We start from the raw sequence: 57,164 nt of genomic DNA, 5'->3' as shown, positions 1-57,164 counted from the left end.
TCCTCCGTACGTTCGTTCTTGACCCCTTGAACGTACGGATCAGCGCAGGTCAGTGGCTATGACGCAGGCCGGTGGACCAGGGGTGGGGCAATCCCTACCCCGGCGCTGGGGGTCAGCCCTTGCGGCTGATGAGAAGCAGCGCCCGGTCGTCGTTGACGTCCTTGGCGCAGGCCTCGATGAGGTGCCAGGCGGCGCCCTCGAAACCGCCGGCGACATGGCGGTCGGCCTCGCCGGTGAGCCGGTCGATGCCCTCGGCGATGTCGCGTTCGGCGCTCTCGACGAGGCCGTCGGTGTAGAGCATGAGGACGTCGCCGGGGCTGAGCGAGCCCTTGACCGGGTGGTATTCGGCGGCGTCGTACACACCGAGCAGCGGCCCGTCGGCGGACTTCTCCTCCCAGGCGCCTCGGCCCGCGTGGAGCTGGAGGGCGGGCAGATGGCCGGCGGAGAAGAGTTCGTAGTCGCCGGAGTCCAGGTCGAGGACGAGATGGATGGAGGTGGCGAAGCCCTCGTCCCAGTCCTGGCGCAGCAGATAGCCGTTGGCGGCGGGCAGGAAGGCGTGCGGGGGCAGCGAGCCGAGGAGTCCGCCGAAGGCGCCGGACAGCAGCAGGGCGCGGGAGCCCGCGTCCATGCCCTTGCCGGAGACGTCGGTGAGGACGACTTCCAGGGTGCGGCCGCCGTGGGTGCGGGCGGCGACGACGAAGTCCCCGGAGAAGGACTGGCCGCCGGCCGGGCGCAGGGCCATCTCGCGGTGCCAGCCGCCGGGCAGGCGGGGCAGCGCGCTCTGGACCCGGATGCGTTCGCGCAGGTCGAAGAGCATGGTGCCGCCGCGCCGCCAGGGCACGCCGACGCGGGCCCGGAACTGTGCGACGAGCAGTCCGAACAGTCCGCAGGCGGCGACGACCAGGACGATGCCCGGGGTGACCCGGGCGGGGCCTTGCGTATAGGGGCCGAGGGCCACGGACTCGACGATGAGCGCGGCGGCGGCCGTCGCGTACAGGCCGAGCAGGCTGGCCGGGCGCAGGATCAGTCCGCCGGCGACGATCGGCAGCACGAGGGCGGCCGGTGAGCACCAGACGGGGGCGAGGAGGGTGCCGCAGGTGATGGCGGGGACGGTGAGGAGGAGACCCGCGAGGGCGAGCCGGTCGGAGCCGTCGCCCCGGAAGTAGTCGACCCCGGACCGGCGCAGGCCGACGCGGACCCGGCGGACGCTCCTGCGCCACCGGGCCACGTATCCGGGCATCGCTCCACGACGTGTCATATGGGCTGGACCCTATCCACCCGATCGGAGCTCGTGCAGGGGGACCCGAGTGACATTGCATTCGAAATCGGGTGGCCGGAATCGTGAACCGGAGAAGCCAGTGGCATATGACAGGTGCACGTAGGGGCCGGCACCTGCCCGAAGAGGCCGCTGGTCCGCCGCCGGAGGGTCCGTCTCCGGCACACGACGGGAGCATTCCGGAAGTACCGGCTCTGGCGGGAATTGAGCGGAGCCGAACGGCCCCGCCGCGCCGGAAGGAGGGCCCCGGCGGACGGCTCGGGCCCGCCGTGGCGGCCGGGCGGCGGGGAAGTCGCCGCCGGTGGCGGTGGCTACGGAGCGCCGCGAGGGCGTCACAGGGCCCTCGCACGACACCATCAGGCCGAAGTAGGACTTCGCGGACGCGAACAGTCCGCTCTGGCGTACTCCTGCCGTGCGCCGCCGAATGACCGTATGAGCCGTCGCACTCGGCACCGCGTGCCACCCCGCGCGCCATGGGGCGTACCCGCCGCACCCGGCCCCGCATACAACCCGGGTGCGACCCCGCGCACGCCCCCGCCCGGGGCCCGTGTGCGCCCCACCCGGGGCCCGCACATGCCGCGGCATCTGCCGCCGCGCATGCCGCCGGCCGCGACGAGCCCGTCAGGGTCGCCGCAGCCGGGTGGGGATCACGGTCCGGGAGCCGGACCGGAGGGGTCGGGCGGGGTCAGGAGACCACGCGCAGGTGGGTCGGCCAGCCGATGCGGTCCAGGAGCCGGAACATCTTCTTGATGTCGGTCGGGCTGACCTTCACACAGCCGTTGGACTTGTAGTCGCTCGCGCCGTCCCAGCGCCGGGCCTCCGTGCGGCCCTGGGAGCCGTCCCGGTTCATCTCGGAGTGGATGAACATCTCCCTGCGCTTGGTGGTGCCCTTGGAGCAGGACATGTCCTGGAGGTAGACCGCGTAGCCCTTGATGTACCGGCCCCCGTAGGTGCGGGACTTGCTGCGGATCTTCCAGCTGCCGTTGGGCATCCAGCCCTTGTTGCGCGTGCAGTCGTTCTTGACGCCGGTGCCCGAGCCGGCCCGGTAGGAGGCCACGAGCTTCTTGCCCCGGTAGACGAGGAGCCGTGAGTCGGCCGGGTTCTTCTGGTTCTTGTCGAAGACCAGCGAGGTGGCCGCGTGTGCCGCCGGGGTGTGGGCGGGGGCCGCCGGGGTGTGGGCCGAGGCGGCCGGCGCGAGGGATCCGGCGAGCAGCCCGCCGGTGAGGACGGCGGTGAAGACCGCGGACACGAGAGTCTTACGGGCGACAGCGGACATGGGGGTGCCCCCTTCGGGCGGTGTGCGGACGGGAAGCGGACCGGGATACGGCCCCGGAGGCGGCGCCCCGCCGATGAGGCGGGGCGTCCGGGGCGCCGGCCGCGGCATCAGCATGGCCCGGGGCGGCGGGGGCCGGGAAGCGGTTGCGGGCCGTCCGCCGATGCGCATGGATGCGTCGTCATGGGCATGGCTCCGACCTGGGGTTATGCCCTCATGCGAAGCCCGGGGGCGACCGGGCCCGGACAGCCCCTAGTCGTCGTGCGAGGAGACGGGCGGCAGCTGGCCCACCAGCAGGGCCAGCCAGGTGTTGGTGTCCGCCCGGCCGGTGTCGGGCAGATGGCGGGTGCGCTGGAAGTACTTCAGGGCGTCGGCGGTCATCGAGGTGAAGGTGCCGGAGACCGGGGTGCCGCCCTGGCCCACGTTGTCGAGGAGTTCCTGGACGGCCCGCACCTCGAACGGACCGGAGTCGGGGCCGACCACCCTCGCCCGCACCAGCTCCGGCCAGGTCTGGTCCCCCACCTTGCCGTCGGCGGGCAGGAGGCGTTTGCGCTGGAAGTCGGTGACGGCGTCCCGGGTGTCCTCCCGGAAGAAGCCGTCGGTCCGCACCTGGTAGCCGTGTGAGCGCAGCAAGTATTGAAGGGCGCGGGCCCGGGTGAACTGGTCCTCGTCCCGCATGATCAGCACCGGCCATTTGTGCCGTACCACCCGGGTGGCGACCGCCCCGGCCGCACTGCCCTCCGCCTCTTCCTCGCGCCCCGCGGCGAACCACCAGGCGTGGACGACGACCCCGGCCGTGAACGCCATCACCACGAGCGCCGCGACCAGGACCGGTGGAAGCCAGCGGGAGCCGGTCCGGGCGGCGGCCTCCTTCCGCGCGGGAAGAGTCTCCACGGGGGCGGCACCCAGGAGGGCGAGGCTCAGGGGAGCGGTGTCCGGGGATGCGGTCCGCCCGGCCGGGCCGCCGGGGGCGGCGGTCCGCTGCCGGCTGTTCTCCCGCAGCGCGGCCGCGCACAGGGCGCGGGCCTCGTCGAGTTCCCCCGCCGGAGCCCGCAGTTGGGCGTGCAGCGCCTCGACCACGCGCAGGGGCGCGGTGGAGAGATGTCCCGGGTTCAGATAGCGCGAGAGTGTCGTCTGGTCGACACCCACCCGGGCGGCGAGTGCCTGCTGGGTCGGCCGGGTGCCTCGGGAGGGGCCGCCGGACTCCTCCCACCACCGGCGCAGCAGCCGCGCCAGCCGTACTCCCGCCGTCCGTTCACGGTTCCGTCCCTGGGCCTGGTCCTCAGGCTGCTGTGTCATATGCCCGCCCCTTCCCGTCGTCCCCACCCCTCACCGGGCCCCGCCACACCACCCCGCTCACCGCACGACCCCGCCGCATGACGGCATAACGGCAGGTCAGATCCATGCATCAGGACGGGCATCGGCGCATCGGGACACGGCGCGTGCGGATCGTAGCGACGCGCCCCCTCTCTTCGAGACCTCCCCCGAGGGCCCCCTGCGATGCGGTCAAATGCCGAAACCACGCCGGCCCTCGCGAAAGAGCCCGGCGGCCGTCCCGTGGGGGCGCGCCACTATCACCCGTACGAGTGTGCCACCCAAGGCGCCTCACTCAGGGATGAATCACCCTCAAGAGGGACACCATGGGCTGGAGTCGGAAAATCCCGGCGGGCCGCCCTCGGCAGGAGGACGGCCGCTCGGCGCGGTCGGGACACCCTGCGTACCCGAGGCGCCCGGGGCACCCGGCCGGAAGCGCGGCTATCGCCGCTGACAGGTGGGGCACCAGAAGAGATTGCGGGCCGCCAGGTCGGCGGTGCGGATCTCCGTGCCGCAGATGTGGCAGGGCAGGTGCGCCCGGCGGTAGACGTAGACCTCGCCGCCGTGGTCGTCGACGCGCGGCGGACGGCCCATCGCCTCGGGGGTGTGCTCGGGGCGGACGGTGTCGATGCGGTTCAGCCGGACACCCTCGCGCATCAGCAGGACCAGGTCCTCCCAGATCGCGGTCCACTCCCCCGCGCTCAGCTCCCGCCCGGCCCGGTAGGGGTCGATGCCGTGCCGGAAGAGGACCTCGGCGCGGTAGACGTTGCCGACGCCCGCGACGATCTTCTGGTCCATCAGGAGGGCGGCGATGGTGGTACGGGACTTCGAGATCCGCCGCCAGGCCCCGGCGGGGTCGTCGTCCGCGCGCAGCGGGTCGGGGCCGAGCCGGTCGTGTATCGCCCGCTTCTCGGCGTCCGTGATGAGCGCGCAGGTGGTGGGGCCGCGCAGATCGACGTACGCGTCCGGGTTGGCGAGCCGCAGCCGGACGGTGTCGGTGGGCGGCGGCGGGGCCGGGTTGGGGCCCTGTTCCCCGGCGGCGCCGGCGACGCTCCCGAAGTTCACCTTGCCGAAGAGGCCCAGATGGATATGGACCCACTCCTCGCCGGGGAAGCCCAGGAAGAGGTGCTTGCCGTGCGCCTCCGTACGGGCGAGGACCGCGCCGTCGAGCAGGGCGGCGGAGTCGGCGAACTTGCCCTGGGGGCTGGAGACACGCACCGGCCGGCCGCCGAACCGTTCCCGGTAGTCGGCGGCCAGCCGGTGGATGGTGTGCCCTTCGGGCATCAGGCGGTGGGCTCCTGCGGGTGGTGGGCCGGGATGGCCGGAAGCTCGCCCGTGGTCTCGTACGCCGAGAGCATGTCGATGCGGCGGGTGTGGCGCTCGTCACCGGAGTACGGGGTCTTCAGGAAGATCTCGACGAAGGTGGTGGCCTCGTCGCGGGTGTGCATCCGGGCGCCGACGGCGACGACGTTGGCGTTGTTGTGCTCGCGGCCGAGGGCGGCGGTCTGCTCGCTCCAGGCGAGGGCGGCGCGCACCCCCTTGACCTTGTTGGCCGCGATCTGCTCGCCGTTGCCGGAACCGCCGATGACGACACCGAGGCTGCCCTCGTCCGCGGCGGTCCGCTCGGCGGCGCGCAGGCAGAACGGCGGGTAGTCGTCCTGGGCGTCGTAGATGTGGGGACCGCAGTCGACGGGCTCGTGGCCGTGGGCCTTCAGCCACTCGACGAGATGGGTCTTGAGTTCGTAGCCGGCGTGGTCGGAGCCGAGGTAGACGCGCATGATCCGAGTGTGGCACGGACCGGCGCGGGTAACCGAAAGCGGGGTCGGGACCTTGGTCCAGGACCTCCGTCCCGCCTGCTCTGGACCGTATGTCCGAAATCACGATCCGGAATTAGGTCTTCCGTATGGGGCCGTATACGGGTTTTATGTGTCCAGCTCACCCGAGCGCCCCCCACATCGAAGGAAGCGTTCATGAACACGCAGCCGACTCTGACGAAGGAAGGCGGATCCGCCGACGACACCGGTGGTACCTCGCAGTCCCTCGGCGCATCCGATGACCACAACGCGGGCCAGGACGGCCTGAAGGCCGGTCTCAAGAACCGCCATCTCTCGATGATCGCCATCGGCGGCGTCATCGGCGCCGGACTCTTCGTCGGTTCCGGGGCGGGCATCGCCGCGGCCGGACCGGCCATCCTCCTGTCCTACGCGCTCGTCGGCGTGATGGTCGTCTTCGTGATGCGGATGCTCGGCGAGATGGCCGCCGCGCGGCCGTCCTCCGGTTCCTTCTCCGCCTACGCCGACCAGGCGCTCGGCCGCTGGGCCGGCTTCACCATCGGCTGGCTGTACTGGTTCTTCTGGGTCGTGGTGCTCGCGGTCGAGGCGACCGCCGGCGCCAAGATCCTGGAGGGCTGGATCCCGGCCGTCCCGCAGTGGGGCTGGGCGCTCATCGTGATGGTGGTGCTCACCGCCACCAACCTGGCCTCGGTCGCCTCCTACGGCGAGTTCGAGTTCTGGTTCGCGGGCATCAAGGTCGTCGCCATCGGCGCCTTCGTGGTGATCGGTCTGCTGGCCGTCTTCGGCGTGCTGCCGGGCTCGGACAACCCGGGCGCGGGCTTCGGGCACCTCACCGACGCCGGCGGGTTCTTCCCGATGGGCGCGGGCGCGGTCCTCACCGGCGTCCTGATGGTCGTCTTCTCCTTCATGGGCAGCGAGATCGTCACCCTGGCCGCCGGCGAGTCGGAGGACCCGCAGCGTGCCGTGACGAAGGCCACCAACAGCGTCATCTGGCGTATCGCCGTCTTCTACCTGGGCTCGATCTTCGTCGTCCTCACCCTGCTGCGCTGGGACGACAAGGCGATCCTGGAGAAGGGCTCGTACGTCGCCGCCCTGGACTCGATCGGCATCCCCCACGCCGGCCAGATCATGAACGTGATCGTGCTGACCGCCGTTCTGTCCTGCCTGAACTCGGGTCTCTACACCGCCTCCCGCATGGCCTTCTCGCTCGGCCAGCGCGGCGACGCGCCCCGCGCCTTCGCCCGCGTCAACAAGCGCGGTGTGCCCAAGGCGGCGATCCTCTCCTCGGTGGTCTTCGGCTTCGTCGCGGTCTTCTTCAACTACAAGTGGCCCGACACCGTCTTCGCCTTCCTGCTGAACTCCTCCGGCGCCGTCGCGCTCTTCGTGTGGCTGGTCATCTGTGTGACCCAGCTGCGGATGCGCGGGATGATCCTGCGCGAGCAGCCCGAGAAGCTGGTCGTGAAGATGTGGCTCTTCCCGTACCTGACCTGGGCCACCATCGGCATGATCACCTTCGTGATCGGCTACATGGTGTTCGACGGCGGCGACAACCGTCAGCAGGTCGTGCTCTCGCTCGCGGTGGCCGCGCTCGTGCTGGTGATCGGTCTCGTCAAGGAGCGGATCATGAAGAAGTCCGAGCCGTCGGAGATACCGGCCGCGAAGAGCTGACACTCCCCCGACCGGCACCTTTGGTCCTGATGCCCGGCGGCCGGCGGCGGCAGCCGGGCCCTTCATACGAAAAGGCTCTCCGTACCCCTTCTTCCGGGGTACGGAGAGCCTTTTCGTATGTACGAGCGCGCGCCTTCGGGTTCGTATGCGCGCGCCTTCGGGTTCGTATGTACGAGCGCGCGCCTTCGGGCGTGCGGAGCGGGGCGGCGGGGGACGCTTGGGTACGACGCCCCCCTTCGCCCGCTCAGCCCTTGCGGCCGACGAACTTCCAGGCGGCCGGCAGGGCGCCCATGGCGAGGGCCGCCTTGAGCGCGTCGCCGATCAGGAACGGGACGAGGCCGGCGGCCACGGCCTGGCCGAGCGTCATGCCGGTCGCCAGCGCGAGGTACGGCACGCCGACCGCGTAGATGATCGCGGAGCCGAGCGCCATCGTGCCGGCCGTGCGCAGCACGGAGCGGTCGCCGCCGCGGCGGGCGAGGGCGCCGACCACGGTGGCCGCGAGCAGCATGCCGAGGATGTAGCCGAAGGAGGCCATGGACCAGCCGGAGGCGCCCTCGGCGAACCACGGCACGCCCGCCATGCCGACGACGGCGTACAGGCCGAGGGAGAGGAAGCCGCGGCGGGCGCCGAGCGCGGTGCCGACCAGGAGGGCGGCGAAGGTCTGGCCGGAGACCGGGACCGGGGAGCCGGGGACCGCGACGGTGATCTGGGCCGCGAGGCCGGTCAGCGCGGCACCGCCGGCGACCAGCGCGATCTCGCGGACGCGGCTCGCCGGGATCAGGTCGGCGAGGACCGTACCGGAACGGAGGGAGGAGACGGGGGCTGCGGTGCTCATCGGTACTCCGTGTGGGAATCGGGAGGAAGGCGAAAGAGAAGCGGAACAGGGTGGGACTGCGGGTGAAACGGGACAGCGGTTCACGCCTGGCAGGGGCCCCGAGGAGGGCGGCGCGGACCACCGGGGACCCGCGGGCGGCTCCAGGGGCCGCGCGGGCCACAGGGGGCCAGCTCGACCGTATGCCAGGGGTGAGCGGCCGATCACCATCAACGGCCCACAAAGCACGGGCCGACCCCTTCGTGGAGATCAAACAAAGCCCACGATCCGCCCGTCGCGCCACGTGATGCTGGTCACTGGGAAGTCCTCCCGTGTGGTCCCTTTTGCGTCCAAGGGTGCCGAGCGGAGAGACTGTGGGGTCCCCATAAAGCCGCAGCACCACCCGAGAGCACGAGCCCCCCACATGCACGAACCCGCCGAACCCGCCGAACCTTCCGGACGCCCCGATTCCGGCGGGTCCGCCACCGGGGCCCGGTCCGGGACCGCTGCCGGATCCGGCGCGGCCACCCCCTCCGTCCTGGACGACCTGCCGGCGCCGCTCTCCCACGGACTGAAGCAGCGCCACCTCACGATGCTGGGGCTCGGCGGTGTCATCGGCGCGGGTCTGTTCGTCGGTTCGGGCGCGGGCATCGCGGTCGCGGGCCCGGGGATCGTGATCTCGTATCTGCTGGCGGGCGCGCTGGCGATGCTGATCATGCGGATGCTGGGCGAGATGTCGGCGGCGATGCCGTCGTCCGGGGCGTTCTCCGTGCACGCGGAGCGGGCACTGGGCCGCTGGGCGGGTTTCTCGGTGGGCTGGCTGTACTGGTTCCTGCTGGTGGTCGTGCTGGCGGTGGAGGCGACGGGCGCGGCCCGGATCGCGCACGGCTGGGTGCCGGGGGTGCCGCAGTGGGGCTGGGTGCTGGCCTTCATGGTGGTGTTCACCGCGGCCAACCTGTCGGCGGTGAAGAACTTCGGCGAGTTCGAGTTCTGGTTCGCGGCGCTGAAGGTGGGCGCCATCGTGCTGTTCCTCGTTCTGTGCCTCCTGGCGATCGTGGGCTGGCTGCCGGACACCGCCCCGGTGGGGATGGCGAATCTGACCGGCCAGGGCGGCTTCCTGCCGAACGGCTGGTCCGGGGTGGTCTCCGGGGTGCTCGTCGTCGCGTTCGCGTTCGGCGGTCTGGAGGTCGTGACGATCGCGGCGGCGGAGTCGGACGACCCGGTGCGCAATGTGGCGCGGGCGGTGCGCAGCGCGGTGTGGCGGATCCTCTTCTTCTACGTGGGTTCGATGCTGGTGATCGTGACCCTGCTGCCGTGGACGGCGATCAAGCCGGGCGAGTCGCCTTATGTCGCGGTACTGGATCACATCGGGGTACCGGCGGCCGGGCAGATCATGAATGTCGTGGTGTTCGTGGCGCTTTTGTCCGCGCTGAACGCGAATCTGTACGGCGCTTCGCGCATGGTGTTCTCGCTCGCCGAGCGCGGCGAGGCACCAAAGGGCCTGCTCAAGGTCACGGAAGGCGGAGTTCCGCGCCGGGCGCTGCTCGCGTCCGTCGCATTCGGTTTCGTCTCCGTTGTCCTCAATCTGAAGTGGCCTGATTCCGTCTTTCTCTACCTCTTGAACGCGGTCGGCGCGGTGCTGCTGTTCGTCTGGGCGCTGATCGCGGTCTCGGAGCTGCGGCTGCGGCGCCGGATCGAGCACGAGATGCCCGAGAAGCTGTCCCTCCGTATGTGGTGCTTCCCCTGGCTCACCTGGGTGGCGCTGGCCGCGATGGCGGTGGTTCTGGTGCTGATGCTGCTCGACGACGCGTCCCGGCCGCAGGTGCTCTGGTCCAGCGGAGCGACCGCATTGGTGCTGGTCGTGGCCGGAATTCGCGAGCGGGTTATGCTCCGCACTAAGCGGAATTATTAATTCACCTTGTGTAAAGATCGTGACCGTATAGCGGACATGCGTTCCCTCTGAGCGGTACACCCCTCCACACTGTGGGCCACTCTCCCGTCTCGGCTAGTGAACAGAGTTCGCCCATGTCACGGAGCACCACCCCCGCGCCGTCCGACGGCGGCAAGGACGGCACCCCCGCCTCCTCCGCCGCCGCCGTCGGAAGCTTGTCGCACGGCCTCAAGCAGCGTCACCTGTCGATGATCGCCCTCGGCGGCGTCATCGGCGCCGGCCTCTTCGTCGGCTCCGGCCAAGGCATCGCCAAGGCCGGCCCCTCGATCGTCCTCGCCTACGCCCTCTCCGGTGCGCTCGTCATGCTGGTGATGCGCATGCTCGGCGAGATGTCGGCCGCCAACCCGGCCTCCGGCTCCTTCTCCGTCCACGCCGAGCGCGCCTTCGGCCCGTGGGCGGGCTTCACCTCCGGCTGGGCCTTCTGGTTCCTGCTCTGCGTCGCCGTCGGTCTGGAGGGCCTCGGCGCCGCCGGCATCATGGTCGGCTGGTTCCCCGGCACCCCGGCGTGGGCCTGGGTGGCCCTCTTCATGCTGGTGTTCTGCGGCACCAACCTGGCGGCCGTGAAGAACTTCGGCGAGTTCGAGTTCTGGTTCGCCGCCCTGAAGATCGGCGCCATCGTCCTCTTCCTGGGCATCGGCGTGCTCGCCATCGTCGGCGTCATCCCGGCCGACGAGGCCGCCAAGGCGGCCTCCGAGGCGGCCACGAGCAAGGTCGGCGGAGGCGGTGGCGGCTTCTTCCCGAACGGCGTCGACGGCCTGATCTTCGGTCTGCTCGCCTCGCTCTTCGCGTACGGCGGTCTGGAGACCGTCACCATCGCCGCCGCCGAGTCCGAGCACCCGGTGCAGGGCGTCGCCAAGGCCGTCCGTACGGCGATGTGGCGCATCGCGATCTTCTACATCGGCTCCATGGCCGTCATCGTCGCCATCATGCCGTGGAACGACCCGGCGGTCGCCGAGAAGGGCCCGTACGTCGCGACCCTCGACTACCTGGGCATCCCGGCCGCCGGCCAGATCATGAATGTGGTCGTCCTCGTCGCCCTGCTGTCCGCGATGAACGCCAACATCTACGGCGCCTCCCGGATGGCCTGCTCGCTGGTCGCCCGCCGCATGGGCCCGCAGATCATGGGCCGCACCTTCGGCGGCGTGCCGCGCCTGGCCGTCCTCGCCTCCTGTGTGCTCGGCTTCGGCTGTGTGATGCTCAGCTTCTGGTCGCCGGACAAGGCGTTCATCTGGCTGCTGAACACCATCGGCGCGATCATCCTCGTCGTCTGGTTCTTCATCGGCGCCTCCCAGCTGGCCCTGCGCGGCCGCACCGAGCGCGAGACGCCGGAGAAGCTGGTCGTGAAGATGTGGCTGTTCCCCGGCCTCACCATCACGGCGCTGGTCGGCATGGTGGTCGTCTTCATCCTGATGGCCATGGAGGCCGAGACCCGCGAGCAGCTCTACTACACCGGCGGACTGACCGTCCTCCTCGCGATCGTCGGCTACGTGCTCCAGAAGAAGCGCGGCGACGAGACGGCCGCCGAGGCGGCCCTGCCCGGCACGACCCCGGCGGAGCCGGCGGCGGCCGAGGAGAAGGCCGAGGCCAAGCCCAAGGGCAAGACCGAGGAGAAGGCCAAGGCCACGTCCGGCGACAAGGCCGACGACAAGGCCGCGGGCGACGACAAGAAGCCCGTGACGGCCAAGAAGGCCTGACCGGTCCCGTAGTCCCGTAGAACACGCGTGATGCCCCGCCGAGCACTGCTCGGCGGGGCATCGTGCTGTACGGACCCCGCCCGCCGGACCGACACGGCCTAGGACCAAGGACTGATCCACATCGGCCGCACCTACTGTTAGCCTGCACTTGCACATTAATTGCAATAAGGATTCAGTCAGTCAGTCGAAGGGTCGGACAGGACACATGGCCGTCTACACGCTTCCGGAGCTGCCGTACGACTACGCGGCGCTGGAGCCGGTGATCGATCCGCGGATCGTGGAGCTGCACCACGACAAGCACCACGCCGCCTACGTCAAGGGCGCGAACGACACGCTGGAACAGCTGGCGGAGGCCCGCGACAAGGGGCAGTGGGCATCGCTCAACGGCCTGGAGAAGAACCTGGCCTTCCATCTCTCCGGCCACATCCTGCACTCGATCTACTGGAACAACATGAGCAGCCCGAAGGAGGGCGGCGGCGGCGAGCCGCTGGCCGCCGACGGGGTCGGCGAGCTCGCGGACGCGATCACCGAGTCCTTCGGCTCCTTCGCCGGCTTCAAGGCGCAGCTCACCAAGGCCGCCGCGACCACTCAGGGTTCCGGCTGGGGCGTCCTCGCCTACGAGCCGGTCAGCGGCCGGCTGATCGTCGAGCAGGTCTACGACCACCAGGGCAACGTGGGCCAGGGCTCGGTCCCGGTCCTGGTCTTCGACGCCTGGGAGCACGCCTTCTACCTCCAGTACAAGAACCAGAAGGTCGACTTCATCGAGGCCATGTGGGGCGTCGTCAACTGGCAGGACGTCGCGCGCCGTTACGAGACGGCCAAGGCGTCGGTCCCGCTGATCTCCTTCTGAGCCACACCCCCGTCCGGCGCCCGGGCCCGGCGTCCGGAGCGGCAGCGTCCTGCTCGTGATCGTCTTTTCAACCGTCACCGGGCAGGCGGTGGAAAGAGGAACCCCCGTGATGACGTGAATCACGGGGGTTCCTCCGTACGGGAGGGCGGCCGGTACTCCGCCGGCCGTCGCCTGCTCGGTCGGCCCTCCTCGGTCGGCCCTACTCGAAGCTCGGCGCCGCCGTACGGGTGCGCTTGATCTCGTAGAAGCCCGGGGTCGACGCCACCAGCAGGGTGCCGTCCCACAGCCGGGCCGCCGCCTCGCCGCGCGGGGTCGGGGTGACGACGGGGCCGAAGAAGGCGACCTCCTCGCCGTCGGCGCCGGGCACCGAGATCACCGGGGTGCCGACCTCCTGGCCCACCTTGTCGATGCCCTCCTTGTGGGAGGCGCGCAGTTCCTTGTCGTACGTGTCCTTGTCCGCGTACTCCAGGAGTTCGGCCGGCAGGCCGACGTCCGCGAGGGCGCCCGCGATGGCCTCGCGCGTCGGGCCCTCGCCGTTGACATGGAAGCGGGTGCCGAGCGCGGTGTAGAGCGGGCCGACGACCTCGTCGCCGTGCAGCTCACGGGCGGCGATGACGACCCGGACCGGGGCCCACGCCTGGGTCTCCATCATCTCGCGGTACTGCGGCGGCATCTCGTCGAGCCGGTCCTCGTTGAGGACGGCGAGGCTCATGACCTTCCAGCGCACGTGGACCGGACGGACCTGCTCCACCTCCAGCATCCAGCGGGAGGTCAGCCAGGCCCAGGGGCACAGCGGGTCGAAGAAGAATTCCGCGGTGGTCACGTTCTCGGACATGCGTCTCCTCAAGGGAAAGGGCTTCGGCCTACGGTGGAGCGAGTGGAGCGAGGTCGTCGATCTGACCGAACACCACGACCCCCGGCCGCATTCCCCGGCGCCCGTCGCCCGGGGGCGCCCCGGCGCATGGCAGGATCGGTGCTGTTTCGAACGCACGACGAAGGAGTGACCGTGCCCGGTGAGAACCTGACCCGCGACGAGGCCCACGAGCGGGCCGGGCTGGTGGCCGTCGACGGCTACGAGGTCGCCCTCGACCTGCGCTCGGCGGTCGGCGGGGCCGAGCGGCCCGACCGTACCTTCCGCTCGGTGACGACCCTGCGGTTCCGCCGTACGGGAGCGGGCGACGCCACCTTCGTCGACCTGATCGCGCCCTCCGTGGACGCCGTCACCCTCAACGGCCGCGCCCTCGACCCGGCGGTCGTCTTCGACGGCACCCGGATCGCGCTCGACGGCCTCGCCGACGAGAACGTCCTGGTGGTCGACGCCCAGTGCGCCTACAGCCGTACCGGCGAGGGCATGCACCGCTTCGTCGACCCCGAGGACAGCGAGGTCTACCTCTACACGCAGTACGAGCCGGCCGACGCCCGCCGCGTCTTCGCCAACTTCGAGCAGCCCGACCTCAAGGCCCCGTACCGTTTCGAGGTGACCGCGCCCGAGGGCTGGACGGTCTGGTCCAACGGCGCGGGCGAGCAGGGCGCCGACGGGGTGTGGCGGTTCGCCGAGACGGCGCCGATCTCCACGTACATCACCTGTGTCGTGGCCGGCCCGTACCACTACGTCACCGACTCCTACACGCGCGTCCTGGGCGACGGCACCGAGCTGGAGATCCCGCTCGGCGCGATGTGCCGCAAGGGGCTCGCGAAGCACTTCGACGCGGACGACGTCTTCCTGATCACCAAGCAGGGTCTCGACTTCTTCCACGAGAACTTCGACTACCCGTACCCCTTCGGCAAGTACGACCAGGCCTTCGTCCCCGAGTACAACCTCGGCGCGATGGAGAACCCGGGCCTGGTCACCTTCACCGAGGAGTGCGTCTACCGCGGCAAGGTGACGCGGGCGGCGTACGAACGCCGGGCCAACGTGATCCTGCACGAGATGGCCCACATGTGGTTCGGCGACCTGGTCACCATGGTGTGGTGGGACGACCTGTGGTTGAAGGAGTCGTTCGCCGACTTCATGGGCTCCTTCTCGCTCGCCGAGGCCACCCGCTTCACCGACAGCTGGGTGACCTTCGCCAACAACCGCAAGGCGTGGGCCTACCGGGCCGACCAGCTGCCGTCCACCCACCCGATCACGGCCGACATCCGTGACCTGGAGGACGCCAAGCTCAACTTCGACGGCATCACGTACGCCAAGGGCGCCTCGGTGCTCAAGCAGCTGGTGGCCTACGCCGGACGGGACGCGTTCCTGGAGGGCTCGCGCCGCTACTTCAAGCGCCACGCGTACGGCAACACGCGCCTCGCCGACCTGCTGACCGTCCTTGAGGAGACCTCCGGCCGGGACATGAAGGCCTGGGCGAAGTCCTGGCTGCAGACCTCCGGCGTCAACACCCTCACCCCCGACGTCACCTACGACGCCGAGGGCCGGATCACCGAACTCGCCGTCCTCCAGGACGGCGGCGAGCCGCGCCCGCACCGCGCCGCCGTCGGCCTCTACCGGCTGACCGACGGGGCGCTCGTCCGCTACGCGCGCGTGGAGGCCGACATCACCGGCGCCCGTACGGTGATCTCCGAGCTCGCCGGGGCCGAGCGCCCCGACCTCGTGCTGGTCAACGACGACGACCTCACCTACTGCAAGATCCGCTTCGACGAGGACTCGCTGGCCACCCTGCGCGGCCACCTCGGCGACATCACCGACCCGCTGGCCCGCGCGCTGTGCTGGTCGGCGCTGTGGAACCTGACCCGTGACGGTCTGATGCCGGCCCGCGACTTCGTCCGCGTGGCGCTGGACTTCGCGGGCCGCGAGACCGACATCGGCGTGCTCCAGATGGTGCACGCCTGGGCGCGGTCGGCCGTCGTCCACTACGCGGCCCCCGCATGGCGCGCCGAGGGCGGGCGGCTGCTCGCCGAGGGCGCGCTCGGCGAGCTGCGGATCGCGGAGCCGGGCAGCGAGCACCAGCTGACCTGGGCGCGCTTCTTCGCCGCCGTGGCCTCGTCGGACGCGGACTTCCAGCTCCTGGAGGGACTGCTCGACGGTACGGCCGCGATCGACGGTCTGGAGGTGGACCAGGAGCTGCGCTGGGCGTTCCTGGAGCCGCTGGCCACGCACGGGCGGGCCGACGAGGCGCGGATCGGCGCGGAGCTGACCCGCGACGACACCGCGACCGGCAAGCGGCACCAGGTGCGCTGCCTGGCCGCCCGCCCGTCCGAGGCGGTCAAGGCGCAGGCGTGGGCGCAGGTCGTGGAGTCCGACCAGCTGTCCAACGCCCTGGTGGGGGCGACGATCGGCGGCTTCGTCCAGCCGTCGCAGCGCGAGCTGATCGCGCCGTACGCGGAGAAGTACTTCGCGGCGATCGAGCGGATCTGGTCGGAGCGGTCCATCCAGATCGGCATGGACGTGGTGCGCGGTCTGTTCCCGGGGCTCCAGGACCGGCCGGAGACCCTGGCGGCGACGGACGCGTGGCTCGCGGAGCACGCGGACGCGGCGCCGGCGCTGCGCCGGCTCGTCCTGGAGGCGCGCGACGACCTGGCGCGGGCGCTGCGCGCGCAGGAGTGCGACCAGCGCGCGGCGTGAGTGCGCGCCCGGCAGAGCCTCTGAGGTGAGGCGAACGGCCCCCGGTGGATGGACATCCACCGGGGGCCGCCCTGTATCGGCATTCGAACGCCTATTCTTTAGGGAGGAGTTGTCCTGATTGGGCAACGAATAGGCAACAGCGGTTATCCCCTTGTCGTATGACGGAAGACCGTCGTCATGAACTACGACATCCCCACCGGCACGGAGACCGGAACGGAAACCGGCATGGACCGGTTCCGGGCGGCCGTCCGCCACGGCCGCGCCGAGGCGATGCTCACCGGGCTCGCCGCGCTGTCCCTGCACCGTCTCGCCACCGCTCCCCGGCCGGACCTGATCGAGCGGATCGACATCCTCGTCCCGCGCACCCGGCGACCGCGCTCCACCGACCGGGTCCGGGTGGTGCGAACGGCCCGGCCGCCGCTGCCGGTCGAGATCGACGGGCTGCCGGTGGCCCCGGTGGAACGGGCCCTCGCCGACGCGGTGGCCCAGCCGGCGGACGCGGACACCGTCCGCCGCCTCCTCACCGAGGCGGTCGGCGGCGGACACTGCGAACCGGGCGTGGTCGTCCGCGAGTTGAGCCGGGCCCGGCTGCTCGGCCGGCCGCAGGTGGCGGCCGCCGTGGACGTCCTGCTCACCGAGGGCCGGGCGCTGGCCGAACAGCGGCTGTACGCGATGGTGCGCCGCTGCGGGCTGCCGGACCCGCTGTGGAACGTGGACCTGCGGCTGCCCGGCGGCCCGCACCTGGGCGCCCTGGACGCCTACTGGCCGGCCCAGGCGGTGGCGGTGGAGCTGGACACCCGGGCGGCCCGGCGCGACGAGGACGCCCTGGACGCCGCGTACACGCGCAAGCGCGAGCATCTGGAGCGGCTGGGCGTCACCGTCGTCCGGCTCAGCCCGCGCGGGCTGCGCGAGGCGAGGGACCAGCAGGCGACCGTGGTCCGTACGGCGCTGATGGCCGCGGCGGACCGGCCGCCGGCCGCCCACGTGGTCGTACTGCCCCGCTGAGCGGCCGGCGGGGCGGCCGGTTCCTCGGGGCGGTCGGCCGGCTGGCCGGAGGGCCGGCCTGGTGGGTGACCGGCCCGGCGGGTGGGGTGGCCGGTCAGTTCCCCGGGCCGGCCAGGTCGGTCGCGCCCGTCTTGGCGGTGGTCGCGCCCATCGTGGCGGTTGTGGCGGCGGGCTTGGCGGGCTTGTGGCAGAACTCGGCCTCGACGATCGCCTGGGAGTCACCCGTCCAGTCGGCGTTGAGGTTCGCGGCGAGGGAGTGCTCGCCGTCCCGGGTGACGTGGGCCTCGGAGGTGGAACCGTGGATGCCGCCGCTGTGCCCCCAGACCACGGTGCCGCAGCTGAGCCTCTGCCGGATGAGGCCGAGGCCGTAGCGGGCGTCCGGCGACAGGGTCGTGGCGACCGTGTCGGTCATCTCCCTCATCTCGGCGGGCGGCAGCAGCCGTCCCTTGAGCAGGGCGCGGTAGAAGGTCTGGAGGTCGTTGGTGTCGGAGACGATCTCACCGGCGCCCGCGGCGATGCTCGGGTTCAGCTCGCCCACCTCGTAGGTGGGCCCGTCGGTGTCGCGGGACAGCTTGGAGTACGCCCCGGAGTGCGGCCACGGCATCCTGGGGTCGGTGCCGGGGGCCCGGGTGGCGCGCAGCCCGAGCGGCTCGATGATCCGCCGCTCGACCTCCTTCTCGTACGAGTGACCGGTGACCTTCTCGACGACCATGCCGGCGAGCACGAAGTTGGTGTTCGAGTAGTTCCAGGAGGCGCCGGGCGCGAAGTCCGGCTTGTGCCGCATCGCGACGGCGACGATCTGCTCGGGGGTCCAGGTGTCGTAACGGTGCTCCAGGAAGTCCGTACCGAAGACCTGCTTCTGGAAGGCGGGGTCGGCGGTGTAGTTGAAGATGCCGCTGGTGTGGTTGAGAAGCTGACGGACGCTCACCTTGCGGCCTTCGTGGCCGTGGCCGCGCACCACGCCGGGCAGCCACTTCTCGACCGGGTCGTCGAGGTCGAGCCGGCCCTCGGCCTGGAGCTGGAGCAGCACGGTGGCGGTGAAGGTCTTGGTGATGGAGCCGACCCGGAACCGGTCGGCGGCCCCGCGCTCGCCCGCCGTACCGGCCCAGCGGCCCCGGTCGTCGCGGGCCGCCGCGACGGCGCCGGGCACCCCGTCCGCGACGTTGACCTCCAGGGCCTGCCGGGTGACGGCGTGCCCGGCCGGGGCGGGCGCCGCCGCCAGGGCGGGGACGGCGAGCGCGGTGGTGGCGAGACCGGCCGCGAGGGCGGCGGCGACGGCGGTACGAAGGACGCGGACGGCTTGCATACGGGCTCCCGTGGTCGTGTGCGGACCGCGATCACGGTGCGACCGGTGCCGGTCGGGAGATGATCGACGGTTCTTGGTGGGACAGGACCACGGGAGGGTGCGCCGGGGTTGAGACCGTCCGGGACGGTTGAGCCGTTTTCAGCCGTTCGCCGGGTCGGCGAACGGCGAACGGCCGAGCGGCGGCCGGTCGCGCCAGAGCCGGAGGCCCGCGTCGACGAGCGGGAGCCGATCGAGACCGGGCACCGTGTCGAGCGGATGCCAGGCGGCGAGGTCGGTGGAACCGTTGCTCTCGGCGCGCAGTTCACCGCCGGTGATCCGGGCCTCGTAGACGATGCGCAGCCCCTGCCAGTCCCCGACTGCCCCGAGCCGGCGCGGCCAGGTGCGGCGGATGGAGTCGATGCCGAGCAGGGTGGTGGGCTCGGCCGCGTATCCGGTCTCCTCCTCGACCTCGCGGACGACCGTTTCGACCGGATCCTCGCCGTGCTCCAGGCCCCCGCCGGGGAGCGTCCACTGCCGGACGCCGTGCGGCGCCACCCAGCGGGCCAGGAGTATCGCCCCGTCCCGCACGCACACGGCGTAGGCCGCCACCCGCAACTCGGTTCGCATCCACCGAGGTTAGAGCCCTCGCCGGGCCGGTGGGGGGTGATCGGGAAGCTGCGCGGTTTTGGCGGTGCGACCCGCCGGGCTCATGCGGAACCCCGCTCTCCGGAAGCAGGAGGATGTCTCGCGTGGTGATTTCCGTGGGGCACGGCGCCATGGCGGCTCGCGGGCGCCGGTCGGGCGCGGCGGCCGGCTCCTGACGGCCCGCGGGAACCGCCCGCACAGCCATGACCGCGACCAAGCCGCGGTCCAGACGTGAGGATCACGATCCACGACCGGAGTATCAACTGATGGCGAGGCTCATTTTGTCCGCATCGGTTTCGGTCTCACCATGGTTCAGGCGAGAAGACGGCGCGGGCTCGCCCTTCATGACGTTTTCCTGCGAATCAGCTTCGTTCATTGCCGAGCTCGGAACTCCGAAGATCTTGTCGAAGGCCCAGTTGTAGGCAAGGGTGTAGAAGGGGACGTAGACGATGAACACGATATCGAGCAGGAAGGCATGAACCAATGTGATGTTCAGCCACCAGGCGATGAGGGGCACAAGGAAACAGACCAGGGTGGCCTGGAATCCCACGGCATGAAGAATTCGACGCCACACGGTCCGCGTGCGGTCGTTCTGACGCGCTTCCCACGCCTCGAAGAGGTAGTTGTACCCCATGTTCCATACCGTTGCCACGACGCTGATGATGATCGCCAAGGGCCCGGTGGAAGAGAGCGAGTCACCCGTCAGTAGCGCCATCACCGAGGTGCCCACCACCAGCCCGAGGACCTCGTAGCCTCCGACATAGACCAGTTTTCGTTTTACGCCTTGCATCATTTACCTTCTGGTTCGGCTGTTGACGCATGGCACGATACTTCAAGCAAACTGGCGGAAAAAGTAAGATTCTTTCAAGAAAACTGACAGGTACCTATGGCGCTCTCCAGCGACGACATCACGCTGTTCCTGGCCGTGGTCGACCACGGCTCCTTCTCCGCCGCAGCACGCGCACTCCGTCGAGTACCTTCCGCGGTCAGCATGGGCATCGCCAACATCGAGGCCGAGCTCGGATATCCCTTGTTCGACCGGTCCCATCGCGAAGCGGCACCCACCGCCCAGGCGATGGCACTGGTGCCTCAAGCCCGCACCATCGCCAGTAGCCTGCGGCTGCTTCAGGTCCACGCGATGCAGCTGTCGCAGGATCTGGAGAGCACGCTCACCATCGCCGTGGCCACAGGTATCCAGGACCAGGACTTGTTGGACACCGTGACTCGCATCGGTACCCGCTACCCCCTCTTGCGCGTCAACCTGCTCCGCGCCCCCCAGGACCAGGTGCGCACGATGCTGCACCAAGACCGCATCGACTTGGCGCTCATGCCCGCCCCCTCGCAAGCGAACCGGGAGGAGGTCCGCATCACCGTGGGAGAGGAGACCTTCGTCGCGGTAGCCTCCGCCACTGTCGACACTTTCGGTCTGCCCGTCGACCCGCAGCGGCTCGAAGACCTGAGCGCCAGCCGTCAGATCCTGGTGGCCGGACCCGACGAGTCCATCGCGGACCGCCGGCTCATCGTCTCCGGCGATCGCTGGCACGTGAACTCCGTGGAGACCGCACTCGACTTGGTGCAAGGGGGAGCTGGATGGGCAAACCTGCCCACGAGCTCGATCCGAGCGGCAGTCGCCGCCGGCAGACTGCGGTTGCTGAAATTCGAGAACACACAAAACGGCGTGCCCCTGCCTGTGCACCTGGTGTGGCTGCGCAGAAAGCCTCTCCGCAAGGCCGCAGGAGAAGTCGTCGAGCTGATGCGGACCAGTCGCCGTTGAGACCGGGCATCCGCCCCGTTACTCCAGCTGTAGACCGCGCTCTTCGATCACCCGTGTCCACGCACGTTCCTGGGCCAGGCCCGACCAGCACGATCACGATCCACAGCTGGAGTACCAAGCGGGTGTCCCACGCCCCGAGGCCGGAGCCCTCACCCGGCCGGTGCGGGATGTCCGGATCTCCGCCCCGGAAGATCAGGTTCTCCTCAGGGATCTCGCGACTCCGCCCCTCCGCTCCTCCGGCTGCCTAGCGTTTCCCCTGTCCGGCGCCTTCGGAGCCGGGAAACGGGAGGGGACGTCCATGGCCGTGGCCATATCCGTATCCAGGGGAATCAAGGGCGGGAGACCAGGCCCCCGCGCCGGGGCCGCCGCGCTCGCGGGCACGGCGGCGCTGCTGCTGCTCGTCACCGGCTGTACCAGTGCCGGGGGCGGGGGCGGTGGGACGGCTGCGGCACCACCCTCCTCGACGGCACCTTCCTCGGTGTCCGTGCCGGCGGCGACAGGAACGCGAGCCCCCGGCGGCACCCCGGCTGCCGTCGTCCACGCCCTTCGGCCGACGGGCGAAAAGGTCCTCCTCAATGTCGGTCCGCGCACCGGGAGCGCCGAACTGGCCGTGACCAAGAAGCCCGGCGCGGGTCCCCTCGCCGTCGAGGCCGCGTGCCAGGGCAAGGGCACGATGACCGTACGGCTCTCCCCCACCTGGACCGAGTTCCAGGTGGACTGCGTCGAAGGCGAGGTCACCGCGACACGCAACGAGATGCGTTCGGCGACCGTCCCGGACCTGGACACCGCACGGATCACCGCGCCGCCGAACGTGCACTGGGCGCTGCTGGTGGAGCAGTGACCGGCCCGCGCTCCCCCGCCGACCGACCCCGACTCGGCCCTGACCTGGGCCGATCCGCCCGTCATGGTCTCGCCACCGCCCCACCGCCGCCCCGCCGCGCCGGAGCCGTCCGCTCCTTGGACAATGGATTGGACAAGCGATACGGGGACATACGCATGATGGAAAAGCGGCATCACCCGCATCACCTGCACATCCCTACGGAGGAGTCCCCGTGAAGGTCGGAATCGTCGGAGCCACCGGTCAGGTCGGCACAGTCATGCGCAGGATTCTGGCCGAGCGCGACTTCCCGCTGGACGAGCTGCGGCTCTTCGCCTCCGCCCGCTCCGCCGGCACGGTCCTGGACGGCGTCACCGTCGAGGACGCGTCCACCGCCGACTACACCGGTCTCGACATCGTCCTGTTCTCGGCCGGTGGCGCCACCTCCAAGGCGCTCGCCGAGAAGGTCGCCTCGCAGGGCGCGGTCGTGATCGACAACTCCTCCGCCTGGCGCCGCGACCCCGAGGTCCCGCTGGTGGTGTCCGAGGTCAACCCGCACGCGATCAAGGACCGCCCCAAGGGCATCATCGCCAACCCGAACTGCACCACCATGGCGGCCATGCCGGTGCTCAAGCCGCTGCACCAGGAGGCGGAGCTGACCACCCTGGTCGCCACCACCTACCAGGCCGTGTCCGGCTCCGGTCTGGCCGGTGTCGCCGAGCTGGACGGCCAGGTCAAGGCCGTCGCCGACCGCGCGACCGAGCTGACCCACGACGGCGAGGCCGTGGCCTTCCCGGAGCCCGGCGTCTACCGCCGCCCGATCGCCTTCAACGTGCTGCCGCTCGCCGGCAGCCTCGTCGACGACGGCTCGCACGAGACCGACGAGGAGCAGAAGCTCCGCAACGAGTCCCGCAAGATCCTGGAGATCCCGGAGCTCAAGGTCTCCGGCACCTGCGTCCGCGTCCCGGTCTTCTCCGGCCACTCGCTCCAGATCAACGCGTCCTTCGCGCGCCCGATCGGCGTCGAGCGCGCCTACGAGCTGCTGAAGGACGCCGAGGGCGTCGAGCTGTCCGAGATCCCGACCCCGCTCCAGGCGGCCGGCAAGGACGCCTCGTACGTGGGCCGTATCCGGGTCGACGAGACCGTCGAGCACGGTCTCGCGCTCTTCGTGTCCAACGACAACCTGCGCAAGGGCGCGGCGCTCAACGCCGTGCAGATCGCGGAGCTGGTCGCGGCCGAGCTGAAGGGCTGACCCCGGCACACGCGCCTGGAAGGGCGGTCACCCCGGTGGGGTGACCGCCCTTCGCACTGCCCGCCGCTCCCTTTCGTACGCGCCCCGGGCCTCGCACCCCCCACCACACACACGCGTCCACCGGCCCGGTCGCGGGTGCCCGTCGCCTCGCCCGTACGCTCCCGCCACGCCGCCCGCACGCGCCCGCGCGCATCCGTTGTTCGCCCTGGGAAATGTTCCGTGCGCCCCTGGTCGGCACCGTGGAAGGATGGGCCAACCATCACGAAACCGAGGAGTTGACCGGGTGCCTGGCACAAACCTGACCCGTGAAGAGGCGCAGCAGCGGGCGAAGCTGCTGAACGTGGACGCGTACGAGGTCGACCTGGACCTCACCGGTGCGCGGGAGGGCGGCACCTACCGGTCCGTCACCACCGTCCGTTTCGATTCCGCCGAGTCCGGTGCCGAGACCTTCATCGATCTCGTCGCCCCCGCCGTTCACGAGGTGGTCCTCAACGGGCGCTCCCTCGACGTGGCCGCCGTCTTCCGGGACTCCCGGATCGCGCTGCCGCACCTGAAGGAGGGCGCCAACGAGCTGAAGGTCGTCGCGGACTGCGCGTACACCAACACCGGTGAGGGCCTGCACCGCTTCGTCGACCCGGTCGACGGCGAGGTCTACCTCTACACGCAGTTCGAGGTCCCGGACGCCCGCCGCGTCTTCGCCTCCTTCGAGCAGCCCGACCTGAAGGCGACCTTCCGGTTCACCGTGAAGGCCCCCGAGGGCTGGTCCGTGATCTCCAACAGCCCGACCCCGGACGGCAAGGACGGCGTCTGGGAGTTCGCGCCGACGCCGCGCATCTCCACGTACATCACGGCCCTGATCGCCGGCCCGTACCACGCGGTGCACTCCACCTACGAGGGCAAGAACGGCCAGGTCGTGCCGCTCGGCATCTACTGCCGCCCGTCGCTGGCCGAGTACCTCGACGCCGATCACATCTTCGACGTCACGCGTCAGGGCTTCGACTGGTTCCAGGAGAAGTTCGACTACGACTACCCGTTCGCCAAGTACGACCAGCTGTTCGTCCCCGAGTTCAACGCGGGCGCGATGGAGAACGCGGGCGCGGTCACCATCCGCGACCAGTACGTGTTCCGCTCGAAGGTGACGGACGCCGCGTACGAGCGCCGTGCCGAGACGATCCTGCACGAGCTGGCGCACATGTGGTTCGGCGACCTGGTCACCATGGAGTGGTGGAACGACCTGTGGCTGAACGAGTCGTTCGCCACCTTCACCTCGGTCGCCTGCCAGGCCTCCGTCGAGGGCACCCGCTGGCCGAACGCCTGGACCACCTTCGCCAACGCGGAGAAGACCTGGGCCTACCGCCAGGACCAGCTGCCGTCCACGCACCCGATCATGGCCGAGATCAACGACCTGGAGGACGTGCTCGTCAACTTCGACGGCATCACCTACGCGAAGGGCGCCTCGGTGCTCAAGCAGCTGGTGGCGTACGTCGGGCAGGACGAGTTCTTCCAGGGCGTGCGGGCGTACTTCAAGCGCCACGCGTTCGGCAACACCCGGCTCGCCGACCTGCTCGGCGCGCTGGAGGAGACCTCCGGCCGTGACCTCAAGTCCTGGTCGAAGGCGTGGCTGGAGACCGCGGGCATCAACATCCTGCGGCCCGAGCTGGAGACCGACGAGAACGGCGCGCTGACCGCCTTCGCCGTCCGCCAGGAGGCCCCGGCGCTTCCGGCCGGCGCGAAGGGCGAGGCCGTGCTGCGCCCGCACCGGATCGCGATCGGCTTCTACGACCTCGACGAGGCCGGCAAGCTGGTGCGCACCGAGCGTCTGGAGCTGGACATCGAGGCGGCCGAGCTGACGGCCGTTCCGCAGCTGGTGGGCCGGCCGCGCCCGGCGGTCGTGCTGCTCAACGACGACGACCTGTCCTATGCCAAGGTCCGTCTCGACGAGGTGTCGCTGCAGAACGTCACCGCGCACCTGGGCGACTTCACCGAGTCGCTGCCGCGCGCGCTGTGCTGGGCCTCCGCCTGGGACATGACCCGCGACGGCGAGCTGGCCACCCGCGACTACCTGGCCCTGGTGCTCTCCGGCATCGCCAAGGAGACCGACATCGGCGTGGTCCAGTCGCTCCAGGGGCAGACCAAGCTGGCGCTGGAGCTGTACGCGGCGCCGGAGTTCCGCGCCGAGGGCCTGGCCCGCTGGGGCGCCTTCGCCCTGGAGCAGCTGCGGGCGGCCGAGCCGGGCAGCGACCACCAGCTGGCCTGGGCGCGGGCCTTCGCGGCGACCGCCCGCGAGGACGCCGACCTCGACCTCCTGGCGGCGCTGCTCGACGGCTCCGCGAGCGTCGACGGTCTGGCCGTGGACGCCGAGCTGCGCTGGGCCTTCGTCCAGCGGCTCGCGGCGACCGGCCGGTTCGAGGAGCCGGAGATCGCGGCCGAGCTGGAGCGCGACCGTACGGCGGCGGGCGAGCGGCACGCCGCGACGGCCCGCGCGGCCCGTCCCACCGAGGCCGCCAAGGCCGAGGCGTGGGCGTCGGTCGTGGAGAGCGACACGCTGGCGAACGCCGTGCAGGAGGCCGTCATCGGCGGCTTCGTGCAGACCGACCAGCGCGAGCTGCTCGCCCCGTACACGGCGAAGTACTTCGCGGCCATCAAGCAGGTCTCCGAGACCCGCAGCCACGAGATGGTCCAGCAGATCGTGGTCGGCCTGTACCCGACGCTCCAGGTCTCCGAGGAGACGCTGGCCGCGACGGACGCCTGGATCGCCGAGCACCAGCCGGTTCCGGCGCTGCGCCGCATGGTGACGGAGTGCCGCGCGGGCATCGAGCGCGCGCTGAAGGCGCGGGCGGCGGACGCGGCCGCGGCCTGATCCGTACCGGTTGAGCGAGCCGCGTAGGACGTACGGCTGAGCGGCTGAGGACAGCACCCCGGGCATATGCCTGGGGTGCTGTTCCGTTTCCAGGCGCTTGGCCGGCATATGCCTGTTCTGGCGTCCGCCGACCGACCCGTCAGCCCGTCAGGCTCGCGTACCGGGCCCGCAGTCGCGCCGCGCCTTCCTCCGTCAGTTCGCCGTGCAGCCGCATCCGGGCGACGCCCCCGTCCGGGAACGCGTCGAGGCGGACATGGGTGACGACCGCCGGCGCGTCGAGCCGGAAGCGGTGGAGGGTGTCGGGCTGGAGGCGGGTGCGGGGCAGGATCTCGAACCACTCGCCCGTCTCGCCGTCGCGCCCCTGGAGGGCGATCCAGCCGGCCGCGTTGCCCTTGAGGTACGCGGTGTCGATCTCTACCGCGCGGACGGTGCCCTGGGCGGCGAGCCGGAAGCGTACCCAGTCGTTCGTGCCGCGCACCCGGCGGCGGCGGTTCTCCCAGCCGTCGTCCATCTTGCGGGAGGTCCCGGGCAGGATGATCTGGGTGGGCGAGGAGTAGAAGCGGTCCGAGGCATCCTCGTACACCCCGCCGTTGAGGACCGAGACCAGGTCGAGGGTGCCGAGGACGGCCAGCCACTCGGGGTCCGGCACGACCTCGCCGTGCACCCGCAGCCGGGCGATGCCGCCGTCGGGGTGCTGGCAGAGCCTGAGGTGGGTGTAGCGGCGCTCGGCGGTGATCGCGAAGCCGTTGGCGGCATGGCCGCGCACGGGGGTGGGCGGCAGCAGCTCCTCCCACTTCGCGTCCAGGAGTTCGGCCGGGCTCGGGGCGCCCGGGACGGCGGTGGCCTGAACGCTCACCCGCTGCGGGTAGTTGCCCCGGAAGTGGGCGGTGTCGACGACGATCCCGCGGACCACGCCGGGCGCGCCGAGGCGGACGATCGCCCAGTCGTGCTCCCCGGGCGCCGGGAAGGGGTGGCCGGCGTCGGCACCCCGGCGACGCCGGGTCTCCCAGCCGTCCATGATCTTGCCCTTGTGCCCGAAGCGCTCCGGGTCGAAGACCGCCCGCTCGCGCAGGAGCAGGTTCTCGCGTTCGGCGAAGAACTCGTCGTTGGCGGCGACGACCCCGGCGCCGAGGCGGCGGTCGGCGAGGTCCACGAGTTCGGTGAACGGGAAGTCGCCGGCCCGGTAGTCGGCGTACGGGTCCCCGCCGCCGTAGGGCGCGGCGTCGTTGGCGTGCGGGTCGTCGTCCTGGGCCTGGGCTTGGGCTTGGTCTTGGGCCTGGGCCTGGGCCTGGGCCTGGGCCTGGGCTTGCTCGTGGGGATCCTGGTCCTGTTCCTGGGGGGCTGCGCTCTCGTCGAGACTCATGCGTCGACTGTGCCGCCCCCGCTCCTCCGGGTCCATCGCATGTTTTCGACAGGTCTTTTCAGTCCCGCTGAACCGTCGCTCCCGCCCGGCCCGGCTCCCCCGCCGACTCCCCCGTCCCTCCAGCGACTCCCCCTTCGGCTCCCTCGGCGGCCCGTCGCGGCGTCTCCCGGCGTACGGCCGCCCGCCGCAGCGCGGCCAGCACCCGGGCCACCCCGGGCCCGTCCTCGGCCCCGCGCCGTACCGCCGCCACGACATGGCGGCGCGGCCGGTCGGCGGAGAGGACCCGCATGACGACGCCCGAGCCCACCCCCGTGCGCCGTTCGGCGGCAGCCATCCGGGGCACCAGGGCGACCCCCATCCCGGCCTCGACCAGGGCGAGGATCGCGGTCCAGTCGGCGGCACTGTGCGCCCGCTCCGGTACGAACCCGGCGGCCTCGCAGGCGGCCGTGGTGATCTCCGACCAGGGCTCGGAGCCGCCGTAGATCCACGGCTCGGCGGACAGGTCGGCCAGCCGGAGACCGGGCGCCTCGGCCAGCGGATGCCGTACGGGCAGGGCGACGTCGAGCGGGTCGGCGAGCAGCGGTACGCGGCTGAACCGCGGGTCCCGGGCGGTCGGCGCGTGGGCGGCGAGCGAGAGCGCCAGATCGGCCTCGCCGGCCGCGAGCAGGTCGTACGACTCCGCCGCCTCGGCCTCGCGGATCCGGACGTCGAGCCCGGGGTGGGCAGTGCGCAGGGCTTGTACGGCGGGGACGACGAGCGCGGGCACGGCGGTCGGGAAGGCGGCGACCCGCACCTGCCCAGTCTCGCCCCGCAGCAGTCCGTCGAGCTCGGCCTCGGCCCGCTCCAGCCGGGCGAACACGGCCTCGGCGTGCCGCAGCACGAGATGCGCGGCCCCGGTGAGCCGGACCCGGCGGCCGTGCGCCTCCAGAAGCGGGACGCCGAGCTGCCGGGCGAGGTTGGTGAGTTGCTGGGAGACGGCCGAGGGGGTCATGCGCAGCGTCTCGGCGGTGGCGGTGACGGTGCCCCGATCGCGCAGGGTGCGCAGGATCCGGAGCTTCTTTATGTCCCACTCGGTCATGAGCGGCAACCTATCGGGCGGAACTGAGCGCCACCCCGCCAAGGATGAGCACCATGCAGCCCACTCCGAGCAGGCCCAGGGTTTCTCCGAGCAGCGCGAAGGACAGCAGGGCGACGCAGACCGGCTGGAGGTAGTACACGACCCCGGCGCGGGCGGCGCCGATGAGGGCGATGGACCGGTTCCAGGCGAAGAAGGCGACGGCGGAGGAGAAGATCCCGACGTAGACGAGCGGACCGACGGTGCCGGTGGCGAAGACGAAGCCGCCCTGGAGGGCGAGGCTGACCACGTACACCGGCAGCAGCATCACCGTGCCGAGCAGGAAGGTGGTGAGGAGGAAGACCGCGCCGTCGATCTCCTCGGGACGGCGCTTGAGCAGCACGCTGTACGCGGCGAAGGCGAGGGCCGCCGCGAACATCCACAGGTCGCCCGAGCCGAAGTGGGTGGGGAGGCCGCCCCGGCCGACAAGGAGCAGGACGCCGGCGCAGGCGATGGCCATGCCCGTGGTGCGCCGGATGCCGAGCCGGGTGCCGGTGAGCCGCTCGTACACCGCCATGAGGACCGGCGAGGCGGCCATGATCATGCCCATGTTGGCGGCCGGGGTGGTCTCTCCGGCCTCGTTGACCAGGGTGTTGTAGACGGTGATGCCGAGCAGCGAGGCGAGGACGAGATAGCCGAGGTGCCGCCGCAGGAGATGCCGTTGCCGCCAGGTGGCGCGGGCGGCGAAGGGCGCGACGACGGCGATCGCGATGATCCAGCGCCAGAAGGCATTCTGGACGGGCGGCACGGTCTCGTGCAGGGCCCGGGCCACGACGAAGCTGCCGGACCAGACGACGGTGGCGAGCAGGGCGAGCAGAACACCGGGGCCGGCGCCCTTCGGGAGGATTCCCGTGGACGCCGGCCCCTCGGTGGCGGTCGAGCGCTCGGCTGCGGTCGGGCTCATACTCCTACCGTCGCACCGCGGAAACCTCCGGGTCCATCGATACTTCCCGAGCGTTCCGTTCAGTACGGCCGAACGTTTCCTCCCCGGCTCGCTCCCGCGCGCCCTCCGCGTTCCCCGCCGTGTTCGGCACGCCCTTCGCGCCCGTGGGGCCGTTCGGGGCAGCGTCCGGACCGGCGAGGGTGCCGGGGGCCTGCGAGGTCTGCGGGGCGCGCGGGGTACGGGTGGTGCGCGGGGTACGGGTGGCATGGGAGGCGCGCGGGGACAGCTGGCCGGCCAGGGTGGCGCCGAAGGCGATCAGCATGCCGGCGATCTGGACGGGGCCGAGGGCCTGGCCGAGAGCGGCCCAGCCGATGACGGCCGCGGTGATCGGGGAGAGCGGGCCGAGCAGGGTGACCGAGGAGGCGCTCAGCCGCCCGATACCGCGGAACCAGAGGAAGTAGGAGATCGCGGTGTTGCCGAAGGCGAGGTAGGCGTAGCCGGCCAGGTTGGTGCCGGTCAGGGCCGGCGGGGCGCCCTCGATCAGGAAGGCGAGGGGCGCGATGAGCAGGCCGCCGGCGGTGAGCTGCCAGCCGGTGAGGGCGAGGGCGCCGACACCTTCGGGGCGGCCCCAGCGCTTGGTGAAGACGGTGCCCGCCGACATCGACAGGGCGGACAGCAGACCGGCGAGCACGCCGACCGTGTCGAAGGCGGCGCCCGCCTTGAGGACGACGAGGCTGACGCCGAACGCGGCCCCGATGGCGGCGAGCAGGGACTTCAGGGTGGGCTTGTCGCCCAGCAGGAGGGCCGCGAGGCCGACGACGAAGAGCGGGCCGACCGAGCCAACGACGGCGGCGACACCGCCGGGCAGCCGGTAGGCGGCGAGGAAGAGCAGCGGGAAGAAGGCGCCGATGTTCAGCGCGCCGAGCACCAGCGCCTTCCCCCACCAGGCACCGCGGGGCAGCTTGCGGGTGAGGGCCAGGAGCAGGAGCCCGGCGGGCAGGGCCCGCATCAGTCCGGTGAACAGCGGCCGGTCGGCCGGCAGGAACTCCGTGGTGACGAAGTAGGTCGAGCCCCAGGAGATCGGGGCCAGGGCGGTCAGGGCGACGGTGGCGGCCTTGCTGGGCATGACGGGTTCCCCCCTGGGATACGGCTGCCGGACTGCCGTGCTGTCGGACCGTCGGGCGGGGGCGTGGGACGCGAGGGTCGCGCCCTCTGCCCCGCCCTGCCGTTCGGCTTGGCAGTCATTAACTTAGCACTAAGCTACTTGCGTGCAAGTGCCTTTCTTGTCATCGACTTGGAAGAGAGGGGAAACTGATCTCATGGAGAACACCACGCCCGGCCCGGCCGCCCGCTCCGGCACCCGCCTCGGCCACGCTTCCGGCGCCGGCTCCGGCCCCGAGCACGACGCCGTCGACGCCATCACCGACCAGTGGGCCGTCGTCCGCCCGGATCTCGAAACGCTGCCGATGGCCGTCTTCGGCCGGATCAACCGGATCTCGGCCGCGATCCGCGAGGAAATGGGCCAGGCGTACAAGCCCTACGGGATGTCCCTGGGCGAGTTCGACGTCCTCGCCACGCTGCGCCGCTCCGGCGAGCCGTACACGCTCTCCCCGCGCGAGCTGACCGCCACGCTGATGATCACGACGGGCGGGATGACGGGCCGGCTCGACAAGCTGGAGCGGGCCGGGCTGATCACCCGTAACCCCGACCCGAACGACCGGCGGGGCCTGCGGGTCACCCTCACCGACGAGGCCCGCGCGCTGGTGGACCAGGCCGTCGGCGCCGGGCTCGGCCGTCAGCGCGGGGCCGTCGAGGCGGCGCTCACGCCAAAGGAGGCGGAGCAGCTGGCCGGGCTGTTGCGCAAGCTGCTGGCCACGACGGGCTGACGACCGTACGGGCGCGGCGGGTCAGCCGGGCCCTAAAAGACCGCTCCCGAAGAGCATGAAGACATGCGAGGGCGCCGCGTGGTACGGGTGTACCGCGCGGCGCCCTCGCGTCACGAACGAGTGAGGCTTACGCCTTCTTCTTGGACTTGTCGAGCAGCATCACCAGGCCGGCGATGACCAGGAACAGCCCGATCGGCGCGGCCACGAAAAGGCCGAGGGTGTCGACGACCTCGAGCTTGGGGGCCGGGTCGTCACCGTCGTCGCGTACCAGCGCGAGCGCGGGAGACGACATGAGCAGCATCATCAGCGTCGTACCGGCCGCGACGGCGCCGGCGCGCAGAGCGTTCTTCTTGTCCACGGTGCAAAAGTAGCGAACACCTAAACGAGTCGCGCGCCCGGGGGTGCCGTATGAGCCCCGAAGCGCTCCGCGAGCCCCCTCAGAAGGTCGTGGGCGCGCGGCGAGGAGGCCAGTTCCTCCAGGGTCAGGGGCTGTTCTTCGGGGTCCGCGAGGGGCAGTCGCCAGTTCGGGTACGCGTCCCAGGTCCCCGGCAGGTTCTGCGGCCGGCGGTCGCCCACCGCGTCCGGCAGCCACACCCCGACCAGCCGCGCCGGGGTCGCCGCGAGGAAGCGGTGGAACGCGCGGACCTCCGCGGCCTCGTCGCCCGGTCCCTCCGGTAGATGCCCGAGCCGGGTCAGCAGCCCCAGCCACCCGGCGGTCTCGGCGGCGTCCCGGACCCGCTCGCGCGCCACGTCGCCGCCCGCGAGGCCCAGCCGGTGCCGCAGCGTCACATGGCCGCCGGTGAGCCGGGCCGCGGTGGGCGGCAGATCGTGGGTGGTGACGGTGGCCAGACAGTCCGCCCGCCACTCCTCCGGCCGCAGCGGCCGCCCGCTCCCCTGAGCGCCCCCGGTCTCGCCCTCGCCCTCGATGTCGATGTCGATGTCGTGCCCGGTCTCGCTCTCGCTCGCGCCGTCCGCGCCGTCCCCGGCCCAGTCCCGTTCGAACCAGAGCACCGAGGTGCCGAGCACCCCGCGCCGGGCCAGCGCCTCCCGTACCCCCGGCTCGACCGTCCCCAGGTCCTCGCCGACGACCACCGCCCCGGCCCGGTGGGCCTCCAGGGCGAGTACGGCCAGCATGGCCTCGGCGTCGTGGCGTACGTACGTCCCCTGGTCCGGGGTGCCGCCCTCCGGCACCCACCAGAGCCGGAACAGGCCCATGACGTGGTCGATCCGCAGCGCTCCGGCGTGCCGCAGCAGTTCGCGCAGCAGCCCCCGGTACGGGGCGTAGCCCTCGGCGGCCAGCACGTCGGGGCGCCAGGGCGGCAGGCCCCAGTCCTGGCCGCCCGCGTTGAAGGCGTCGGGCGGGGCGCCAACCGACATGCCGGCGGCGAAGACATGCTGGTGCGCCCAGGCGTCGGAGCCGTCCGGGTGCACGCCCACGGCCAGGTCGTGCACGATCCCGACCGCCATGCCGGCGTCGCGGGCGGTCGCCGCCGCCGCGGCGAGCTGCTGGTCGGTCAGCCAGGCGAGCCGGCAGTGGAAGTCGACGCGGGCGGCGAGCGCGGCGTCGGCGCGGACGACCGCCTCGGCGCGGCGCGGGTCGCGCAGCTCCTTGGGCCAGCGGCGCCAGTGCGGGCCGTGCCGTTCGGCGAGGGCCTGATAGGTGGCGTGGTCCTCCAGGGCACGGCCGCGCTCGGCGAGGAAGTCGTGGTACGCGGCCCGCCGGCCGGGCCCGAGGTCGACGGTGTGGACCAGTTCCAGGGCGCGCCGCTTGAGTTCCCAGACCGCGTCGCGGTCGATCAGGGCGCCCTTGTCGAGTACCCGTTCGCGCAGCTCGGCGGCGTCGGCCGCGATCCGCTCCAGCTCGCCCTGGCGGGCCGGGGAGACATACGCGTACTCGGGGACGTCCTCGACCCGCAGATGGACCGGGTCGGGAAAGCGGCGCGAGGAGGGACGGTACGGGGAGGGGTCGGACGGCGCCCCGGGAACCGCCGCGTGCAAGGGGTTGACCTGCACGAATCCGGCGCCGTGGGTACGGGCCGCCCAGTCGGCCAGCTCCCCGAGGTCGGCCAGGTCGCCCATCCCCCAGGAGCGGGTGGACAGCAGCGAGTAGAGCTGGACGAGCAGTCCGTACGAACGGCCGCGCGGGACGGGTACGCGCGCGGGGGCGACGATCAGGGTGGCGGTGCCGGCGCGGCCGTCGGGGGCCTGGGCGGTGAGCCGGTGGACGCCGAGCGGGAGGAGGCGCCAGTCGCGGCCGGTGAGGGTGCGGCCGTCCTCGGTGGTGACGGTGACGCGGGTGCCGGACGGCAGCCGGAGGGCGTACGGGCCGGTCGGCGGCCGGGGGCCGCCGGGGCCGCTCGGCCCGGGCGGGATGCCGGGGCCGGGCGGGGCGTCCAGGGGGTCCGGGTCACCGCTGTGGTTCCGGCGGCGACCCGGCTGTCCGGTCTCTCCCGCCACCCCCGGCCGTCCCGGTTCCTCCTGCCCCTTCTGCTCCTGCCGCTGCTCCTTGTGCCCTTTCGAGGGGCTCGGCTCCCTCGGCTCGTCGCGCCAGAGCACGACGGTGGGCGGGAGCAGCCGTTCCCGCTCGGCCCGTTCCGCCGCTTCGAGGGCCGCCGCGCGCGCCTGGGGCGTGCTCGCGTCGACGTCCAGGGCGCGCAGGACGGCCACCACGGTGGCCTCGGGCACGGCGACCGTGACACCGCGCGAGGGGGCGTACTCGGTGGCGACGCCGTGCAGGGCGGCGAGACGGGCCAGGGTCACGTCACACTCCGGGGGACTGTGAACCTCCCGCCGCGGCGCGGACGGTGGGCTCGCTGGTGAGGGGTGCCGCCTCGACCAGAGGCGGTTCGCTGGTGAGCGGGGCGGCGTCGGCGAGGGGCGGCTCGCTGGTCAGCGGCAGCGTGCGGCCCTGGGCCGGGATGTGTATCCGGGCGGAGGCGAGGGTGGGGGTGGGGGTGCCGGCGGGGTCGGTGGTGGTCACGGGGTCTCCCGGTTCGTTCGGCGGCGCGGGCGGGTCGGGCGGGTCGGCGCGGGGCGCCGCGAGGCGGCGCCGGGCGGGTCGGCACAACAAGATCTACCCCCCGCAGCCCGTTTTACCGGCGGGATCCGGCGAAAGAGTGCCACCCCGCCGAAAGCACACCAGGCAATGCGGACACATCGACCAGCCGCATTGACACCCCGTCGGCCCGAGTGGTGGGCTCGTAACCGACTTGTGACCCGGGGGGAAGCGAGAGGAGATCCGCGTGCGCGTCGGGCGGAGCAAGCGGACCGCGACGGCCGTCGCGGCGGCGATCATCGGCGGGCTGCTCGGAGGGGCCGCTCCGGGCACCGCCTCGGCCGTCCCCGCGAGACCCGCGGCCCCGTTCCTCCCCGACGTACCCCTCACGCCCGCCACGCCTTCCGATCCCGCTCCCGCCACGGCCCCCGGCCGGGCCGACCGGACCGACCGGACCGACCGGACCTCCCAGGGGGACGTCCCGTCCGTCTGGCCGCGCCCCCAGTCGCTCACCGCGACCCGCGAGCCCGCCGTTCGGCTCGGCACCGAAGTCACCCTCTTGGCCCCACCCGGCACCGACCCGCACGCCGTCTCCGCGCTGCGCGCGCTCCTTCACGCTTCCGGCGTACGCACGGTGCACGAGAAGCTGCCTGGGCGCGGCCCCGTACTCCGGCTGGGGACGGACGAGCATCCGGACGCCGACGCGGCCCTGCGCGCGCTCGGGGCGCGCGAGCGGGGCGATCTGCCCGCCGGTGGCTACCGGCTGGCCACCGGCCGCTTCGCGGGCCGGGACACGGTGGCGCTGGCCGGCGCCGGCCAGGACGGCCTCTTCCACGCCGTACAGACCCTGCGTCAACTCATCACCCGTCCGGGGGAAGGGTCGAAGACGAAGACAGGAGCGAAGGCGGGAGCGAAAACGGGGGCGAAGGCGGGGGCGGAGGCTGTCGTGCCGGCCGTCACCGTCCGGGACTGGCCCACCTCGGCCGTACGCGGGCTGACCGAGGGTTTCTACGGCCGCCCCTGGTCGTCCGCCGAACGGCTCGGCCAGATGGACTTTCTGGGCCGTACCAAGCAGAACCGGTACCTCTACGCGCCCGGCGACGACCCGTACCGGGGCGCGCTGTGGCGCGAGCCGTACCCGGCGGCGGAGCGGGCGGCCTTCCGCGAGCTGGCGGCGCGGGCCGAGGCCAACCACGTCACGCTCGCCTGGGCACTCTCTCCCGGCCAGGCCATGTGTCTGTCCTCCGAGGAGGACCTGGCGGCGCTGAAGAAGAAGACCGACGCGATGTGGGCGCTCGGGGTGCGCGCGTTCCAGCTCCAGTTCCAGGACGTCAGCTACAGCGAGTGGCACTGTTCCGACGACGCCGACACCTTCGGGCGCGGCCCCGAGGCCGCCGCCCGCGCCCACGCGCGCGTGGCGAACGCCCTCGCCCGCCATCTGGCCGCCCGTCACCCGGGCGCGGCGCCGCTGTCGCTGATGCCGACCGAGTACTACCAGGAAGGCGCCACCGACTACCGCACCGCGCTCGCGAGCGCCCTGGACGCGCGCGTGGAGGTGGCGTGGACGGGCGTCGGGGTGGTGCCGCGCACCATCACCGGCAAGGAGCTGGCGGGGGCCCGCGACGCGCTGCGCCACCCGCTGCTCACCATGGACGACTACCCGGTCAACGACTACGCCCAGGACCGGCTGTTCCTCGGCCCCGCGACCGGCCGCGAGCCGGCCGTGGCCGCCGGGTCCGCCGGATATCTCGCGACCGCCATGGAGCAGGCCACCGCCTCCCGCGTGCCGCTGTTCACCGTCGCCGACTTCGCCTGGAACGCCAAGGGCTACCGGCCCGAGGAGTCCTGGCGGGCCGCCGTCGACGACCTCGCGGGACCCGACCCGGCCGCCCGCGAGGCGCTCGGCGCGCTCGCCGGCAACGGCGCCTCCTCGCTGCTCGACCCGCATGGAGAGTCGGCCTATCTGAAACCGCTCCTCGACGCCTTCTGGGCGGCCCGCGCCCGCACCGGCGAGGGCGCGGCGGCGGCGCGGGAGAAGGCGGGGCGCGAACTGCGGGCCGCGTTCACCGTCATGCGGCAGGCGCCCGCGCGTCTGAAGGACACGCAGGGCGGCGCGCTCGGCACCGAGGCCGGACCCTGGCTGGACCGGCTCGCCCGGTACGGCGCGGCGGGCGAGGCCGCCGTGGACATGCTGCTCGCCCAGGCACGCGGCGAAGGCGCCACGGCGTGGCGGGCCCAGCTGGAACTGGAGCGGCAGCGCGCCGGGCTGCGGCCGGGCGGGGTGACGGTCGGCAAGGGCGTCCTCGACGCCTTCCTGACACGCGCGGCGAAGGAGTCGGCGGCCTGGACGGGCGCGGACCGGGGGCCGGGCGGCGAGCATGCCGCCGCTCGGCCCGCGAACACGGGTACGACCGCGGACACGGGCTCCGGTGCGGGCACGGGCACGGGCACGGGCACGGGCACGGACGGGAACGCGGGCGAGGGCACGGCGCCGGGCACGGGAGCCGCCGTACAGACGACGGACCAGGCGTACACCCTCCGCCTCGACCGCTCCCGCCCGCTGGACACCCTGACCGTGATGACCGAACCCGCCAAGCCCGCCGCACCCGCCGAGCCCGCCGAGCCCGCCAAGGGCCCCGGGGACCCCGAGGCCGGTACCAAGGGCGGGAACGAGGGCGGGAAGGCCGGCGAGCCCGTCGGACGGCTGGAGGCGCGGGTGCCCGGTGAGGGCTGGCGCCGGCTCGCCCCGCTCGCCGCCTCCGGCTGGACCCAGACGGACCTGAAGGGGCTGCGGGCGGACGCCCTGCGCATCGTGTGGACGGGCCCGCCGGGGCGGGTACGTTCGCTGGTGCCGTGGTTCGCCGACGAACCGCGCGCGGGGCTCGACCTGGCCCGTACCGAGACGGACGCCGAGTCCGGCGGCCCGGCCCAGCGGGTGGACGTCACCCTGACGGGGCGGCGCGCGTCCGAGGTGCGCGGGGCGCTCACCGTACGCCCGCCGAAGGGCATCACGGTGCGGCTGCCGAAGGAGCGAGCCAGGGAGGCCGTGGTGCCGCGCGGCGCCCGTACCACCGTGCCACTGGAGGTGTCGGTGGGCACGGACGTGCCGACCGGCTCGTACGCGGTCCCCGTGTCGTTCGCCGGGCAGGAGCGGGTGCTGACGGTCCGGGCGTTCCCGCGTACCGGCGGCCCCGATCTGGCCCGTACGGCCATGGCCGCCTCGTCCGGCGACGAGACGCCCGACTTCCCCGCCGCCTTTGCCCTGGACGGCGATCCGGCGACCCGCTGGTCCTCACCGGCCGAGGACGGCGCCTGGTGGCAGATGGAGCTGGCGAAACCCGCCCGGGTCGGCCGCCTCGTGCTGCACTGGCAGGACGCATACGCCGCCCGCTACCGCGTCCAGGTCTCCGCCGACGGCAGCACCTGGCGTACGGCCGCGACGGTCACGGACGGCCGGGGCGGGGTGGAGTCGGTCCGGTTCGACGCGCCGGACACCCGTTACGTACGGATCCAGGGCGACGCGCGGGCCACCCAGTACGGCTACTCGCTGTGGTCCGTGGAGGCGTACGCGGTGACGGCGCCGGACGCCGGCTGACCGCCGTACCCGAGCGCGAGACGGCAGGACGGTAGTCAGCGGTCGACAGTCGGCAGGCGCGTGGCAGCGTCCCGGGGCGCACGGCCGTGCGCGTGCGCCCCGCCGAAAGCCTCCGAAGCTCCCGAAGCCCCCGAACGCGAAAGGCCCGGCTCAACTCGCCGCCACGACCCCCTGTGGTTGCTGGGGGGCGGTGACGACCGAGTCGATCCGGGCCATGGCGTCGTCCGCGCCATAGGGCTGGAGATACGGCAGCCAGCGTGGGTCGCGATGGCCGGTGCCGATGATCCGCCAGGCCAGGCCGGTCGGCGGAGAGGGCTGGTGCCGCAGCCGCCAGCCCAGTTCGCGCAAGTGCCGGTCGGCCTTGAGATGGTTGCAGCGGCGGCAGGCCGCCACCACGTTCTCCCAGACGTGGGTCCCCCCGCGGCTGCGCGGAATGACGTGGTCGACGCTGGTTGCGACGCCACCGCAGTACGCGCAACGCCCGCCGTCGCGGGCGAACAGGGCTCTGCGGGTCAACGGAACGGGCCCCCGGTAGGGGACCCGAACGAAACGCTTGAGCCGCACCACACTGGGCGCGGCGATCACGCTGCTCTCGCTGTGCAGAAAGGCGCCGGACTCCTCCAGGCAGAGTGCCTTGCTCTCCAGGACGAGGACGAGTGCGCGACGGAGCGGTACGACGCCGAGAGGCTCGTACGACGCGTTGAGGACCAGGACATGCGGCACGGTGCCTCCCATACGCCGGCGGCGCGTGGCTCGCGCCGGGACGAAACTGATCCCAGTCTCCCCTCATGCCCGGTCCGTACGCCACCACGTTGAAGGAAAGCCCGCGAGGTGTTCTCGGCCACATCCACGGGCATCAGGGAGTCGTCCCCGGCCCGTGCCCGTCTTCGCTTGTACACCCCGAGTACGTCCTGTGCCCACCCCCGCGCACTCCGCACACACGGTCCGGGGCGCCCGTACGGTCCCCCGTTACTGTGGAGGGATTGCGTACGCCTGTTTGGAGGTCCCCCTTTGTCCCCCGTGTCCTGGCTCGCCGCCCCGCCGCCACCGCCCGCCGACGACCAGCAGTCCGTTCCGGTGACCCTGGACGAGGCCGCCGAACGCGCCACGGACGCCGCCGGCTGGGTGGAGCAGAACTGGGCCACCTGGCTGAACACCGGCCTCAAAATCGTCCTGATCCTGATCGTCGCCCTGACCCTGCGGATGCTGGTCCGCAAGGCCCTGACCAAGCTGATAGACCGCATGAACCGGTCCGCGCAGGCGGTCGAGGGCACGGCCCTGGGCGGTCTGCTCGTCAACGCCGAGCGCCGCCGTCAGCGCTCGGAGGCCATCGGCTCGGTGCTGCGCTCGGTCGCCTCGTTCGTGATCCTCGGCACGGCCGCGCTGATGATCCTCGGCGCCTTCAAGATCGACCTGGCGCCGCTGCTCGCCTCCGCCGGTGTCGCCGGTGTCGCCATTGGTTTCGGCGCGCGCAACCTGGTCACCGACTTCCTGTCCGGCGTCTTCATGATCCTGGAGGACCAGTACGGCGTCGGCGACTCCATCGACGCGGGCGTCGCGTCCGGCGAGGTCATCGAGGTCGGCCTGCGGGTGACCAAGCTGCGTGGCGCGGACGGCGAGATCTGGTACGTCCGCAACGGCGAGATCAAGCGCATCGGCAACCTCAGCCAGGGCTGGGCGACGGCCGCCGTCGACATCACCGTCCGCCCGACGGAGGACCTCGACCGCGTCCGCGAGGTGATCGTGACCGCCACGGAGGCGATGTCCAAGGACGAGCCGTGGAACGAGCGCCTGTGGGGCCCGGTCGAGGTACTCGGCCTGACCGAGGTGCTGCTCGACTCGATGACGCTGCGCGTCGCCGCGAAGACCATGCCGGGCACCCGGCTCGGCGTCGAACGCGAACTGCGCTGGCGCGTCAAGCGCGCACTCGACGCCGAGGGCATCAGCATCGTCGGCGGCCTCCCTCTCGACGTGACCCCCGCCAAGGCCGACCCCACGGCCGGCATGAACGCCCCGTCCGTCTTCGGCTCCCTGTCCTCCCCCCAGTCGGCGGCGGCGTCCCCGCTCCCGAAGCCGAGCAAGTAGCAACAGGACGCCATAGCCGCAGCCGTACGCACGAAAGGGCGGCCCCCACCGGAAGGTGGGGGCCGCCCTTTCGTCGGTCAGCGACCGCGCTTGACGCTCGCGACGAAGGAGGAGAACGCGGCGACGGGGACGTCCAGAACCGGACCATCCTGAACCTTCGAGTCACGCACGGGGACCACGCCACGCGAGGCGACGAGGTTGACGGCGACCTCGACGCAAGCGCCGCCGTTCTCGCTGTAGGAGGACTTGAACCAGCGGGGGGATTCGGTCATCGCACCTGCCCCTTCACACCTGCCACGAACGAGGAGAACGCGGCAACGGAGACATCCAGGACGGGACCGTCCTGGACCTTCGAGTCACGCACCGGAACGACACCACGCGAGGCGGCCAGATTGACGGCGACCTCGACGCACTGGCCACCGTTGTCGCTATAGGAGGACTTGAACCAGCGGGGGGATGCGGTCGTCACGACATACCCTTTCGTACCTCGTCGATCAGGGCCATGGATGCCCCCTGCGAGGGAGCTTCGGCCTGAAGCTGATGGTAGCCCGTCAGGAGAGGGACGACAGATCCCGTGTCCCGTTCCAGATAGCCCTGTTGAGCGGATTCCGCATACGACATGAGCGAGCGGTCCGCCAAGGTCAGCACCGTGACGGGCAGGTTGAAGGGCCGTCGATCCCCCAGGGCGAACGGGGCCACCTGGAGGTGGGTGTTTGGTTGCTCGGCGAACTCGATCAGCCGGTCGAACTGAGCACTCATCACCCCCGGTCCGCCAACGGGTCGCCGGATGCAACTCTCGTCCAGGACCACGAAGATCAAAGGGAGAGGAGTCCGGACGAGGGCCGCCTGCCGGTCCCCGGTAAGGGACACCCGCTCTTCCGCCTGCTCCGGCGTGATCGCACCCCGCCTGATGTGGCCCTCGGCAATAGCGGCGGCGTACTCGGGAGTCTGGAGCAGGCCAGGCATGACCCCGACTTCGTAGAGCCGGATCTCGACCGCGCGTCCTTCGTAGCGGACAAACTCCGGGAAACCCGCGAGCAGCGATCCGTGACGGATCTCCCTCCACTCCTGCTCGAACGACTCGTCGGTCCCGGCCGTTCCGAAAATCCGATCCAGACTCCTCACGAAACGAAGAGTCGGGGGTTTCCGGAGAGTTTCCACGGCCGAGACATGCGTACCGGAGTACCCCAGTCGCTCACCCAGTTCGTCCTGCGTCCACCCTCTGGCCTCGCGTGCCTCGCGCAAGCGCGCTCCGAAGGCCGCCAGCGGCCCGCTCTCCGGGTTCAGCTCCTTGCGATTCACGCAAGTCCCCCTTCACGCATGCCCAGTTGAAGACAGTCCGACTTTACGCCAGCCTGACGACCCCTGGTAGCGAATCCGCTACAGAGAGGAGTTGTGTTGTCAGATAAGCAGGCGCACCTTCCTTCCCACGCGCCCCCCAATGACTCCAGCCCCCTGCCCGCCGTCGGTTCGTACGTCGTGGACACCGGCCGGCAGCCGCCCCGCATCGGCGAGGTGACGGCCCTCGACGACCACGGGGTCCTGTACCTCCGCCCGCCGTGCGGTGGCACCGAGTGGAATCCGGAACCGGCGGACCTGCGAGCACCCACCGAGGCCGAACGGGAATGGATCCGCGCCCTGACCACTCCCGTGCGAAAGATCAGCCCGTGACACCCGGGGAATCCGCGACGCACGTCCTCTCCGTGGACCACGGGCTTCGCGCCCGCCCCGAACCGGCGCCGGGATGCACGCTCTGCGCGCACCTCGCCCGGTGGTTCGACCACTACACGTGCACGGGTCCCCGGCACGACGAATCGGCCGCCGTCGACTGCGCGGTGGAGATCCGCAACCACCCGCACGACCCGCCGAAGATGACCGTCAAGGAGTTCCCCCGCCCCCGGTGATGTCCGGCAAGACCGCCCGGGAGCGAGGGCCGACCCCCATCCGAAGACAGAGATCAGGAGAGCAAGCCTATGACCGACTTGTACGCCCGGGAAGTGTCCGGCCCGTTCGCCGCCTTGTGCGGCGGCGGCACGGACAACGACGGGAATATGGAGAGCTGCATCACCCTCGCCGAACTGCGCGGCGGAGGCTACGCGTTGGGCGACAGCAAGCCCGAGGGCGTGGGCCGGGAACTGCGGATGAGCGCGGCGGAGATCACGGCGTTCGCCCGCGAATGGCTGACCAGGGCCGAACCGGCCGTCTGACCCGCCTGCGGGGCCCGTCACCGCACGCGGTGACGGGCCCCGCCCCCTTCCCGGATCTCCCGCTCCCTCAAGGACCGCCATGCCTCTCGCCGATCTCGTGGACGACGTCCCGAGGATCCTCGAACACTGGCCCACCCGCCCGACACTGCACCGCCGTTCACCGCGTGCGCTCGCCGCGCTGTGGTCGCTCGCCGAAGTGAACGCCCTGGTGGACGCCGAGTGCCTGCCCGCGCGCAATGTCGTCCTGCTCAAGGACGGCAAGGTGCTGGAGCGGCACACGTACATCGGCGCCGACGGGGACATGCCCCGTCCCGGGGCCGTCCGCGCGCACCTCGACAGCGGCGGCACCCTCTCCGTACGCGGACTCCAGACGGTCAAGCCGTCCCTGAGCGTGCTGCGGCACGAGATCCAGGCGGAGACCGGCTGCCTGGTGCACGTGAACGCGTACATGACGCCACCCGGCGCCCAAGGACTGAAGTACCACTACGACCCGTACGTGACCCTCATCGCGCAGCTCGCCGGCCGCAAGACCTGGCCGCTCCATCCGCCGTTCGTCGAGAACCCGACGACGGAGCACGACAACTTCCTCGAACGGGGGTTCACTTCCAAGGAACGGCACTTTCTCGCCAACACACCACCGGAGCAGACGTTCACCCTGGAGCCCGGCGACGTGTTCTGGCTGCCCCGGGGATTCGTCCATTCCCCGTACACCGAGGGCGACGAGACGTCTTTGCATCTCACCTTCGCGCTGAAGGAGCGGACGTTCCACTGGCTGGCGGAGGAGATGACCCGCGACCTCCCCGCCCGGGCCCTGGCGGACCCCGCGCTACGCGCGGAGATCCCGCCCGCGAGGCTCCTCGGAACCCCCGAGGAAGCCGTCCGCTGGACCCGTGAATACCTGGTCGGGGCGCTGATTCTGGAGGAGCCCGCGAGAATGGCCGAACTCGCGCGAAGGGCCGTGTCAGGTGGTCGGTGAGGGGCAGCCCCGTGGATACGCTGCGCCGGTGACGCACCAGCACTGGCACGCGTACGCGTACACCGGCCGGTCCTACCCGGACTCGGCGATCCGGCGGGGCGAGGTGCCCGCCGACTATCCGCCCATCGAGATCAAGGACTGGCTCGGGCGCCCCCGGGCCCAGGTACGGGGTACGTACGCCGTCGTGGACGAGGCGGTGGCGTGGCTGGAAAGCGAGCTCACCCAGAACCCGCCGGCCGACGAGGAACACTTCCCGGTCTGGGACCGCCTGCAACGCTCCCGCCAGACGCTTCTCCTGACCGCGGGCGCCGACGTGGTCCACGGCTACTACTCGAAGGCGCGGCAGTTCGTCTCGCGGGCGCTCATCGCCTGCCCGCGGGCCGGCGGGCCGCCCTGCCCGCACGGCGGGACCTGACACGCGGCGACGGAGTCCGGACCGACGAGCGCGGCCCGGGCTCCCTTCGGACAGCCCGTGAATCCGGCCTCGGGCAGCGGCGAGGCCGAACGAACAGCGTTATCTGCCATATGCCTTGACTTACCGATGGGGCCTGACCAACTTGTTGCGCGCACCTCCCTTACCCCACCCCCATCGGAGGCAGCACATGGCACGCATCACCAGAACCGTGCTGACACTCGTCGTCAGCGCCACCCTGTCCTTAGTCGGCACGGTCGCCATGACCGGAACCGCCCGGGCCGTCACGGTCGACGTCGGCAAGAACGGCGGTTTCGAGAACGGCCTGGCCGACTGGTCCTGTTCCGGCGACACCGGCGCCGTCGTCTCCTCGCCCGTCCGCACCGGCACCGGCGCGCTGCGCGCCACCCCGACCAGTACCGACGACGCCACCTGCACCCAGACCGTGGAGGTGAGGCCCAACACGAGGTACGAACTCAGCGCGTGGGTCCGGGGCCCCGGCTTCACGTACATCGGCGCCCAGAACACCGGCACCACCGACGTGTACACCATGACGTCGAACACCAACGCCTGGAAGGAGCTGCCGACCTACTTCATCACCGGCGCGTCCACCACGTCCGTGCAGATCTACACACGCGGAAAGGTCGGCACGGGCGCCTACTCCGTCGACGACGTGAAGGTCCTCGGCGACGACGGTGTTCCGGGCCCGGAGCCGACGATCCCTGACACTCCGACCGGGTTCGAGGTGGGCGGCGTCGCCATGCACGGCATCGGCCTCAGCTGGGACGCGGTCCCGGGCGCGACGGCGTACAGGATCTACCGCGACGGCGTCCTGAGGAGCACGGTCACCGGCATCGCCTTCGACGTGATCGGGCTGACCGAGAACACCACGTACCAGTTCGAGGTGAGTGCCATCAACGCCGCCGGCGAGTCCCCCAAGTCGGCGCCGGTGTCGATGAAGACCGAGTCCTACGCACCCCCACGCCGTCCGTGGGCGCCCAGGCACGAGGTCACCGGCTACTGGCAGAACTTCGACAACGGCGCCCCCCTGCAGAAACTGCGCGACGTGCCGCCCCAGTACGACGTCATCGCGGTCTCCTTCGCCGAGTCGACGCCCACCCCGGGGCAGATCGGCTTCACCCTCGACCCGGCCATCGGCTACGCGTCGACCGCCGAATTCAAGGCCGACATCACGGCCAAGAAGATAGCCGGAAAGTCCGTGATCCTGTCGGTGGGCGGCGAGTCGGGCAACGTCACCATCGACAGCGACGCCTCCGCGATCGCGTTCGCCAACAGCGCGTACAGCCTGATGCGGGAGTACGGATTCAGCGGCGTCGACATCGCCCTGGATCACGGCGTCGACTCCACCTACCTGACGAAGGCGTTGCGTCAGCTGTCGGCCAAGGGTGGCCCCAACATGTTCCTGTCGCTGGCGCCGCAGGCGCTCGACATGCAGTCGGCCGACACCGAGTACTTCAAGACCGCGCTGGCCGTGAAGGACATCCTCACGGTGGTCAACACGCGGTACTACAACACCGGTTCGCTGACCGGCTGCGACGGCAAGGTGTACAGCCCGGGCTCGGTGGACTTCCTCGCCGCGCTCACCTGCGTCCAGCTCGAAGCCGGTCTGCACAACGCCCAGGTCGGCTTCGGGGTACCCGCCTCCCCGAATGGCCCGGACAGCGGCTACACGGACCCGCAGGTCGTGAACGACGCCCTCACCTGCCTCATCCGAAAGGAGAGTTGCGGCTCCTTCAGACCGTCGCGGATGTACCCCGATCTCCACGGTCCGGCGGCATGGTCGACGAACTGGGACGCGACGGGCGGCAACGCCTGGTCGAACGCGGTCGGCGAGTGGGTCCACGGCATGGGGTGAATCCACCTTCCGTCCCCGCCCCCTTGGGCCTCTTGGGCCCCTTGGGCCCCTGCCGTGAAGCCGCCGTCGGACACTGGCGAGAATTCCTTCGACGGCTCGACAGCGAACGAAGGCGGGGACGGGACGGATGCGGTACGTGAAAGTCGCGTGGGACACGGAGTACCCGGGTTTCACGGTCGACCCCCACCCCTACCTTGACGAGCTACCGTGCCTCGCTCCCGAACTCCCGCCGGGGGCATGGACCTTCGCCACCGACCCCGATCACTACCGATTCAGCTCGCCGCGCTGCGTGAAGGATCTAGGGCTGGCAGAGGTACGGGTGGCGGCGGACAAGAGCGGGTCGCTCGTCGTGCGGTTCACTCCCAACCCGTGGAAGCATGAAGACGAGTTGGAGATCAGGTACACCGGGGTCGTCCACTTCTCCTTCGACTACGCGCACGCCCTCGACTGGATGGACAAGGACACGTTCCTGCTGGACGAGCTGCTTCCGGACCCGGCCGGATGCCGGCACGAGATCGCGCTCACGGACGCGACACTGACCGTCCGCTGCCGGGACCTGGAAGCCGTCTGGATCGCCCCCGCGCCCTCGGACCAGGACGGTCCGCAGACCCCGATGGCGTGAACGCGACTGTCACCACGAAGCCATGACCATGCCCGCGACCGGGGCAACTACCCTCGCGGGCATGGTCGAAGACGAAGCCTTCCACTCCACCCGCGCGGCCTACGACAGCGTCGCCTCCACCTACGCCGATCTCTTCCACGACAGCCTCCCAGGCCTCCCACTGGACCGCGCGATCCTGGACGCCTTCGGCGAGCTCGCCCGCGCGGCGGGGGACGGCCGGGTCGCGGATCTGGGGTGCGGACCCGGTCATGTCACCGCGTATCTCGCCAAGGCGGGGATCGACGCCTTCGGCGTGGACGCCTCGCCCGCGATGATCGAACTGGCCCGGCGGGCCCATCCCGAGCTGCGGTTCGAAGTGGGCTCGATGACCGAGCCGGACATCGCTGACGGCACCCTGGGCGGTGCTCTCTCCCGGTGGTCCGTCATTCACATTCCGCCGCCCGAACTCCCCGAGGTCCTCGCGGAGTTCCATCGGATCCTCGCCCCCGGCGGTCATCTGCTGATCGGCTTCTCGGCGACCGACGGACCGTCTCCCGCGACGCAGGAGTTCGACCACGCGGTCGCGCCCGCCCACCGCTGGTGGCCCGACCACATGGCCGCACTGCTGCGCGCGGCCGGGCTGAACGAGGTGGCACGGATGGTGCGCGAGCCCGAGCCCACCGACCTCCGGCAGTTCCGGGAGATCCACCTGCTCGCCCGCAGGGCGTAGGCGCTGCCCGGCTGCCGCCGGTCGTCCGGTTGTCCGGTATTGACGGTTCGCCCGGCGCCGTCCTACCGTCCTCTCGAATAGACAGGAAACCTTCCTGACAATGTGATGTGGCCGAGGCAGGGGGACGGAGGCGTCATGGCGAGCACGGCTCCCGGCCCGGACCCGCGCACCGGCGGCACCGGCGGCGTCGGCGGGGGCGTCGGCACACCCGGGACCCCGCGCGTACTGCGGGCGATGAACGACCGGGCGGCGCTCGATCTGCTGCTCGCGCACGGGCCGCTGTCGCGGACCCGGATCGGCCGGCTGACCGGCCTGTCCAAGCCGACCGCGTCCCAGCTCCTCGCCCGGCTCGAAGCCGCCGGACTCGTCGAGGCGACGGGAATGTCCGAAGGCCGCCCCGGACCGAACGCGCAGTTGTACGCGGTGAATCCGCGCGCCGCGTACGCCGCCGGGCTCGATGTCACCGCCGACCGGATCCACGCGGCCGTCGCCGATGTGACCGGCGAGATCGTCGGTGAGTTCCGGCTGCCCGCCACGCCGCCCGGACGGGGCGGGGTGGTACGTCAGGTGGCCGGCGCGCTCGCGGGGGCCGCCGAGAAGGCCGGGCTCACCCTCGGAGCCGTACACCGTCTGGTCATCGGCACCCCCGGAGCCTTCGACCCGGCCACCGGGCGGCTGCGCTACGCGGCCCATCTGCCGGGCTGGCACTCCCCCACCCTGCTCGACGAGTTGGCGAACGCGCTGCCGATGCCGGTCGCGTACGAGAACGACGTCAATCTCGTCGCGCTCGCCGAGCAGCGGACCGGTGCCGCGCGCGGGCACGAGGACTTCGTGCTGCTGTGGAACGAGACCGGGCTCGGCGCCGCGCTCGTGCTCGGCGGCCGGCTGCACCGGGGTACCACCGGCGGCGCCGGGGAGGTCGGCCTCATGCCGGTGCCCGGGACCCCGCTGGTACGGCGGGTCGCCGAGGCCGGCGCGGGCGGCTTCCAGGAGCTGGCCGGTGCCCGCTCACTGCTCCGGCTCGCGCGCGACTGCGGGATCGAGACAGGCCCTGGTAGCGGGAGCGGGATCGAGGACGGACAGGGGCTCGGGGCCGGGAGCGACGGGCCGGACGATGTGCCGACCGTGGCCCGGCTGCTCGCGGAGGCCGCCGCACGGCACACCGAGCACGAGCCCTCCGCCCGTTTCCTCGACGGCTACGCCGAACGTCTGGCCATCGGCATCGCCGCCCTGGTCGCCGTCCTCGATCCCGGGCTCGTCGTCCTCGCCGGCGCGGCTGTCCGCCCCGGCGGGGAGCCGCTGCGCGCCCGCGTCCAGGAACAGCTCGCCGAACTCTCCGACGCTCAGCCCCGTTTGGTGCTCGGCACCGTCGAGCGGCGGCCGGTGCTGTGCGGGGCGCTCGTCTCCGCCCTCGCCGCCACCCGCGACGAGGTCTTCGACACCTCCCGCCACCCCCGCTGAGCCGACCCGCCGCCTCTTCCCGCCCACTCTTCTCCACCTGACTTCCCCCACCGCCTCCCCTCCCCACTCCCCTCCCCCCACCGCCCAGCCCCGACCGGAGAACACCGTCATGTCGCCCGCCCACCCTCACCGGCGCGCCCTCACCACTCTCACCGCCGTCGGCACCGCCCTGGCGCTGGCCCTGTCCGCCACCGCGTGCACCGGCTCCCCGGCCGGCGGCGCCGACGACGGCCCCGGCGGGCGGACCACGATCACCTTCTGGCACGGCTGGTCGGCTCCCTCCGAGGTCCGGGCCATCGACGCGAACATCGCGCGGTTCGAGAAGACCCACCCCCACATCAAGGTCCACGCCGTCGGCGGGATCGACGACGACAAGCTCAACCAGGCGCTGCGGGCCGGAGGTTCGAGGGGACCGGACGTGGTCTCCTCCTTCGAGACCGCCAATGTCGGCCGGTTCTGCTCCTCGGGCGCGCTCGCCGATCTCGCCCCCTTCATCGAGAAGTCCGGGCTCGACCTGGCGAAGACCTTCCCCAAGCCCCTCCTGGAGTACACCGAGTTCGAGGGCCGCCGGTGCACGATGCCCCTGCTCACCGACGCGTACGGGCTCTACTACAACAAGACCGCCTTCAAGGAAGCCGGCATCGACGGCCCACCGAAGACCTGGTCCGAGTTCCGCGCGGTCGCCAAGAAGCTCACCAAGCCGCGCGGCGACGGATACGAGCGGGTCGGCTTCCTGCCGAACTACCACGGCTACGAGAACAACATCGAGCATTACCTCGGCAGTTGGGGCCCGAGATATTTCGACCCGAAGGGCAAGGCGTCCCTCGCCCTCGATCCCGCCGTCCGAAATCTGCTGCACTTCCAGCAGAAGTTGGTCCGCGAACTCGGCGGCTACGAGAAGCTGGAGCGGTTCCGCACCGGGCTCGGCGACGAGTTCGGCGCCGAGCATCCGTTCCACACCGGCCAGGTCGCCATGCAGCTCGACGGCGAGTGGCGGCTGGGCATGGCCCTGGACGCCAAGGTGCCGTTCGAGATCGGCGTGGCGCCGATGCCCGTCCCGGACGAGGACCGGATCGACTACGGCAAGGGCTTCCTCTCCGGCACGATCATGGGCGTCTCCGCGCAGAGCCTGAAGCGGAACGCCGCCTGGGAACTGGTGAGGTTCATGACCACCGACACCGAGGCCGTCGTCGCCTTCGCCAACGACATCCGCAATGTCCCCTCGACCTTCGCCGCGCTCAAGTCCCCTGACCTGAAGCTCGATCCACGGTTCAAGACCTTCCTCGACATCGCCCGGGACAAGCGATCCAACACGGCGCCGGGCACCCTCGACGGCGGCGCGTATCTCCGTACCCTCCAGGACTTCGCCTACGGGTTCGAGAAGGAGAAGGACTCCTCCGACCTCGTCCTGGGACTCCTTCGGACGGAGCGGCAGATCGACGCCGACATGGCCCAGGCCAGGCGCGGGTGACCGAGGTGAGCGCGATGACCACCGCGACCCCCGCGACCGCTGCCCTCCGGTCGAGACGCCGGCGCCGGGCCCTGCGCACGCTCGCGTTCCTGTCGCCGTGGCTGGTGGGCTTCGGCGTCTTCTTCGCCTACCCGCTGGCCGCGACCGTCTACTTCTCCTTCATGGACTACGACGGGTTCACCGCCCCCTCGTTCGCCGGACTCACCAACTGGTCGTACGTCTTCGGCGATTCGCCGCTCTTCTGGCCGGCGCTGCGCAACACCCTGTGGCTGGTGGCCGCGACGACGGTCTGCCGGGTCGTCTTCGGGCTCGGCGTGGGGCTGCTCGTCACCCGCGTCAAGCGGGGCGCCGGGCTGCTGCGCACCCTGTGCTTCCTGCCGTTCCTCGCGCCGCCGGTGGCCGCCACGCTCGCCTTCGTCTTCCTGCTCAACCCCGGCACCGGGCCGGTGAACGGGCTGCTGGCCCGGTTCGGGATCGACGGTCCCGCCTGGTTCGGCGACCCGGCGTGGGCCAAGCCCGCACTCACCGTGCTCGCGGTGTGGGGCGTCGGCGACCTGATGGTGATCTTCGTGGCCGCCCTGCTCGACGTACCGAGGGAGCAGTACGAGGCGGCCGAGCTGGACGGCGCCTCGGCGTACCAGCGCTTCCGTTACGTGACCCTGCCGAACATCGCGCCGGTCGTGCTGTTCGCCGTGGTCACCGGGGTCATCCAGGCGACGCAGTCCTACACCCAGCCGCTGGTCGCCGGGCAGATCGCCTCGGGCGCCGCCGGCGGATCCGGCCGGCCCTTCGAGCCCGGCTACCCCGACAAGTCGACGCTCACGCTGCCCCAACTCGTCTACCAGCAAGGCTTCCAGCGCTTCGACTACGGGTCGGCCTGTGTCGTCGCGCTCGTCCTGTTCACCCTCGCGCTGTCGCTCACCGCGCTGCTCATGCGGCGGCGGAGCGGCGTCGCGGCCGGGGCTGCCGGGGCGGGTGGCTGAGCCGTGAGCGTTCTCTTCGACTCGCCGGAGGTACGGGAAGAGTCCGGCGCCGCACGAAGGCGCCCCCGGCGCCGTACCCCCCGCGGCCTCCGCACCCCACGTACCCCCCGCGCCGTCCGCCGCGCCGCCGTCCTCCACTGGATCGCGGTGCACGCGCTCGCCGTCGCCGCCGCGCTCTTCTTCGTCCTCCCCTTCGTCTTCGTCCTCCTCACCTCCCTGATGAGCGACCAGCAGGCCCTCACCCGCGACCTCACCCCGGGCACCTTCAACTGGGGCAACTACCGCACCGTGCTCACCACCCCGGGCTTCCTCACCTGGTGGCGCAACAGCCTGCTGTACGCGGGCCTCGGCACCGTCCTCGCCGTGGTGTCGTCGGTGCCCGTCGCGTACGCGCTCGCCACCTTCCGTTTCCGGGGCGAACGGCTGGTCCTGATGCTCGTCGTGGCCACGATGATGCTGCCGCCGCAGGTCCTCGTCATCCCGATGTACCTGTTTTGGACCCGGCAGTTGGACCTGTCCGGCACCCTGTGGCCGCTGATCGTCCCGACGGCCTTCGGCGACGCCTTCTCCATCTTCCTGCTGCGCCAGTTCCTGCTGACGCTCCCCCGCGACCTGCTCGACGCGGCCCGGCTCGACGGCTGCGGCGAGGTCCGGGTCCTGCTCAGGATCGTGCTGCCGCTGGCGAAGCCGGGCATCGCGGCGATCGCGCTCTTCCAGTTCTTCGCCGCGTGGAACGACTACTTCGGGCCGCAGATCTACGCCTCCGAGAACCCGTCCGCGTGGACGCTGAGCTACGGCCTGGCGTCCTTCAAGGGCGTGCACCACACCGAATGGAATCTGACCATGGCCGCGACCGTCCTGGTCATGGCCCCCGTGATCCTCGTGTTCTTCCTCGCCCAGAAAGCCTTCGTCGAGGGAGTCGCACTGAGCGGAGTGAAGGGTTAGCCAGAGAAGATGAAACTCGCTGTCGTAGGGGGCGGTTCCACCTACACCCCCGAACTGATCGACGGGTTCGCGCGGCTCCGCGCGACCCTGCCCGTCACCGAACTCGTCCTCGTCGACCCGGCCGCAGAGCGGCTCGACCTGGTCGGCGGGCTCGCCCGGCGGATCTTCGCCAAGCAGGGCCACGACGGGCGGATCGTCACCACCTCCGACCTGGACGCGGGCGTCGCGGGCGCCGACGCCGTCCTGCTCCAGCTGCGGGTCGGCGGACAGGCGGCCAGGCAGCGCGACGAGACCTGGCCGCTGGAGTGCGGCTGCGTCGGCCAGGAGACCACCGGCGCCGGCGGCCTCGCCAAGGCGCTGCGCACCGTCCCCGTGGTCCTCGACATCGCCGAACGCGTCCGCCGCACCAACCCGGACGCCTGGATCATCGACTTCACCAACCCGGTCGGCATCGTGACCCGGGCGCTGCTCCGGGCCGGGCACAAGGCCGTCGGACTGTGCAACGTGGCGATCGGCCTCCAGCGGAAGTTCGCCGCCCGGCTCGGTCTCGACCCGTCCGCCCTCCATCTCGACCACGTCGGCCTCAACCACCTCACCTGGGAAACCGGGGTGCGGCTCGGCGGGCCCGGCGGCGAGGACGTGCTGCCCCGGCTGCTCGCCGAGCACGGCGCCGGCATCGCCGAGGACCTGCGTCTGCCGGTGTCCGTCCTCGACCGGCTCGGTGTCGTCCCCTCGTACTACCTGCGCTACTTCTACGCGCACGACGTCGTCGTCGAGGAGCTGCGCACCAAGCCGTCGCGGGCCGCCGAGGTCGCGGAGATGGAACGGCGGCTGCTGGAGATGTACGGGGACCCGGCGCTCGACGAGAAGCCGGAGCTGCTCGCCAAGCGGGGCGGCGCCTTCTACTCGGAGGCGGCGGTCGACCTGGCGGCGGTGCTGCTCGGGGGGACATCGGGCGGGACCTCGCGCGGGGCGGCCGACGGGACAGCGGGCGGCGGAACATCGGGCGGGGCGGCCGGCGGCGGCTCGCCGTACCAGGTGGTGAACACGTACAACAACGGCACGCTGCCCTTCCTGCCCGACGACGCCGTGATCGAGGTGCAGGCGGCGGTCGGGCCGAAGGGCGCGGTGCCGCTGCCGGTGCCGGCGCTCGACCCGCTGTACGCGGGGCTGATCTCCCATGTCACGGCGTACGAGGACCTGGCCCTGGACGCGGCACTGCGCGGCGGCCGGGACCGGGTGTTCAAGGCGCTGCTCGCACATCCCCTGATCGGGCAGATCGAGACGGCGGACGGGCTGACCGACCGGCTGATCGCGCACAACCGGGAGCACCTGCCGTGGGCGTGAGACCTCTGAACGGGGTGCTGCTCGCGATCGACGCGGGGAACAGCAAGACGGACGTGGCGGTGCTCTCGCGGGACGGCCAGGTCCTCGGCGAGGCGCGCGGCGGCGGGTTCCAGCCACCGGTGGTCGGGGTCGAGGCGGCCGTCGACGTGCTCGCGGAGATCACTCGGCGGGCCTGGGGGGCGGCGGGCGGCGCGGGGCTCGCCCCGCGGTTCGCCCGGATCACGGCCTGCCTGGCGAACGCCGATCTTCCGGTCGAGGAAAGGGAGTTGGAGCAGGCCCTCGACGAACGGCGCTGGAGCCGGACGAACCGGGTGTACAACGACACCTTCGCGCTGCTGCGCGCCGGGGTCGACGAGCCGCGCGGGGTGGCCGTGGTGTGCGGCGCCGGGATCAACTGCGCCGGAATGCTGCCGGACGGGCGCACGGCCCGGTTCCCCGCGCTCGGGAAGATATCCGGGGACTGGGGCGGGGGCGGCGGACTGGCCGACGAGGCGCTGTGGTTCGCCGCGCGCGCCGAGGACGGCCGGGGCGAGGCCACGGCCCTCGCCCGCACGCTGCCGGAGCACTTCGGGCTGCCGTCGATGTACGCGCTGATCGAGGCGCTGCACAGGGGGCGACTGCCGCCGGCGCGCAAGCACGAGCTGACACCGGTCCTGTTCCGTACAAGCGCGGAGGGCGACCCGGTGGCCCGGGCGCTGGTGGACCGGCTCGCCGAGGAGGTCGTGGCCATGGCGACGGTCGCCCTGGGACGGCTCCGGCTCCTCGACGAGGAGGCGCCGGTGGTGCTCGGCGGCAGTGTGCTGGCCGCGCGCCATCCGCGACTGGACGAGCGGATCGCCGAACTCCTCGCGGCCCGGGCGCCGAAGGCGGTGATCCGGGTGGTGACGGCGGCGCCGGTGCTGGGGGCCGGTCTGCTCGCGCTGGACGAGGAGGGGGCGGGGCCCGAGGCGGCGGCACGGTTGCGGGCGCACTACGCGTGAGCGCGGCGGCCGCCCCGCTCACGCTCACGGCGGTGAGCCGGGAGCGTCGGATGTGATGTACGTGCCGGGTGGTGCGTACGGGGTGCGGGGCACGGGGTGTGCGGAGCGTCCTCCCGGGGCGCTCCGTACGCCTGTTCACTCCTTCGAGCGACAGCCGGAACGGAACCGAATCGGGGCCGCAGGCGTATTCACAGTGTTGGGAGTTGATGGGGGTACGCCCGCCGTGCGGGCGTGAACGTGGGGCAGGATAGGAACAAGATCGAGTCAATCCCGGTGTGGGGACCGGGCCCTTGCCGCCATACTGCTGGCCGGGTCGCCGTCCGCGAGCAGACCGGCAGGACGGGGTCGACGTCGAAGACCGAGGGGGAGGTCACGTGACATACCCGCCGAACGCGCCCGCCGCCTCCGCGGCGCGGGGCACGGCAGGCGCGCCCGCACGGCCGGGCGCCCAGGTGCCCGCGCAGCCGGGACCGCCGCCGGCGCCGCGACCGGGCCGGGGATCCGCCGTCGGGGCGCCGGCCGGATCGCCGAAGACGCCGGGAGTGTGGTCGCAGGGCCGCGCGACGCTGCGCCGGGCCGCCACGACCGAGCCGGGCCGGCTGCGGATCCTCGGGGCGGTGCTCGCGCTGCTCGTGCTCGCCTTCGGCGCCGTCACGGCCTTCGAGGTCGCCTACCGGTCCTCGTACGCGGACGACGTGGTCGACCGCAGCCAGCCGCTGAGCGCCGACGCCGCCGACATATACCGCTCGCTCGCCGACGCCGACGCCACCGCGGCGAGCGGCTTCCTGGCCGGCCCGCAGGAGACCGCGGAGATCCGCAAGCGGTACACGGACGACGTCACCACGGCCTCCCGGCTCCTGGTGAAGGCCGCCGCGCACACCGGTCCCGACGGCACCTCGGCACGCGAACTCGCCACGCTCAACGAGTTCCTGCCGCGCTACACGGGTCTGATCGAGCGGGCCCGCGCCGCCAACCGACAGGGCCTGCCGCTCGGCGGCGCCTATCTGCGGTACGCGAACCAGACGATGAGCACCCGGCTGCTGCCGGCCGCCGAGCGGCTGTACGCGGCGGAGACGGGACGACTCCACGAGGACGACGACGCGGCCCGCACCTGGCCGTTCCTGTCGATCGCGCTCGGCGTCCTGGCGCTGGCGGTGCTGGTCTGGGCGCAGCGCCGCGACTACCGCCGGACGAACCGGGTGTTCAACCACGGGCTGCTGGCCGCGTCGACGGCCACCGTGGCCGCGCTGGTGTGGCTGGCCACCGGGCACGGGCTCGCCCGGGCCGGGCTCGACGACGCCCGCACGCACGGCCAGGAGTCCCTCCAGGTGCTCAACCAGGCCCGGATCAACTCCCTGAAGGCCCGCGCCAACGAGAACCTGGCCGTGGTCGCGCGCGGCGCCGTGCTCGCCGAGGACGGCAAGACCGACAAGTATGAGGCCGACTACACCAGCAGCATGACCGCGCTGACCTCGGACCTGAAGGCCGCGGTCCGGCTCGCCGACGACAAGGCCGGGGGCGACCCGCTGACCGAGGCGTCGAAGCGGACCACCGAATGGCGCGAGCGTCACCAGCAGGCCCGCACACTCGACGACGAGGGCGACTTCACCGGCGCGATGAACCTGATCACCGGCACCGCCCTGTCCACCGGGCAGTCCTTCGACCAGGTCGACGCGGCACTGGGCCGCGCCCTGGCCCATGAGCAGGACGAGTTCACCCGCGCCGCCGACGGCGGCCGGAACGCGCTGACGGGGCTGCCGCTCGGGGTGGCCGTGCTCGGCGTGCTCGCCGCGGCCGGAGTGGTCGTCGGCGGCAACCGCAGACTGTCGGAGTACCGGTGAGAGGGGGAGCCATGCCGGACGACATCGAGCAGAACGACGAGCCGGGACGGGTCGTGGACGACACCCTCCCCGGCGGCGCCGCCGCGCGCCCGCCCCACCCGCCCCGCCCGCGCCGGGTCTCCGGCCATGGCGCGGCGGGGAGTGCGGTGAACGGTGCGGTGAACGGCACGGGGCGCCCCGTGGGCGAGGATTCCTCGGCCGGCGCCACGTACACCGATACCGCGCACACCGGAACCGCGTACGCGGGAGCCGCGTACGCCGGTGCCGGGGAGCCGGTGGCGGGCCCCGGCCCGTCCGGCGGCACCGGCTCCGGCTCCGGTCTGAACCTGGCCCCGAAGCCGCCGGCCGTGGCCTCGGCCGCTCCCGTACGGCCGCGCGCAGGGCGGCCGCGGGGCTGGGGCGGGGTGGCCGCGATGGGGCTGGGGTGCGCCCTGACGGCCTCGCTCGCACTGGTCGGGCTGCCGCACGCCGGCGCCGGGACCGACGTGCCGGTCCGGCCCGCCGCGGGCGCGGACGGACTGGTGCAGGTGAGCGCCGCGGATTCCTGCCGCGACCCCGAGGCGTCGCTGAGCCCCTCGGGCGCCGACGGAGCCTCGGTCACGATGATCAAGGCGCGCGGCAAGCTCGTCGTCGGCGTCGACCAGTCCAGCTACAACTGGGGCTTTCGCACCCCGCCGACCGTCACCCGGCAGCCCGACGGCTCGTTCAAGGAGACCCCCGGCGAGCTGCGCGGCTTTGACATCGATCTGGCCAGGGCCATCGCCAAGGACATCCTCGGCGACGAGAACCGGATCGTCTTCCGCACCATCCCGACCAACCAGCGGATCGCCGCCCTGGAGAGCGGCAAGGTCGACCTCGTGGTGCGCACGATGACGATCAACTGCAAGCGGGCCGAGCAAGTGGCCTTCTCCACCGCCTACTTCCAGGCCGGCCAACAGGTCCTCGCCCCCAAGTCCTCGCTGATCACCGGCTACGACCACTCGCTGGACGGCAAGCGGGTGTGCACGGCCGAGGGTTCGACGGCCTACGAGGCGCTGGAGCGGGAGTCGTTCGGCTCGGTCTACAAGGACAAGGGCGACGGTACGAAGGACGACCCGGACCTGCTCACCGTGCCCAACCAGCTGGACTGTCTGGCCCGGCTCCAGCTGGGCGAGGTCGACGCGGTCGTCACCGACAACGCGCTGGCCGCCGGCCAGGCCGCGCAGGACCCGGCGGTCGAGCTGAAGGGCAAGCCGTTCACCACCGAGTACTACGGGGTGGCCGCCAAGCTCGGCAACGACGACCTGGTCCGCCGGGTCAACCAGGTGCTCGTGCACTACCGGCAGGGCCCCTGGCAGAAGGCGTACGACACCTGGCTGAAGGCGGACCTGCCCGGCATATCCGGGCCGCCGGCCCCGAAGTACAAGTAGCGGAACGAAAGAGGTGATCGATGGGCGTCGCGGGACTCCCCGGGCCGGTGATGGACCGGGACGAGGTGGACCGTGCGCTGGCGCGGCTCGGCGCGGAGCACAAGGCGGTCGAGGACTCGCTCCTCGCGCTCCAGGACCACGCCGGCCGCAGGCTGCTCGAAGGTGCCG

The 57,164-nt window shown here is 71.8% G+C and carries 51 protein-coding genes (1 of these 51 cut by a window edge); 30 read left to right on the top strand and 21 right to left on the bottom strand.

What is annotated here, in order from left to right; all coding sequences use genetic code 11:
• Window positions 1–112: 112 nt before the first annotated feature.
• The 5 genes from ACGFRB_RS12370 to ACGFRB_RS12350 form a co-directional block, all read right to left on the bottom strand.
• On the bottom strand, window positions 113–1,258 hold the full coding sequence (locus ACGFRB_RS12370; RefSeq protein ID WP_363006534.1) for a PP2C family protein-serine/threonine phosphatase: 1,146 nt from the start codon (window positions 1,256–1,258) through the stop codon (window positions 113–115).
• Window positions 1,259–1,961: 703 nt separating this feature from the next.
• Window positions 1,962–2,552: a L,D-transpeptidase family protein gene (locus tag ACGFRB_RS12365; RefSeq protein WP_393242326.1), complete on the bottom strand. Its 591-nt coding sequence runs from the start codon at window positions 2,550–2,552 to the stop codon at window positions 1,962–1,964.
• 249 nt (window positions 2,553–2,801) lie between these two features.
• On the bottom strand, window positions 2,802–3,848 hold the full coding sequence (locus ACGFRB_RS12360) for a peptidoglycan-binding protein (RefSeq protein ID WP_393242323.1): 1,047 nt from the start codon (window positions 3,846–3,848) through the stop codon (window positions 2,802–2,804).
• A 456-nt stretch (window positions 3,849–4,304) separates the two neighbouring features.
• Entirely contained in the window at window positions 4,305–5,147 is an 843-nt protein-coding gene (locus tag ACGFRB_RS12355; protein ID WP_393242320.1) for an Fpg/Nei family DNA glycosylase, read from the bottom strand.
• The gene (locus ACGFRB_RS12350; protein ID WP_361234077.1) at window positions 5,147–5,641 is read right to left on the bottom strand and encodes a ribose-5-phosphate isomerase; all 495 of its coding nucleotides are present in this window, start codon (window positions 5,639–5,641) and stop codon (window positions 5,147–5,149) included. Before ACGFRB_RS12350 ends, ACGFRB_RS12355 begins: the two co-directional genes overlap by 1 nt.
• Before the next feature lie 192 nt (window positions 5,642–5,833).
• Here ACGFRB_RS12350 and ACGFRB_RS12345 point away from each other — a divergent pair, with 192 nt between their 5' ends.
• Window positions 5,834–7,324, top strand: a complete 1,491-nt coding sequence (locus ACGFRB_RS12345) for an amino acid permease (RefSeq protein ID WP_393242316.1) — start codon at window positions 5,834–5,836, stop codon at window positions 7,322–7,324.
• Between the two features lie 244 nt (window positions 7,325–7,568).
• Here the strand turns inward: ACGFRB_RS12345 and ACGFRB_RS12340 are convergent, their stop codons facing one another.
• Window positions 7,569–8,159: a biotin transporter BioY gene (locus ACGFRB_RS12340; RefSeq protein WP_393242314.1), complete on the bottom strand. Its 591-nt coding sequence runs from the start codon at window positions 8,157–8,159 to the stop codon at window positions 7,569–7,571.
• A 400-nt stretch (window positions 8,160–8,559) separates the two neighbouring features.
• On the opposite strand from ACGFRB_RS12340, the gene ACGFRB_RS12335 reads away from it, so the two are divergent.
• The 3 genes from ACGFRB_RS12335 (at window position 8,560) to ACGFRB_RS12325 (ending at window position 12,630) form a co-directional block, all read left to right on the top strand.
• The gene (locus ACGFRB_RS12335) at window positions 8,560–10,047 is read left to right on the top strand and encodes an amino acid permease (protein WP_393242311.1); all 1,488 of its coding nucleotides are present in this window, start codon (window positions 8,560–8,562) and stop codon (window positions 10,045–10,047) included.
• 113 nt (window positions 10,048–10,160) lie between these two features.
• A complete protein-coding gene (locus tag ACGFRB_RS12330) occupies window positions 10,161–11,780 on the top strand; it encodes an amino acid permease (protein ID WP_393242308.1) in 1,620 nt (539 codons plus the stop codon).
• Between the two features lie 205 nt (window positions 11,781–11,985).
• Window positions 11,986–12,630, top strand: coding sequence for a superoxide dismutase (locus ACGFRB_RS12325; RefSeq protein ID WP_361234092.1), 645 nt, complete (start codon window positions 11,986–11,988; stop codon window positions 12,628–12,630).
• A gap of 199 nt (window positions 12,631–12,829) precedes the next feature.
• On the opposite strand, the gene ACGFRB_RS12320 is transcribed toward ACGFRB_RS12325, so the two are convergent.
• Complete coding sequence (locus tag ACGFRB_RS12320; RefSeq protein ID WP_363006550.1) at window positions 12,830–13,465, bottom strand: DsbA family protein; 636 nt, start codon at window positions 13,463–13,465, stop codon at window positions 12,830–12,832.
• Between the two features lie 171 nt (window positions 13,466–13,636).
• Between ACGFRB_RS12320 and pepN (ACGFRB_RS12315) the strand changes: the two genes are divergently transcribed.
• Both pepN (ACGFRB_RS12315) and ACGFRB_RS12310 read left to right on the top strand, forming a co-directional pair.
• A complete protein-coding gene (gene pepN, locus ACGFRB_RS12315; protein ID WP_393242304.1) occupies window positions 13,637–16,198 on the top strand; it encodes an aminopeptidase N in 2,562 nt (853 codons plus the stop codon).
• Window positions 16,199–16,375: 177 nt separating this feature from the next.
• Complete coding sequence (locus ACGFRB_RS12310) at window positions 16,376–17,203, top strand: hypothetical protein (protein WP_393242301.1); 828 nt, start codon at window positions 16,376–16,378, stop codon at window positions 17,201–17,203.
• 94 nt (window positions 17,204–17,297) lie between these two features.
• Here ACGFRB_RS12310 and ACGFRB_RS12305 read toward each other — a convergent pair whose 3' ends face one another.
• The 3 genes from ACGFRB_RS12305 to ACGFRB_RS12295 all read right to left on the bottom strand — a co-directional run bounded on the left by ACGFRB_RS12305 (window position 17,298) and on the right by ACGFRB_RS12295 (window position 19,926).
• Complete coding sequence (locus ACGFRB_RS12305) at window positions 17,298–18,509, bottom strand: serine hydrolase domain-containing protein (protein ID WP_393242298.1); 1,212 nt, start codon at window positions 18,507–18,509, stop codon at window positions 17,298–17,300.
• Between the two features lie 138 nt (window positions 18,510–18,647).
• Entirely contained in the window at window positions 18,648–19,115 is a 468-nt protein-coding gene (locus tag ACGFRB_RS12300) for an NUDIX hydrolase (protein WP_393242295.1), read from the bottom strand.
• Between the two features lie 277 nt (window positions 19,116–19,392).
• Window positions 19,393–19,926: a PACE efflux transporter gene (locus ACGFRB_RS12295; protein ID WP_393242292.1), complete on the bottom strand. Its 534-nt coding sequence runs from the start codon at window positions 19,924–19,926 to the stop codon at window positions 19,393–19,395.
• 93 nt (window positions 19,927–20,019) lie between these two features.
• Here ACGFRB_RS12295 and ACGFRB_RS12290 point away from each other — a divergent pair, with 93 nt between their 5' ends.
• From ACGFRB_RS12290 to pepN (ACGFRB_RS12275), 4 genes are all read left to right on the top strand, one after another.
• Window positions 20,020–20,907, top strand: a complete 888-nt coding sequence (locus ACGFRB_RS12290; RefSeq protein ID WP_393242289.1) for a LysR family transcriptional regulator — start codon at window positions 20,020–20,022, stop codon at window positions 20,905–20,907.
• 298 nt (window positions 20,908–21,205) lie between these two features.
• Window positions 21,206–21,748, top strand: coding sequence for a hypothetical protein (locus ACGFRB_RS12285; RefSeq protein WP_393242286.1), 543 nt, complete (start codon window positions 21,206–21,208; stop codon window positions 21,746–21,748).
• A gap of 211 nt (window positions 21,749–21,959) precedes the next feature.
• A complete protein-coding gene (locus ACGFRB_RS12280; RefSeq protein ID WP_361234112.1) occupies window positions 21,960–22,976 on the top strand; it encodes an aspartate-semialdehyde dehydrogenase in 1,017 nt (338 codons plus the stop codon).
• A 283-nt stretch (window positions 22,977–23,259) separates the two neighbouring features.
• Window positions 23,260–25,836, top strand: a complete 2,577-nt coding sequence (gene pepN, locus ACGFRB_RS12275; RefSeq protein ID WP_393242283.1) for an aminopeptidase N — start codon at window positions 23,260–23,262, stop codon at window positions 25,834–25,836.
• Window positions 25,837–25,975: 139 nt separating this feature from the next.
• On the opposite strand, the gene alc is transcribed toward pepN (ACGFRB_RS12275), so the two are convergent.
• From alc to ACGFRB_RS12255, 4 genes are read right to left on the bottom strand one after another with little or no spacing between them, the layout of a single operon-like run.
• Complete coding sequence (alc, locus tag ACGFRB_RS12270; RefSeq protein ID WP_393242280.1) at window positions 25,976–27,199, bottom strand: allantoicase; 1,224 nt, start codon at window positions 27,197–27,199, stop codon at window positions 25,976–25,978.
• 58 nt (window positions 27,200–27,257) lie between these two features.
• Entirely contained in the window at window positions 27,258–28,277 is a 1,020-nt protein-coding gene (locus ACGFRB_RS12265; protein ID WP_393242277.1) for a LysR family transcriptional regulator, read from the bottom strand.
• A 10-nt stretch (window positions 28,278–28,287) separates the two neighbouring features.
• Complete coding sequence (locus ACGFRB_RS12260; protein ID WP_363006570.1) at window positions 28,288–29,217, bottom strand: DMT family transporter; 930 nt, start codon at window positions 29,215–29,217, stop codon at window positions 28,288–28,290.
• 4 nt (window positions 29,218–29,221) lie between these two features.
• Window positions 29,222–30,322 (bottom strand): EamA family transporter, encoded by a 1,101-nt coding sequence (locus ACGFRB_RS12255; protein WP_393242273.1) that lies wholly within the window; start codon window positions 30,320–30,322, stop codon window positions 29,222–29,224.
• Between the two features lie 193 nt (window positions 30,323–30,515).
• Here ACGFRB_RS12255 and ACGFRB_RS12250 point away from each other — a divergent pair, with 193 nt between their 5' ends.
• Window positions 30,516–31,082: a MarR family winged helix-turn-helix transcriptional regulator gene (locus ACGFRB_RS12250; RefSeq protein WP_393242270.1), complete on the top strand. Its 567-nt coding sequence runs from the start codon at window positions 30,516–30,518 to the stop codon at window positions 31,080–31,082.
• A 127-nt stretch (window positions 31,083–31,209) separates the two neighbouring features.
• Here the strand turns inward: ACGFRB_RS12250 and ACGFRB_RS12245 are convergent, their stop codons facing one another.
• From ACGFRB_RS12245 to ACGFRB_RS12235, 3 genes are read right to left on the bottom strand one after another with little or no spacing between them, the layout of a single operon-like run.
• Window positions 31,210–31,440 carry a hypothetical protein gene (locus tag ACGFRB_RS12245; protein ID WP_393242267.1) on the bottom strand — a complete coding sequence of 77 codons (231 nt, stop codon included), beginning with the start codon at window positions 31,438–31,440 and terminating at the stop codon, window positions 31,210–31,212.
• 20 nt (window positions 31,441–31,460) lie between these two features.
• Window positions 31,461–33,842 (bottom strand): 4-alpha-glucanotransferase, encoded by a 2,382-nt coding sequence (gene malQ / locus ACGFRB_RS12240; protein ID WP_393242264.1) that lies wholly within the window; start codon window positions 33,840–33,842, stop codon window positions 31,461–31,463.
• A 1-nt stretch (window position 33,843) separates the two neighbouring features.
• Complete coding sequence (locus tag ACGFRB_RS12235) at window positions 33,844–34,062, bottom strand: hypothetical protein (RefSeq protein ID WP_393242261.1); 219 nt, start codon at window positions 34,060–34,062, stop codon at window positions 33,844–33,846.
• Window positions 34,063–34,324: 262 nt separating this feature from the next.
• Here ACGFRB_RS12235 and ACGFRB_RS12230 point away from each other — a divergent pair, with 262 nt between their 5' ends.
• Window positions 34,325–37,672 (top strand): beta-N-acetylglucosaminidase domain-containing protein, encoded by a 3,348-nt coding sequence (locus tag ACGFRB_RS12230; protein ID WP_393242258.1) that lies wholly within the window; start codon window positions 34,325–34,327, stop codon window positions 37,670–37,672.
• Between the two features lie 150 nt (window positions 37,673–37,822).
• On the opposite strand, the gene ACGFRB_RS12225 is transcribed toward ACGFRB_RS12230, so the two are convergent.
• Window positions 37,823–38,395: an HNH endonuclease gene (locus ACGFRB_RS12225; protein ID WP_361234141.1), complete on the bottom strand. Its 573-nt coding sequence runs from the start codon at window positions 38,393–38,395 to the stop codon at window positions 37,823–37,825.
• Between the two features lie 297 nt (window positions 38,396–38,692).
• Between ACGFRB_RS12225 and ACGFRB_RS12220 the strand changes: the two genes are divergently transcribed.
• A complete protein-coding gene (locus tag ACGFRB_RS12220; RefSeq protein WP_393242554.1) occupies window positions 38,693–39,757 on the top strand; it encodes a mechanosensitive ion channel family protein in 1,065 nt (354 codons plus the stop codon).
• A gap of 77 nt (window positions 39,758–39,834) precedes the next feature.
• Here ACGFRB_RS12220 and ACGFRB_RS12215 read toward each other — a convergent pair whose 3' ends face one another.
• Genes ACGFRB_RS12215 through ACGFRB_RS12205 form a run of 3 tightly spaced genes read right to left on the bottom strand, consistent with a single transcriptional unit; the run spans window position 39,835 to window position 41,059 of the window.
• A complete protein-coding gene (locus tag ACGFRB_RS12215) occupies window positions 39,835–40,029 on the bottom strand; it encodes a DUF397 domain-containing protein (protein WP_393242255.1) in 195 nt (64 codons plus the stop codon).
• Window positions 40,026–40,226, bottom strand: a complete 201-nt coding sequence (locus ACGFRB_RS12210) for a DUF397 domain-containing protein (protein ID WP_393242252.1) — start codon at window positions 40,224–40,226, stop codon at window positions 40,026–40,028. The genes ACGFRB_RS12215 and ACGFRB_RS12210 overlap by 4 nt, the downstream gene beginning before the upstream one ends.
• Window positions 40,223–41,059 (bottom strand): Scr1 family TA system antitoxin-like transcriptional regulator, encoded by an 837-nt coding sequence (locus ACGFRB_RS12205; protein WP_393242249.1) that lies wholly within the window; start codon window positions 41,057–41,059, stop codon window positions 40,223–40,225. Before ACGFRB_RS12205 ends, ACGFRB_RS12210 begins: the two co-directional genes overlap by 4 nt.
• Before the next feature lie 96 nt (window positions 41,060–41,155).
• On the opposite strand from ACGFRB_RS12205, the gene ACGFRB_RS12200 reads away from it, so the two are divergent.
• The 17 genes from ACGFRB_RS12200 to ACGFRB_RS12120 all read left to right on the top strand — a co-directional run.
• Window positions 41,156–41,428, top strand: a complete 273-nt coding sequence (locus ACGFRB_RS12200) for a hypothetical protein (RefSeq protein WP_393242246.1) — start codon at window positions 41,156–41,158, stop codon at window positions 41,426–41,428.
• Complete coding sequence (locus ACGFRB_RS12195; protein ID WP_393242243.1) at window positions 41,425–41,661, top strand: hypothetical protein; 237 nt, start codon at window positions 41,425–41,427, stop codon at window positions 41,659–41,661. Before ACGFRB_RS12200 ends, ACGFRB_RS12195 begins: the two co-directional genes overlap by 4 nt.
• 69 nt (window positions 41,662–41,730) lie before the next feature.
• Complete coding sequence (locus ACGFRB_RS12190) at window positions 41,731–41,964, top strand: DUF397 domain-containing protein (RefSeq protein ID WP_393242241.1); 234 nt, start codon at window positions 41,731–41,733, stop codon at window positions 41,962–41,964.
• A 79-nt stretch (window positions 41,965–42,043) separates the two neighbouring features.
• Entirely contained in the window at window positions 42,044–42,940 is an 897-nt protein-coding gene (locus tag ACGFRB_RS12185) for a JmjC domain-containing protein (protein ID WP_393242238.1), read from the top strand.
• A 28-nt stretch (window positions 42,941–42,968) separates the two neighbouring features.
• Window positions 42,969–43,355 (top strand): hypothetical protein, encoded by a 387-nt coding sequence (locus ACGFRB_RS12180; RefSeq protein WP_393242235.1) that lies wholly within the window; start codon window positions 42,969–42,971, stop codon window positions 43,353–43,355.
• Between the two features lie 187 nt (window positions 43,356–43,542).
• Window positions 43,543–45,228, top strand: a complete 1,686-nt coding sequence (locus tag ACGFRB_RS12175) for a carbohydrate binding domain-containing protein (protein WP_393242232.1) — start codon at window positions 43,543–43,545, stop codon at window positions 45,226–45,228.
• 127 nt (window positions 45,229–45,355) lie between these two features.
• Window positions 45,356–45,850 carry a hypothetical protein gene (locus ACGFRB_RS12170; RefSeq protein WP_393242229.1) on the top strand — a complete coding sequence of 165 codons (495 nt, stop codon included), beginning with the start codon at window positions 45,356–45,358 and terminating at the stop codon, window positions 45,848–45,850.
• Between the two features lie 61 nt (window positions 45,851–45,911).
• Window positions 45,912–46,559 carry a class I SAM-dependent methyltransferase gene (locus tag ACGFRB_RS12165; RefSeq protein WP_393242226.1) on the top strand — a complete coding sequence of 216 codons (648 nt, stop codon included), beginning with the start codon at window positions 45,912–45,914 and terminating at the stop codon, window positions 46,557–46,559.
• Window positions 46,560–46,793: 234 nt separating this feature from the next.
• Complete coding sequence (locus ACGFRB_RS12160) at window positions 46,794–48,020, top strand: ROK family transcriptional regulator (RefSeq protein ID WP_393242552.1); 1,227 nt, start codon at window positions 46,794–46,796, stop codon at window positions 48,018–48,020.
• A 109-nt stretch (window positions 48,021–48,129) separates the two neighbouring features.
• Window positions 48,130–49,491 carry an ABC transporter substrate-binding protein gene (locus tag ACGFRB_RS12155; protein ID WP_393242223.1) on the top strand — a complete coding sequence of 454 codons (1,362 nt, stop codon included), beginning with the start codon at window positions 48,130–48,132 and terminating at the stop codon, window positions 49,489–49,491.
• Between the two features lie 14 nt (window positions 49,492–49,505).
• Window positions 49,506–50,474 (top strand): carbohydrate ABC transporter permease, encoded by a 969-nt coding sequence (locus tag ACGFRB_RS12150; RefSeq protein ID WP_393242220.1) that lies wholly within the window; start codon window positions 49,506–49,508, stop codon window positions 50,472–50,474.
• Between the two features lie 141 nt (window positions 50,475–50,615).
• On the top strand, window positions 50,616–51,419 hold the full coding sequence (locus tag ACGFRB_RS12145) for a carbohydrate ABC transporter permease (RefSeq protein WP_393242551.1): 804 nt from the start codon (window positions 50,616–50,618) through the stop codon (window positions 51,417–51,419).
• Between the two features lie 9 nt (window positions 51,420–51,428).
• Window positions 51,429–52,766: a 6-phospho-beta-glucosidase gene (locus ACGFRB_RS12140; protein WP_393242218.1), complete on the top strand. Its 1,338-nt coding sequence runs from the start codon at window positions 51,429–51,431 to the stop codon at window positions 52,764–52,766.
• Window positions 52,757–53,746, top strand: a complete 990-nt coding sequence (locus ACGFRB_RS12135) for an N-acetylglucosamine kinase (RefSeq protein ID WP_393242216.1) — start codon at window positions 52,757–52,759, stop codon at window positions 53,744–53,746. The genes ACGFRB_RS12140 and ACGFRB_RS12135 overlap by 10 nt, the downstream gene beginning before the upstream one ends.
• Window positions 53,747–54,120: 374 nt before the next feature.
• Entirely contained in the window at window positions 54,121–55,587 is a 1,467-nt protein-coding gene (locus ACGFRB_RS12130) for a hypothetical protein (protein ID WP_393242214.1), read from the top strand.
• Window positions 55,588–56,000: 413 nt separating this feature from the next.
• Window positions 56,001–56,996 (top strand): glutamate ABC transporter substrate-binding protein, encoded by a 996-nt coding sequence (locus tag ACGFRB_RS12125; RefSeq protein ID WP_393242549.1) that lies wholly within the window; start codon window positions 56,001–56,003, stop codon window positions 56,994–56,996.
• Between the two features lie 20 nt (window positions 56,997–57,016).
• A protein-coding gene (locus ACGFRB_RS12120) for a hypothetical protein (RefSeq protein WP_393242212.1) crosses the window boundary here: on the top strand, window positions 57,017–57,164 show its beginning. The gene runs 1,250 nt beyond the window's last position; only the first 148 of its 1,398 coding nucleotides appear in the window; its start codon is at window positions 57,017–57,019; the stop codon falls past the right edge of the window.

Origin of the sequence: Streptomyces sp. NPDC048718 (assembly GCF_043198875.1) — a bacterium.
Lineage (GTDB): Bacteria > Actinomycetota > Actinomycetes > Streptomycetales > Streptomycetaceae > Streptomyces.
The sequence above is the reverse complement of the archived record's forward strand: the minus strand, read 5'-3'. Positions and strand labels throughout refer to the sequence as shown.

Bases quoted from the DNA above. Each gene is read 5' to 3' on its own strand.
- ACGFRB_RS12370 (WP_363006534.1), bottom strand. From the start codon at position 1,258: ATGACACGTCGTGGAGCGATGCCCGGATACGTGGCCCGGTGGCGCAGG.
- ACGFRB_RS12365 (WP_393242326.1), bottom strand. From the start codon at position 2,552: ATGTCCGCTGTCGCCCGTAAGACTCTCGTGTCCGCGGTCTTCACCGCC.
- ACGFRB_RS12360 (WP_393242323.1), bottom strand. From the start codon at position 3,848: ATGACACAGCAGCCTGAGGACCAGGCCCAGGGACGGAACCGTGAACGG.
- ACGFRB_RS12355 (WP_393242320.1), bottom strand. From the start codon at position 5,147: ATGCCCGAAGGGCACACCATCCACCGGCTGGCCGCCGACTACCGGGAA.
- ACGFRB_RS12350 (WP_361234077.1), bottom strand. From the start codon at position 5,641: ATGCGCGTCTACCTCGGCTCCGACCACGCCGGCTACGAACTCAAGACC.
- ACGFRB_RS12345 (WP_393242316.1), top strand. From the start codon at position 5,834: ATGAACACGCAGCCGACTCTGACGAAGGAAGGCGGATCCGCCGACGAC.
- ACGFRB_RS12340 (WP_393242314.1), bottom strand. From the start codon at position 8,159: ATGAGCACCGCAGCCCCCGTCTCCTCCCTCCGTTCCGGTACGGTCCTC.
- ACGFRB_RS12335 (WP_393242311.1), top strand. From the start codon at position 8,560: ATGCACGAACCCGCCGAACCCGCCGAACCTTCCGGACGCCCCGATTCC.
- ACGFRB_RS12330 (WP_393242308.1), top strand. From the start codon at position 10,161: ATGTCACGGAGCACCACCCCCGCGCCGTCCGACGGCGGCAAGGACGGC.
- ACGFRB_RS12325 (WP_361234092.1), top strand. From the start codon at position 11,986: ATGGCCGTCTACACGCTTCCGGAGCTGCCGTACGACTACGCGGCGCTG.
- ACGFRB_RS12320 (WP_363006550.1), bottom strand. From the start codon at position 13,465: ATGTCCGAGAACGTGACCACCGCGGAATTCTTCTTCGACCCGCTGTGC.
- ACGFRB_RS12310 (WP_393242301.1), top strand. From the start codon at position 16,376: ATGAACTACGACATCCCCACCGGCACGGAGACCGGAACGGAAACCGGC.
- ACGFRB_RS12305 (WP_393242298.1), bottom strand. From the start codon at position 18,509: ATGCAAGCCGTCCGCGTCCTTCGTACCGCCGTCGCCGCCGCCCTCGCG.
- ACGFRB_RS12300 (WP_393242295.1), bottom strand. From the start codon at position 19,115: ATGCGAACCGAGTTGCGGGTGGCGGCCTACGCCGTGTGCGTGCGGGAC.
- ACGFRB_RS12295 (WP_393242292.1), bottom strand. From the start codon at position 19,926: ATGATGCAAGGCGTAAAACGAAAACTGGTCTATGTCGGAGGCTACGAG.
- ACGFRB_RS12290 (WP_393242289.1), top strand. From the start codon at position 20,020: ATGGCGCTCTCCAGCGACGACATCACGCTGTTCCTGGCCGTGGTCGAC.
- ACGFRB_RS12285 (WP_393242286.1), top strand. From the start codon at position 21,206: ATGGCCGTGGCCATATCCGTATCCAGGGGAATCAAGGGCGGGAGACCA.
- alc (WP_393242280.1), bottom strand. From the start codon at position 27,199: ATGAGTCTCGACGAGAGCGCAGCCCCCCAGGAACAGGACCAGGATCCC.
- ACGFRB_RS12265 (WP_393242277.1), bottom strand. From the start codon at position 28,277: ATGACCGAGTGGGACATAAAGAAGCTCCGGATCCTGCGCACCCTGCGC.
- ACGFRB_RS12260 (WP_363006570.1), bottom strand. From the start codon at position 29,217: ATGAGCCCGACCGCAGCCGAGCGCTCGACCGCCACCGAGGGGCCGGCG.
- ACGFRB_RS12255 (WP_393242273.1), bottom strand. From the start codon at position 30,322: ATGCCCAGCAAGGCCGCCACCGTCGCCCTGACCGCCCTGGCCCCGATC.
- ACGFRB_RS12250 (WP_393242270.1), top strand. From the start codon at position 30,516: ATGGAGAACACCACGCCCGGCCCGGCCGCCCGCTCCGGCACCCGCCTC.
- ACGFRB_RS12215 (WP_393242255.1), bottom strand. From the start codon at position 40,029: ATGACCGAATCCCCCCGCTGGTTCAAGTCCTCCTACAGCGAGAACGGC.
- ACGFRB_RS12190 (WP_393242241.1), top strand. From the start codon at position 41,731: ATGACCGACTTGTACGCCCGGGAAGTGTCCGGCCCGTTCGCCGCCTTG.
- ACGFRB_RS12185 (WP_393242238.1), top strand. From the start codon at position 42,044: ATGCCTCTCGCCGATCTCGTGGACGACGTCCCGAGGATCCTCGAACAC.
- ACGFRB_RS12175 (WP_393242232.1), top strand. From the start codon at position 43,543: ATGGCACGCATCACCAGAACCGTGCTGACACTCGTCGTCAGCGCCACC.
- ACGFRB_RS12170 (WP_393242229.1), top strand. From the start codon at position 45,356: ATGCGGTACGTGAAAGTCGCGTGGGACACGGAGTACCCGGGTTTCACG.
- ACGFRB_RS12165 (WP_393242226.1), top strand. From the start codon at position 45,912: ATGGTCGAAGACGAAGCCTTCCACTCCACCCGCGCGGCCTACGACAGC.
- ACGFRB_RS12160 (WP_393242552.1), top strand. From the start codon at position 46,794: ATGAACGACCGGGCGGCGCTCGATCTGCTGCTCGCGCACGGGCCGCTG.
- ACGFRB_RS12155 (WP_393242223.1), top strand. From the start codon at position 48,130: ATGTCGCCCGCCCACCCTCACCGGCGCGCCCTCACCACTCTCACCGCC.
- ACGFRB_RS12150 (WP_393242220.1), top strand. From the start codon at position 49,506: ATGACCACCGCGACCCCCGCGACCGCTGCCCTCCGGTCGAGACGCCGG.
- ACGFRB_RS12140 (WP_393242218.1), top strand. From the start codon at position 51,429: ATGAAACTCGCTGTCGTAGGGGGCGGTTCCACCTACACCCCCGAACTG.
- ACGFRB_RS12125 (WP_393242549.1), top strand. From the start codon at position 56,001: ATGGGGCTGGGGTGCGCCCTGACGGCCTCGCTCGCACTGGTCGGGCTG.